The following is a 52,870-nucleotide window of genomic DNA, read 5'->3' as shown; positions in this document are numbered from 1 at the left end:
GGTGGGCAGCCCGTCGTCGCTGCGTTGGAACGACACCCGGACCGCGGTGGCGGCGAGCCCGCCGGCCGACCCGGCCAGGATGGCGGCGGCGAGGAGCACGCCGGTGCCGCGTCCGCCGACCAGCCCGTCGAGGCGGGCGATCGCCGCCGGCGCGACGCCGAGCGCGGCAGGCGCGCCCCACCCGCGACGAACAGGAACGCATCAGCTCCCTCGGGAGTGATCGATCCGACGCCCCCGACGACCGACGCCGTCAGGGCGACGGATGCCGCGACGATCGCCACCGTCGCCCACGCCCGGTCGCGGGGGTCCACCTACGCCGCCTGACTCACCGGGATCGCCGCCCGCGTGCGCCGACGCCACGGCAGGACCAGGACGACGAGCGCCAGCACGGGGGCCCCGAAGGCGAGCATCGGCGTCAGGGTCAGGCCGAGGACGAGCGTGTAGGCGAGCATGATGCCGAGCCCGACGCCGACCCGGATGCCGGTGGCAGAGCCGCGTCCGGTGCTCAGCGGCATCCGCACGACCACCCACCAGGCGAGCGCGAGACCGATCGCCGCTGCGGCACCCACCCACGCGATCGTGACGGCGCCGCTCCCGTCGGTGACCAGGTAGTCGGCGGCGACGGCGGCGAACCCCGCTGCGGCGGCGGCCACCGGGATCCAGGTGTCACGACCGGCGCGCCGCCGCGAGCGGGCCAGCACGACACCGAGGGCGACCAGTGCGGGGATCATGCTGAGGGCGAGGATGACGATGCCCTCCCGCATCGCCGCCGTGTCGTCGCCGCGCGCCGTGGGAGACCAGTCGGCTCCGGCGAACGCCGACGCCAGGCCCACCGCACCGCCGGCGAGCGCGATACCGGCGAGGACGCGGCTGAGCACAGCCCCACCCGTCGAGGAGCGAGGCGTGGGCGCGGGCGCGGCGACGGGGGATGCCTCACGTCGCACGCCTCGCACGAGGGGCAGGGCGGCGACGACGAGCACGACGATCGCCACGACCGCCGTCGTCCCGGGCGAGAAGAAGACGAGCGCCCCCGTCACCGGGGCGGCGATGATCGCCACCGCGATCGCGAGGGCCAGAGCTGCCCGCCCGAGCCCCACACGTCGGAGGGCCGGGGTGACGAGCAGGGTGAACGCGACCCCCGTCAGCAGGACGCCCGCACCCGCGAGCGGGAGCGTCACCGCCGCCAGGCCCGGCTGCGGCAGACCGGCGTCAGCCGCGTCGAAGCCCTGACTCCATCCGATCCCCGCGACCCCGCAGCAGACGCCGGCGACGGCCAGGCACGCCGTCGCGATCAGCGCGGCACCGTCCCCGAGGAGCGCGACCGCCCGCAGCACGGCGACGAGAGCGACACCCGTCAGCGCGGGCGCCACACCGGTCATGACGAAGAGCATCGGCTCGTGGAAGGCTACCCCGCCGCCCGTGAGGAACAGGAGGCCCACCTGCCCCGCGGCGGTCGCGAGGATCGCGAGGGAGGCCACGACGATCGCCGCGGTGGCGCCGAGCCGCGCTCCGAGGCCGTGGACGATCGCGGCGCGTCTCTCGGCGCCCGTGGGACCGGAACGTCCGGTGCGCTCGGCGTCGTCGAGCATCATCGCGAGCAGCACGTCCCCGTGATCTCGGCGCCACGAGCGCGGATACCAGGCCAGCAGGCGACGGAACCTGCGGTCGTCGAGCCCGCTCACGCGATCGACGTCCGACCGAAGCCCGGCTGCACTGCGGGCCGGCCGACGGCGCGCAGCCGCTCCCGCGCCACCCGGGCCTGGTGCTCGAGCGCCGCGGCCTCCGCCTCGAGCGCTGCACTCCCGGCATCCTGGATCGCGAAGTACCGTCGAGCGCGACCGCCGACCACCTCCTCGCCATCAGCGCGGATCAGCCCCTCCCGTTCGAGACGCTCGAGGGCGGCGTAGAGGGTCGTGACCTTCATCGCCGCTCGTCCCGACGAGGCGGCATCCACCTCTCGCAGGATGTCGTAGCCGTGCCGTCGCCCACCGGCGAGCGCCGTGAGGATCCAGAAGCCCGTGGGGCCGAGAGTCGTCGCCATGGATCATTCATACTCCATCGACGGGAATATTCCCACGGCGAACTTCTCGCGGGGGTCGCGTTCGCGGCGCGCCACGAGGCCGTGGAGCACCTGACCGACATCCTGCTCAACCGCACCGGCATCGGCCGCCGCGGCGACCCGGGCGAGGACGTCCTGACGGCGGCCGCGCACATTGCCGGTGCCGAGCTCGACTGGACGCCCGACCGGCGCGCCGCCGAGCTGGACGCCCCGCGCACAGCCGTCCGCCTGCCGGACTGAAGACGTCAGAGACAGCGAAAGACCCCCGCGAGCGGGGGTCTTTCCGGTGGTGGACCTGAGGGGATTCGAACCCCTGACCTCTTCATTGCGAACGAAGCGCGCTACCAACTGCGCCACAGGCCCGGAAGCCTCAACATTACCACGACCGAACGGGCCGCTCGAACGCGAGGCGGGGTCTCACTGCCCTGATGCGCGGCGTGCGAGCAGCTCCCGCACGTGCGCCTCGATGCGGTCGTCGTCGGCCGGTCCGGCGAAGGCGACCTCGGCCGCACGGGCGCGACGGGCGGTGTCGATCGACGGCGGCGCGGCCTGCGCGGCACGCTCGCGCATCGCCTCTTCGACGGCCGCCTGACGCAGCGCCTCGCGCGCGTCGGACGCGTCGAGCACGGCCGCGGCGCGGGAGCCCGCCGAGGCGGTGAGCGGTCGCGGAAGGGTGCGCGGCGTCCACTCCGCACGGTCGGAGTCGAGTGCGACGTCCTGCACGGCGCCCGGGGCACGCACGACCTCGGCGGGGAGGATGCGGGATGCCGCGCGTCGCGCGACGGTGTTCATGCGTGCGAGCACGAGCAGGCTCGACGCGGCGACGACGGCTCCGACCGCGAGCAGGGTCCACCCGGCGCCGATCGCGCCGAGGTGACCCCCGACACCGGCCGCGACGACGGCCAGGACACCGACGATGGTCGCGGTCAGCCGCACGCGACGCCGTGCGCGCGCACGCCGTGCCGCCGGCAGCGCTCGGGCGGCAGCGGCCTCCGCGATGGCACGCTCGCGGGCGATGGCGGCATCCGCCCGAGCCTTCTCGCGTGCCGCCTCGGCGTCGGCGACCGCACGACGACGGTCGGCCTTCGCGAGCTCGCGGTCGAGCGCGGCCTGCGCCTTCGCGGCAGCCAGTTCGGCGCGTGCGGCCTCGAGGCCGACGCTCTCCTGCTCGGCCTGCACACGACGCGCGAGGCGCTGCTGTGCGAGCGCGGTGCGCGCGTTGAGCTCGAGGCGCACCTCGCCGGGGGTCTCGCTCGTCTCGGCGAGGACACGGAGAGCCTGGTTCAGACGCACGGCGTTCCGTTCGGCAGCCTGGTACTGGTACCGGCTGTGCCACGAGGGCAGGAGGTACAACAGCCACAAGAGGACGGCAACGAGGACGATCACCCCGCCACCCATCACCTGCTCACCCATGCCGCTCACCGTATGTCGCCGGAGCGGTGGGGCCCGGCATCCGCTGGGCGTGTCTGAACTTCTGGTTGAGGGTTAACGGTCCGACGGAGGGATGGATGCCGCATCCTGCGGCGCGCGCCCCGCCAACCACCGGTTGAGGACGCCCTCCCGGACCTCTTCGCGCACGAGCGCGAACGCGTAGTGGTCGCGCCACTCGCCGTCGATGTGGATGTAGCGCCGCCGCAGCCCCTCGTAGCGGAAGCCGAGCTTCTGCACGACCCGCAGGCTCTTGGCGTTCTCGGGGCGGATGCAGATCTCCATCCGGTGCAGACGCAGGTCCTCGAAGCAGACGTCCGTCGCGAGCGCGACCGAGGTCGGCGTGATGCCCTTACCGGCGAAGCGCTCACTCACCCAGTACCCGATCGTCGCCGACGACAGCGACCCGCGGGCGATCCCCCACACATTCAGCTGCCCGGCGACCTCGCCGTCGTACTCCATGACGTAGGGCACACCGGTGCCGTCGCGGTACTGCTGCAGCAGCCGGCGCACCCCGCTGCGCATGTCGAGCGAGATCGGACCGTCGGGGCTCGTCGCCTCCCACTGCCGCAGCCACGACCGGTTCTGGACGAGCTCGGTCTGCAACGTCTTCGCGTCACGCGGTCGCACGAGCCGGATCGAGATCGGGCCGTGCGCGCGCACGACCGGCCCGTCCATGCCCATCAGTGACGCGTCGGGTTCACAGACCCGATGCGAAATCCTTGATCCACGGCCGAAGCTCGGCGCCCAGGTCCTCACGGTCGACCGCGAGCTGCACGATCGCCTTGATGTAGTCGGCACGGTCACCCGTGTCGTAGCGGCGACCGCGGAAGACGACGCCGAGGACGCCGTCGGTCGAGGCGAGCTCCTCGAGCGCGTCGGTCAGCTGGATCTCGCCGCCCTTGCCGGGCTCGGTGCGCTCGAGCACATCGAAGACGCCGGGCGTCAGGACGTAGCGGCCGATGATGGCGTAGTTGGAGGGGGCATCCTCCTTCTTCGGCTTCTCGACAAGGCCCGTGACCTTGACCACATCCTCCTCGTCGGTCGCCTCGACGGCGGCGGCACCGTACATGTGGATCTGGTCGGGCGAGACCTCCATGAGCGCGACGACGCTCAGGCCGGTCTTCTTGTTCTGCTCGAGCATCTTCTCCAGCAGCACGTCGCGCGCGTCGATCAGGTCGTCGCCGAGCAGCACCGCGAACGTGCTGTCGCCCACGTGCGCACGGGCACGCAGCACCGCGTGACCGAGACCCTTCGGCTCGCCCTGCCGGACGAAGTGGATGTCGGCCATGTCCGACGAGTCCTGCACCCGCTTGAGCTTCTCGTGGTCGCCCTTCTTCGAGAGGTTGGACTCGAGCTCGGGGACGGAGTCGAAGTGGTTGGAGATGTTGTTCTTGTTGCGCCCCAGGATGATGAGCACATCGTCGATGCCTGCTGAGACGGCCTCCTCGACGACGTACTGGATCGCGGGCTTGTCGACGACCGGCAGCATCTCCTTCGGCATGGCTTTCGTGGCGGGCAGGAATCGCGTACCCAGACCCGCGGCAGGGATGACGGCTTTGATGCGCTCGGCAGACATGACCTTCACCATACAGATCCGTCGGGTCCGTGATGTGACACGACGGGGACGGCGGGCGTGTCCCTTTACAATCGGACCATGACCGGCCCCGTGGACAGCGAGAAACGCGCGCTGCGCGCCGAGCTCCGCGAACGCCGTCAGCAGCGCTCGGCCGGCGCCCTCGAGGAGGCCGCCGCCGGCATCCGGACCCAGCTCGACGCGCTCGTCGCCGACCACGGCGTCCGATCCATGTCCTGCTTCCTCTCGACGACCACCGAGCCCGGCACGCGCGAGTTCATCGCCGCTGCGGTGGCGCGCGGCATCCGGGTCCTGCTGCCGGTGACGCGTGCCGACGGTCTGCTCGACTGGGCGGTCGCCGAGCACGAGGGCGACATCGCCGAGGGCATGTTCGGCCTGCCCGAACCCGTGGGCGAACTGCTCAGCCCCGTCGCCGTGAACGACGTCGACCTGCTCGTGATCCCCGCGGCCGCCGTCGACCGCAGCGGGATGCGGCTGGGCTGGGGGCGTGGCTACTTCGACAAGACCATCGGCTCGATGGAGAAGTGCCCGCCCGTCTACGCCGTCATCTTCGACTCCGAGCTGATCGACGAGGTCCCGCGCGAACTGCACGACCAGCCCGTCTCGGGGGTCGTCACCCCGACCCGCACCGTCCGCCTTCCCCTTCGCTGAGTCACCCGAGGTCCCATGCCCACCTACGCCTATGCCTGCACCGCGTGCGGTCACCGTTTCGACGCCGTCCAGTCGTTCTCCGACGCCGCGCTCACCGAGTGCCCCGAGTGCGGCGGTCTCGTCCGCAAGCAGTACGGCTCGATCGGCGTGACCTTCAACGGCTCGGGCTTCTACCGCACCGACTCGCGCAGCACCAGCTCCCCGGCATCCTCTGGCGAAAGCTCGGGTTCTTCGACATCATCGAAGAAATCCGAAGCGTCCGCTTCGCCCGCCCCCGCGGGTTCGTAGCCCCGGCTCCGTGCCGGCGGAGGAAGGAGGAGCCGTGATCCAGGGCTTCAAAGACTTCATCATGCGCGGCAACGTCATCGACCTGGCGGTCGCCGTGGTCATCGGCGGTGCGTTCACCGCGTTGGTCACCGCGATCGTGACCAGCATCATCAACCCGCTGATCGCGCTCTTCTACCTGCCCGACCCGAAGACGGGGTCGATCGGTCCCTCGTTCGTCGGAATCCACGGTGAAAAGGTCACCTTCCCGCTCGGTGGTCTTCTCACCGCGATCATCAGCTTCTTCGCCGTCGCGCTCGTCGTCTACCTCGTGTTCGTCGTCCCGATGAACAAGTGGAAGGAGCGTCAGGCCGCCAAGGCCGGCGTCGTCGAGGAAGAGGCAAAGCTCCCCACCGAGGCCGAGCTGCTCGTCCAGATCCGCGACCTGCTCGAGAAGCAGGGCAGCGCGCCCGCACCGGCGACGCGCCGGTCGACCGAACCGCCGTCGCCGTCGATCTGACGCGTCAGTAGTGCGGCGGGACGTCGTTCCGCAGTCGTTCGTCGTTCGGGCCGGATGCCGGGGGTTCCCCCGCGTCCGGCCCGTTCGGCGTCTCGGGGGCCGGGTCCGTGCCCGGCGCAGGGGTCAGCCGCGCACGACGGGACCCCGGCACCCGCTCGACGCGCTGGCGCTCAGTCGACATCGATCGGCTGGGTGGATCCGGGGGCGGACCGCGTCTCGGGCTGCACGCCGATGACCCCGGCGATGCGGAGAGCCACGGCGGCGGGATCGTTGTAGACGTCGAACGCGTGGACGCGCACGTAGTGCCAGCCGAGGCGGCGCAGCAGCTGCGGTCGCCGACGGAGCGTCTCGCGCAGGCTGTCGTGCGTGCTCTCGGGATCGATGTCGGCCACGACGGCCTTGCCCTTGTACTGCGCGACCAGCGGCAGCTGACCCCCGCGGTAGTGCACGTCGACGGAGACTCCGAGGCTCCGCAGGTGCTGGGCGAGGGTCAGGGTGAGCGGATCGGCGAGGTCCTCCAGTCGCGCGTCGCGTCCCCGCGCGGCGATCCGACCGAGGATGGCCATGAGGGTGGCGGCGCCGAAGGTCAGGCGTCCCTCGTCGAAGGCCGAGGGCCGGATCGACGAGACGATCACCATCGACCGGCGGGCGCGGGTCATGCCGACCGTCAGCAGCCGCTCGCCGTCGGCGGTGGACAGGTCGCCGAAGTCGCTGAGGACGCGGCCGTGCTTGGTCAGGCCGAACCCGAGCGAGAAGATGACGCGGTCGCGGCTCTCGGCGACCGATTCCTCGAGGCCGAGGACGGCGAACGGCTCGGCGGTCTCGCGGCCGACGAACTCAGCGACGTCCGACCGCCCTGCGAAGGCGCTCGCAACCGCCGCGCGGACGCGCTCGGCGTGGCGCGCCGACGCGGTGACGACCATGAGCGATTCGGCGGGGCGGTTGATCGCGTGCTCGACGACGAGCGTGACGACGCGGGCGACCTCGGCATCCGGGCTCTCCACGGCCCCCGTGTCGGGGTTCGGCGCGCCCGTGCCGCCCTCGACGTAGTCGACGCTGAGGCTGCCGCGACCGAGGTACGACCCCGCCCAGGGAAGCGAGCCGATCGCACCGCCGTAGAACGCGTCGTTGACGAGCTCGGCGAGGTCCTCTCCCCCGGCGCGGTAGCTGCGGGTCAGGGTCTCGACGGGGATCAGTTCGCTCAGTCGCTCGAAGACGCTCGTGTCGTCGAACGGCACCTCGGGCGCCTCCGGGTCGTCGCCGCGTCCCGACCAGAGCCGGAACGGTGTCGGCTTCTGCGTCACCGGGTCGCCGAAGACGACGATCTGCCGGGCGCGGCGCAGCGCGGGCGTCGCCTCGGCGAGGCACAGCGCGGCCGCGTCGGCGATGATGACGACGTCGAACTCGGGGTGATCCGGCACGTGCGGCACCTCGTAGGGCGACGCGAGCCAGACCGGCGCGAGCACGCGCATGAGGGTCGGCGCCGAGGCGACGAGCTCCGACGCCGACGCGGTGCCGCCGCGCAGCGCCGACTTCAGCGAGGCCGCCTCGCGCGGCTCGTCGACGATCGCGATGCGCCACCGCTTGGCGAGTTCCGAGGCCAGCAGGGGCCCGGACGACGAGGCGTGCGCTTCATCGACGAGACGGAAGTCGCGCTCGAGGCGGTCGAGCACGGTGGTGTTCGCGCCGAGCAGGGCGCGATCCGAGCGCAGCATGGCCTCGAGCGCGGAACGCCACCATGCGTACTCGAACTCCGCGGCCACCTCGGACTCGGGGACGTGGCGGGTCGAGAGCTCCATGAGGAGGGGCTCGAGACCGAGCTGCGCGAGTTCGCTGCGCAGCGCTGCACGCTCGACGAGGTTGTCGAAGACGTCGGATGCCGCGACGAGGCCCGCGAGCGTCCGCAGCAGCTGCGGGATCGGCAGGCTCGCCAGCGGCTCGGTGCGACCGAGCGCGCGGTCGAGGTCGGCGAGGTCGGCGTTCGCCCGCTGCCATGCGGCCGCGACGTCGTCGAGGCCGATCGGGATCTCGGGCGTGACGCCGGCATCGACGAGCTGCTGCCACTGCGTGCGCTGGTTCTGCACCCGCAGGAGCGCGTCGTGCATGTCGGTGACGTGCATGCCGGGCCGCACGTACTCCTTCGACAGGCGGCGCAGCCGCCTGCGGTTGGCCGTCGTCATCTGCGCCGAGTCGCGACGCGACGAGTGCGCGGCGATCAGGTCGGTGAGGGGGCGCTCGAACACGGTGGGGCTGAAGCGGTCGAGCGACGCGCGGATGCCCTGCAGCAGCTGCACGTACGAGCCCATCTCGGCGATGGTCGTGAACGGCCGCATCCGCGTCTGGCCGATCAGCTCGTAGCCGCGCTCGAGGAGCGCGGGCACCTCGGCGCGGTGCAATCGGCCGGCGAGCGCGTGCGCGGCGCGGGCCTCGTCGGTCGTCGAGAACGCGACGCCGTACCAGGGCGAGTCGTCGGGTCCGATGCGGAACTCGCCGAGGCGAGCGGATGCCGCGAGTGCCTCCGCGGCCTCGACGCGGCGTGTCGCGAGGCGCTGCACCGTCGCGAGGTCGAAGCGTGTGGTGGCGCTCGGCTGCGGCTCGTGGTCGGCGATGCGGGTGAGTTCGCGCAGCGCCTCGAGCGGGGAGACACCGACCAAGGCGTGGCGCTGGGTCAGCGCGGCGCGATAGTCGCGCAACACCGTGCGCAGGCGGACGAGGGCGTCGTCCACCTCGGCGACCTTGGGCTGCTCGGCCTTCTCGTTGCGGGCGATCGCGCGGATGAGGTCGCGGTGCAGCCGGGTCGGGGACACTGCGAGGCCGGGCAGGCCGATGCCGGCCAGCCGGTGGCGGACGCCGTCGAGGGTCGACCGGCGGGCGCTCACGACGAGCACGCGCTTGCCCGAGCGGACGAGTTCGCCGACCGCGTTGATGACCGTCTGCGTGCCGCCCGTTCCGGGGAGGGTGTGGACGGCCAGCGACTGCCCCTCGGTGATGCGGGCGAGCACCGCCTCCTGCTCCGCATCTGCATCGAGGATCAGGCGGTCCGAGGCGGGCGTGCGGTCGTCGGGGCCGACGGCGTCGGGCTGGGGGCGCACGAACGAGAGGCGCTCGCGATCGGCGGGGTGACCCGCGAGCGCGTTGAGCACGGGGTGGTCGAGGTCGACGGCATCCCGCTCCATGTCGGAGGCGACGTCGGCGAAGGTCGAGACCACGAGACGCGGCTGCACCGTGAAGGTGGGGACGTGCGCCGTCAGGGCGCGCAACCGGTCGATGACGGGCTGCGGCTGGAACACGCCGCCGTCGTAGGCGAGGGCGGCGAGCGCGTCACCGTCGAGGTCGACGCCGAAGTGGATGCGGGCCGCGGTGACCAGTTCACGGTTGACGTGGAAGGGCCCGTGCAACCGCAGGTCGAAGTCGGTGTGGTGGCGGCGGATCGTCAGCGGACGCAGCAGGACGGGCGCGGTGCAGCTGACCCCGCCGATGCGCCACGACGCCATGCCGATGGCCAGGTGCACGGTGTCGAGGCCCCGCGCCGTGCGCAGTTCGACGTCCTTCGACGTGATGCGCTCGGCGGCCAGACGCGCGGTGCGGAGGGCCACCTCGTCGCGGAACATGTTCGACAGCAGGGTGGGACGACCCGTGATGAACTGCGGCAGGCTGCCCGGGTGGGCCTTGGTGATGTCGATGCCGGCGTCGCCGTCGTCGCGATAGTGGAGGAGCGTCGAGGCGCCGCCCAGGTGTGCGGCCTCCTCGCGCAGTCGCTTGCGCTCGGGGACGGCCGCGTGCATGACGAGGACCTCGGGGTCGGACAGCGTCACGTCCGCCGGGGTCACCGCGGGCATCTGCTCGGCACTCTCGCCGCGCACAGCACCGCTCTCTGCTCGCCACACACGGAAAACACTAGGCGCGTCGAGCCCGGAAAGCGGGATCGACGGCCGAGTTTCGCGGATCGACTCTCACTCGGGCGCCGATTCCTCCACATCCGGGTCGGGATGCCGCTTCTCCCCCGCCCGCTCCTCCCCCGTTCTCGGCGTCTCGGCCCCGCAGCCATGATGAGGACATGACGATCGCAACCTACTCGGTGCACCCGACACCGATCGGCGAGGCCCTCCTGGTGACGACCGGCGAGGGCCTCGCCGCGCTGTCCGTCCTGGACGGCCCGGCCTACGCCGAGGTCTCCCGGCTCAGCCTGCTGCTGCACAGCGTGCCGGTGCCCGACGACGGTCCGGCGCGGGAGGCAGCCGGCGAGCTCGACGAGTACTTCGCCGGCGCACGGCGGGCCTTCTCGGTGCCGCTCGACTGGCGACTCACGGCGGGCTTCACGCGGCAGGCACTCGAGGCCATCGCCGGGATCCCGTACGGCGAGACGGCGTCGTACGCCGAGATCGCCATCGCCGCGGGATCCCCGCGGGCGCATCGCGCGGTGGGGACCGCGTGCGCCCGCACCCCCTGGTCGATCGTGCTGCCCGCTCACCGTGTGATCCGCAGCGACGGCTCCCTCGGCGAGTACGGCGGCCGGCCCGAGCACAAGCGGTTCCTCCTCGACCTCGAGGAGCGGGTCGCGGGCGCGACGGGCCGCGCATGACGGAGACGGGCAGGGACGTGTAGGCCGTCCCTGCCTGCCTCGTCGCGGCATCCGCTCTTAGTGGTCGACCGCCTTCTCGGCGCCGTACCCGGTCAGCGAGCGGACCTCCATCTCGGCGGCCTTCGTGGCGTCCTCGGCCTTGCGGGAGGTCACCGACCCCAGCCAGCCGAGGAGGAAGCCCACCGGGATCGAGACGATGCCCGGGTTGTTGAGCGGCCAGATCGCCGTGCCGACGTTCTTGAATACACTCGTCTCGGTGCCCCAGAACACGGGCGACAGGACGATGAGCACGATCGCGGTCGCGAGTCCCCCGTACATGCTCCACACGGCGCCGCGCGTCGTGAACTTGCGCCAGAACAGCGAGTACAGGATCGTCGGCAGGTTGGCCGAGGCGGCTACCGCGAAGGCCAGCGCGACGAGGAACGCCACGTTCTGCCCCTGCACGCCGATGCCACCCAGGATCGCGAGCACACCGATCACGATGACCGTGCGACGGGCGACCTTGACCTCGCCGTCCGGCGGCACGTTCCCCTTCTTCACGACGTTCGCGTAGATGTCGTGCGCGAAGGATGCGGCCGCGGTGATCGTGAGTCCTGCGACGACGGCGAGGATCGTGGCGAATGCGACAGCCGAGATGAAGCCGAGCAGGACCGGCCCGCCGAGCGCCGCCGCGAGCAGCGGTGCCGCCGAGTTGACGCCACCGGGTGCCGCCTTGATCGTCTCGGATCCGACGATGGCGCCGGCGCCGTAGCCGAGGACCAGCGTCAGCAGGTAGAAGAGTCCGATCAGCCAGATCGCCCAGACCACCGAGCGACGCGCCTCCTTGGCCGTCGGGACGGTGTAGAAGCGCATCAGGACGTGAGGCAGACCCGCAGTGCCGAGCACGAGCGCGATCGCGAGGGAGATGAAGTCCCACGGATTGGCCCCGTACTGCAGGCCGGGACCGAGGATCGCGTCCTGCGGATCGGTCGTCGACTTCTGCACGGCCGCCTCGAGAAGCGTGTCGAGGCTGAACCCGTTGATCGCGAGGACCCAGATCGTCATGACGATGGCGCCGCCGATGAGCAGGAACGCCTTGACGATCTGCACCCACGTCGTGCCCTTCATGCCACCGATGAGGACGTAGACGATCATCAGCACACCGACGACGGCGACGACGATCGACTGCCCGATCTGCTCGGTGATCCCCAGCAGCAGCGAGACGAGACCACCCGCACCGGCCATCTGGGCGAGCAGGTAGAAGAAGCACACCGCGAGCGTCGTGATCGCCGCGGCGAGCCGCACCGGGCGCTGCTTCAGACGGAACGACAAGACGTCGGCCATCGTGAACTTGCCCGTGTTGCGCATGAGCTCGGCGACCAGCAGCAGCGCGACGAGCCACGCGACGAGGAAGCCGATCGAGTAGAGGAACCCGTCGTAGCCGTTGATCGCGATCGCGCCGACGATGCCGAGGAAGGATGCCGCCGACAGGTAGTCGCCGGCGATGGCGAACCCGTTCTGCGGACCCGTGAAGGAGCGGCCGGCAGCGTAGTAGTCGGCGGCCGTCTTGTTGTTGCGACTGGCGCGGATGACGATGAACAGCGTCACCGCGACAAATGCGCCGAAGATCGAGATGTTCAGGACGGGGTTGTTCGTCGCAGCGCCGGCGGGGGCCGCGGCGAGGAGCACGGGGGTCATCGGGCCTCCTGCCGTTCGAGGCCTGCCCGGATCTCCGAGGAGATCGGGTCCAGCTTGCGGTTCGCGAAGGCGACGTAGCCCATCGTGATGGCGAATGTGGTGACGAACTGTCCGAGGCCCAGGAGCAGGCCGATCGTGATGTGACCGAACACCTCCTGCGCCATGAAGTCCGGCGCGAAGGACGAGAGCATGACGTAGACGAAGTACCAGATGAGGAAGAGCACGGCCAGCGGGAAGACGACGCTGCGGTGCTTCTTCTTCAGCTCGACGAACCGCGGCGATCGTTCGACCGCGACGTAGTCGATGGCACTCCCTTCCACGCCTCTGTGGGGTGACTGGGACGACATGTGGCCTCCTTGCCTCATGGGGTGAGCGACGGTGCTCGCACGGGCCGTTCCTGGGAATCGGCCGCGTGGTAGGTTCGACCGTACGAAGGCGGCAGAGGTGCCGTCACCCCCGGAAGTAGGTACGCGTGGGATCGTCGGCCGAGAGCGACGCGGACACGCGGCTCGTCTCCCGAGCCGTGTCCGATCTGGCCCGTCAGACGCGCTTCCCCGTCGTCTTCGGCGGTCTCGAACGCGGCGGCGCCGTGCACGTCACCGCAATCTCCGGTACCCGCACCCGCAGCATCGAGGGACTCGTCGTCGAAGCCGGTCGCGGTCTCGGCGGCGCCGCGATGATCGAGAAGCGACCGCGCCTCGCCTTGGACTACCGCACCGCACGCACGATCACCCACGACTACGACCGCGCCATCCTCGGCGAAGGCATCTCGACCCTGCTGGCCGTGCCCGTCGTCGTCACCGGCCGCCCGCGCGGCATCGTCTACTGCGGGTCCTGGACACCCGGCCCCGTCGGTGACCTCGTCAGCCGGCCCGCCTTCCGCGCCGCCGACATGCTCGCGACCGAGCTGCGCGTCCGCGAGGAAGTCGACCGTCGTGTCGCCGCACTGACGCCCGCCGAACCCGCCCTGCCCGCCTCCGCGCAGGAGGATCTGCGCGAGAGCTACGCCGAGCTGCGGAGCATCGCCGCATCCGTCACCGACCCCGACCTGCGGGAGCGGATCGCGGCGGTCGAGAAACGCCTCGCGGGGATGTCGCGACCGGCGGCGGCCGAGGCATCGCTCGACGTCGCCCTCTCGCCGCGCGAGCTCGATGTGCTCGCCTGCTGTGCCCTCGGCGCCACCAATGCCGAGATCGCCGCGTCGCTGTCGCTGCGCGAGGGGACGGTCAAGTCGTACCTGCAGGCGGCGATGGCGAAACTGGATGCCTCGACGCGCCACGCCGCCGTCGCCAAGGCGCGCCGGGCCGGACTTCTGCCGTAGCGAGCACGCGCGCCACTAGGGTGAGCGCATGGCCCGCAAAATCGTGCATCAGCTCGTCGACGACCTGGACGGCACCGTCCTCGAGGTCGGCGACGGAGAGACCGTGCTCTTCTCCCTCGACGGCACCGCCTACGAGATCGACCTCACCCACGACAACGCGAACGCCCTGCGCGACGTCCTGGCGCCGTACATCGACGCCGCGCGTCGTGTCTCGTCGCGCGGGACGACCTCACGCGCGGCCGCCTCGTCGAACGGCGGCGGTCGCAAGCAGAAGCGAGCCGGGCAGCGCGACTACGCACCGATCCGCGAGTGGGCCGCGAAGAACGGCTACCAGGTCTCGGAGCGCGGTCGCGTGCCGGCTCAGGTGCTCGACGCGTACGACGCCGCGCACTGACGGTCGCTGCGCCGCGGCATCCCCGCCCGATCAGCCGAGGACGAGGCTGACGGCGATGACGAGCATGATGACGGCGATGCCTGCGTCGAGGATGCGCCACGCGCGTGCCGTGCGCAGGAGCGGCGCGAGGTAGCGCGCGCCGTAGCCGAACACCACGAACCAGAGGGTGCTGCCGGCGACGCCGCCGGCGAGGAAGAACCACCGCGCGTCACCGTGCGTCGCCGCCACCGACCCCAGCACGACGGTCGTCTCGACGATCGCGTGGGGGTTCAACCAGGTGACGGCGAGGATGGTCAGGAGCGTCGCGGTCCTCGTCGCCGCGCGCGGCCGTACGAGGACGGTGCCGGGGGCCGCGGCATCCGTCGTCCCCTCCGGCTCGGCGGCCTCGAGGCTGCCGCCGCCGCGCCAGGCGCGCCGCGCGCTCACAACGGCGAACCCGACGATGAACGCCGCACCCGCCCACCGCGCGATCGTCTCGAGCCACGGGTGGGCGGTGACGAGGGTCGCGACGCCGGCGACGCCGAGGGTCTGCAGGATCGCGTCGCTGACGACGCAGACGAGCACGACGATCCCCACGTGTTCGCGCCGCAGACCCTGGCGCAGCACGATCGCGTTCTGCGCGCCGATCGAGACGATGAGACCGAGGCAGAGTCCGAGGCCCGAGAGGAAGGCGGCGAGTTCGGGAGTCACAGGTCCCACGGTAGGCAGCTCGTCTTCTGCAGTACAGCGAAGGATTCTGCATCATCTGTAGCATCGCTTCACTACGCTGGTGGCGTGGACATCCCGTTCGAGCACCTGCGCACGCTGGCCGCCGCCGTCGACGCCGGCACGCTGGATCGCGCGGCCGCACGGCTCGGGATCACCCCGAGCGCGGTGAGCCAGCGCATCCGCGTCATCGAGCAGCGGGTCGGACGGGTGGTGCTGCGACGGACCAAACCGGTGACCGCGACGGAGGCCGGCGAGCCGCTCGTGCGCCTCGCGCGTCAGCTCGATCTGCTCGAACATGACGCCCGCGCCGCCCTGGGCGACGAGGCGGGCTCCGCGGTGGTGCCGCTCGCCGTCAACGCCGACTCGCTCATCACCTGGTTCCTCCCGGCACTCACCGCCGTCACCGCCGCGCACCCGGTCACGTTCGAGCTGCACCGCGAGGACCAGGAACGCACGGCGCAGCTGCTCGCGGCGGGCACGGTCATGGCGGCCGTCACCTCGCAGCGCGACGCGGTGGCCGGATGCGTCTCCTCACCTCTGGGGCGGATGCGGTACACCGCCGTCGCAACGCGGGGCTTCGCAGATCGGTGGTTCCCGCAGGGGCTCGGGCGGGCCGCGCTCGAAGCCGCACCGCGCGTCGACTTCGACCGTCACGACACGCTGCAGAGCGCGTTCGCACGCCGACACGGCGCCCGGCGGGACGCCCCCCGCCACATCATCAGCGCGTCGGCCGAGTTCGCGCAGGCGATCACGATCGGCCTGGGGTGGGGGATGCTGCTGCCCGGCCAATTCGAGGCGGGTGTCGCCGACGGCTCGCTCGTCATTCTGGCCGACGACACGGTCGAGGTCCCCCTGTTCTGGCAGCGCTGGAACCTCTCGTCCCCGCTCCTCGAGACGGTCACGACGGCCGTCCGCGAGGCCGCGGACCGCTCGCCCGCCGTCGGGTAGCGCGCGCCCCGGGCCGCGTCAATCCCCTCCGCCGCGCGGGTGCGCGGGGCGATGGTGATCACCTGGCATACGTGTCGACGGGGTGAGCGGAACGAGGTGCAGAACATGTTCGTGGATTCGGAGACGCTGCGCGCACTGCCGACGCGTCGACCGGCGGATGCCGCACCCCGAGCGTCGCGCATCCAGTGGGACCTGATCGCGGAGGACCGCTACGAGGTCCGGATCGCCGGCGAGGTCGCCGGCTACATCGACGTCGTCGGCGCCGTATACGTGGTCCTCACGGGGCCGCGGTACGACCGGGCTGAGGAGGTCGCGCAGACCCTCGTCTGGTCGACCGCCACGACCGCACTCGACCAGCACCGCGCGCGCGGCTGATCAGTCGGCCGCACAGTCGGCCGCGGACCGTGCCTTCGTCGCGGCGGTACGGGCTCGGCGGCGCTGCTCGGCGAGGTCCTCGACCTCGGCGCGTGCCCGCTCGGCCTCGTCCTCGAGACGGGCGCGCTCACGGTCGAGTTCCGCCAGGCGGTCCTCGAGCGACGACGCCCGCTCCTGCGCCGCCTGCCACCGACCCTCGATGCGATCCAGGTCGCGCTCGAGACTCTCGGCGTGACGTCGCGCCTCGGCCGCCGCCCGCGCGGCCTCGCGGGCCGCGCGCCGCTCGGCGAGGTCGTCGGTCGGCTCGGGCCGGGCTGAGGCGACGTCGAAGGGTCCTGAGACCGCGTCGGAGAGGTCGGGCGCGTCCATTCCGGTCGCCTCGATGGGGCGTAGCAACCGGGCGCTCGCGACGGCAGCCGCGGCATCCGGATCCCGCAGCGCGGCGTCGAGGGTCTGCTCGACTGCGGTGCGGATGGTGCCGCCTACCTCGACACCGCGCTCGCCCGCACGCCGCACGGCGCGATCGACGAGGTCACGGAGGATGCTGCGACGGCGCCGGGTGAGATCGGCGAGAGCGCGAGCATCGCCGGCATCCACTGCTTCGCGGAACTCGTCGGCGAGGTCGGCCGCCGGGGTGAGCGCGTCTGCGCCATCGGACGCGAGCAGGTTGACGATCCAGGCGGCGAGGACCGGCTTGCGGAGCTTCTTGATCGCGGCCGCGAGATCCTTGTCGGCCGCCTCGGCCGCGGCAGCCGTGCGCAGCGCCATGAAATCACCGGCCGGAGCGATGCTGAGCCGCGTGGCGACCTCGATGAGGCGCGTGTCGTGATCCGCAGCGGTCATCTGCCCATCCTCCCCCAGGGGCGGTGCGGTCAACCCGCCCAGAAGACCGCAAGGCCGTACACGACGAGGCAGACGGCGAGCGGCGCGATCGCGGCCGGCCGACGTCGCCGCATCCCGAGGATCGCGACGCACGCCGACAGCGCACCGACCACAGCGAAGCCGATCGTCCGCGGCCATCCCGTCTGCGTCACGACGACGCCGTCGCCCGAAGCCGCCTGCCACTCGCAGCGGCGCCCGACCGGCCATGCCGTCGCCTCGGCGGAGATCAGCGCCACTTCCGACACGGCGACGCCGGCAGGGATCTCAGCCGCGAGGCAGCGGGCGTCGGCGCTCTCGCGGGTGTCGAGCCAGAGTCCCCCCAGGAGGATCGCTCCAGTCAGCACCGCGACGACCAGCATCACCGCCGTCGCGAGACGCACGACTCGGACGCCCGCTCAGAGCCCGTCCGCGACAGCGGCGGCGGCGCGCATCCAGGCGTCCTTCGTGCGTGACTGCAGGGCGTCGTACCGGATGCGGCCGGCCTTGAGCGCGTCGTCGAACGGGATGATCTCGACCGCGCGGACGTGACCCTCGAAGCCGGCGGCGATGCGCTGCGCGGCGCCGATGCCGGCACGCTCGGACTGCCCGACGACGACCACGGCGCCGTCGGCGAGGCGGCGCGAGTGCTCGTCGCGCTTGCGCAGCGCGTCGAGGAGGAGGGCGGCGGATTCGGCCGACTCGGGGGCGGCGAGGGTCGGGACGACGAGCTGATGCGCCGAATCGATCATGCGCAGCCAGCGGTCGGCCGACTCATCGTTGCCCGAGTCGAAGATGACCATGCGGTAGTACCGCGCCGCGACCTGTGCGAGCAGGTCGAAGTCGGCGGTCGTGATGCGCTGGTCGGCCGCGAGCAGTTCGGGGTTCGAGCGCAGCACGTCGTAGCGGTCGACGGACTGGTGATGAACGAATCGTGCGATGTCGGAGACGGATGCGGTCGCCTCGAGCAGCCGCGATGCTTCGGGGAGCAGGTCGCGGATCGTCGTGTCGTAGTCGCCCTGCTCGGTGCGCCACCCCAGGGTGCCGCGGGTGTCGTTGTTGTCCCACGCGAGGACGTTGCCGCCGCCGTGGCGCGCGAACACCGCCGACAGCACCGCGGTCGTCATGGTCTTGCCGACGCCGCCCTTGCCGTTGGCGACGGCGATGGCGCGGCATCCGGCCCACTGACGCGAGACCGCCTTCTCGCGCTCGGCGCGCGCGAGTTCCGCCTTCGACGGCTTGATCGGGATGCCGATCCGCACGAAGAACGAGCGCCAGCCCGAAACGGTGGCGGGGTGGACCTCGGGAGGCTCGATGAACGACGGACGGGGCCCATTGGAGGCGGATGCCTCGAACGCGGTCTCGGGCGCGGGTGCGCCGTCGGTGGGGGCCGGCGCCTCGGGCGTGGCGGTCGCTGTGCTGTCCGGGTCGGCTGCGGGCTCCGGGTCGTCCGTGGGCTCCGGCTCGGCTGCGGGCTGCGGCTCGTCCGCGCGCGCGACGTCGACGGGGTCGGTTCCCGTCGCCGGAACGGCTGCGGGGATCTCGGTCACGCGGGCGGGTGCCCATTCGGCCGGCGCCGCCGCGTCGTCCTCGTCGAGGTCGTCGTCGTCCCCGCTGTCGAAGACGGGGGGCCGCTCGGCGGACTCCGGGAGAGGGTTCGACGACGGCGGGAAGAACGCCGGCACCTCGGCGACGAGCGCGGGCTCCGCGCCATCCACCTCGGGCTCAGCCTCCGGGGCGGAAGCGTCGTCCTCGTCAGCCTCGGCCTCGTGCACCGGCTCGGGGTCCGTGGTCCACCACGCCTGCTGGCGCAGCTCCGCACGGGTGACGGTGCGGTCATCCACCTCGACGTCGATCTCACCCGAAGGTCCCACGATCAGGCGATGCTCACCGCGGTCGCCGCTCGTGCGCAGTTCGATCGCCGTGCCGGCGGCCGCGGCATCCGCTCTCACCCGGTCGACGATGAGGCGGCGCACGCCATCGGCGTCAGGAGCGTCGAGGGTCTGTTCGGCGCCGTCGACCGTCGTGAACCGTGCCGACCCACCGGTGACGTGCGCGGAGGCGTGTGTCGGTTCACTGCCAGTGCTCATGGATTCCTCTCGGTGCGCGACGGACGCGCTCCCACGCTATCGCGCGCGACGCCGAAATCCCCGGTGGACGGTCAGAGTCGCCGCGTCAGCCGCCCGGCCACCCGAGGCCGCGGCGGCTTTCCGGACCAGCACCGCGTTCCGCGTACGGATCAGCCGCTGCATGTACGGGCGCAGCAGGAGCGGTTCGACGATCACCCCGAGCAGCGGCGAGCGCAGGGTCACGGTGTCGGTCATGACCGTGACGTCCCCGTCCCGCTCGAACCGGTGCTCGTGACGGAAGACCCGGAACGGTCCGCGCACCTGCTCGTCGACGAACCGACGCGGCCGCTCGAGCGCGGTGATCTGCGAGGTCATCGTCCACATCACGCCGAAGTGGCGGGCGCGCCAGGTGACGCTCTCCCCCAGCCCGATCGTCCCGCTCGTCACCCCGGCGACAGCGCGCTCGCGCGACCGCCGCATGGAGTCGAGGTGCGCGTCGATCGACAGCGAGAGGTCGAACAGCACCTCCGGCGCGCAGCGCACGCGCGTGACCTCGGTGAAGGTGGTCGTCATCCCGTCAGGCTATCCACCGCTCACACGACGTATCGCGTGCTCGGCCGCCCGGCGGTCGCGTAGTCCATCGTGCGGCGGGCGGCGCCCTCGTCGGCGAGGTGCTCGAGGTAGCGCCTGCAGCTCACCCGCGAGAGGCCGAGCTCCGCGGCGAGGTCGGCGGCCGTCCCGCCGCCGAGGCGGCGCAGCGCGTCGTGCACGAGCTCGAGCGTCTCGCGTGTGAGCCCCTTCGGCAGCGAGCGCCGGGCAGAGGGCCGCATGACGGCGTCGATCCGGGTCTGGTCGAGCGTGCCGCCGGATGCCGCGGCTCCCCGCTCGGCGATGACGTCGTCGATCCGCTGGTGCAGGTCGTGGGCGGTGAACGGCTTCACGATGTAGTGCCGCACGCCCATGAGCCGCGCGTCGCGGACGGTCTCGACGTCGCGGGCCGCGGTGACGGCGACGACTTCGGGCTGGCGGACGGCGGCATCCGCTCGGACCGCGCGGAGCGCCTCGATACCCGAGAAGCCGGGCAGGTGCACGTCGAGCAGCACGAGGTCGGGTTCGAGGGAGCGGATGGCGTCGACGGCATCGGGGCCGGATGCCGCCGTGCCGACGAGTTCGCACTGCGGATGGGCGTCGACGAAGCGGCCGTGCAGCTGGGCGACGGCGGGGGCGTCGTCGACGACCAGGACGCGGAGGCTCACGAGACCCTCGCGGGGACGGGGAGGACGACGGCGAAGCGCGCCCCGCCGAGGGCGGACCGGCTGAGGACGACGTCGCCCGAGTGGCGGCGGGCGATGCGGCGGACGAGGGCGAGGCCGACGCCGCGGGTGCGGGCGCTCGGATCCTTCGTGCTGACGCCCTCGTCGAAGACCCGGTCGGCGAGCGCGGGATCGACGCCGGGACCGCTGTCCTCGACGATGACGCTGACGCCCTCGGCGCCGGCGTGCACGGCGAGCGCGAGCGTGTCGCCGGCGCGGCACGCGTCGAACGCGTTGTCGACGAGGTTGCCGACCACCGTGACGAGGTCCCCGGTCACAGCAGCGGGGACCATGCCCTCGGCGTCGATGGAGAAGGTGATGCCGAGTTCGCGCGAGCGCGCGAGCTTCGCCGAGAGGAGAGCCGCGAGCTCGGGCCCCAGCTGCTCGCTGGCGGCGCCGATGTCGAGCGAGCCGCCCGGCTGCATCCGCGCGATGAAGTCGCGTGCGTCGTCCCAGGCGCCGAGTTCGAGGAGCCCCGACACGACGTGCATCGAATTGGCGAACTCGTGCGCCTGCGCGCGCAGTCCGTCGGTGAGCGACTGCTGGCCATCCATCTCGCGGACCGCCTGGTGCAGTTCGGTGTGGTCGCGCAGCAGCAGGGTGCCGCCGACCGGCTTGCCGTCGTCGTCGTACAGACCCGTCGCCCGGGCGATGAGCGGACGCTCCCCGGCGAGGACGAGGCGCCCCTCGCGCTCCCCGTTGACGAGGACCTCGTGGATCGGTCCCTCGAGCACGTCCGAGGCTCGCTCGCCGATGAGCGGTCCCGCCCCGAGCAGGCGCACGGCGGCGTCGTTCGCGCTCGCGACGACCCCGTCGCGGTCCACGCGGACCACCCCCTCCGACAGACGGTGCAGCATCGTCTCGCGCTCGGCCACGAGCTCGGCGATCTGCTCCGGCTCGAGGCCCAGGATGCGACGACGGATGAGGGTCGCGACCCCGGCTGCACCGAACACGCCGACGACGGCCGAGCCGCCGAGCGCGAGGAGCAGCCACGGCAGCCGCGACTGCACGTCGGCGGCGAGCTCCGACTCGAGCACGCCGACCGAGACGGATCCGATGACCTCGCCCGAGACGGCGCCGCCGGCGTACAGCGGCACCTTCACGCGATACGACTCGCCGAGGGTCCCGGTCTCGGTACCCGACCAGACCTGGCCCGACAGCGGTGCCGACGGGTCGGTCGACACAGCCTCGCCGATGCGGTCCTCGTTCGGATGCGAGTAGCGGATGCCGGCGGCATCCGTCACGACGACGTAGGTGAGATCGGATGCCTCGCGGATGACCTCGGCGAGCGGTTGGATCGTGGCGCTCGGGTCGGGGTCGTCGAACGCCTCGGCGATGGAGGGCAACCGGCTGATCGAGAGGGCGACCCCCACCATCCGCTCCCGGTAGGACTCTCGGATGGAGCGCTCCTGCAGGGAGATCGCGACGACCCCGGCGATCACGATGACGACGCAGACGATGAAGGCTTGCAGCAGCAGCAGCTGCCATCTCAGCGACATCGCTCGGGGCACGCGCTCATTCTCCCCCGGAGCGCCCCGTCGCGCCCACCGCGAGCGGGACCAATACTTTCCGAACTCGCTCTTAGTTGCGCAAGCGCGACAGCCCTCGGCGCGCTGCCTAGCGTCTGTGCGAACGGACGTCGGGGCGAGGATGCCTCGACGGAACTCGAAGAGGAGTCCCCCCATGCGCAAGTCCCTCGCGATCATCGCCCTCGCGGGCGTCGCCGCCCTCACGCTGTCCGGCTGCAACCCCCGCGGCGCTGCCGTCGGCGGCGGCGGCGCGGAGTCCGAGGAGGCGGCTGCCCAGGTCGACGACGTCAGCATCATCGTCCCCGCCGACCCCGGCGGCGGCTGGGACCAGACCGGCCGCGCCGTCTCGGCGGTGCTCACCGACGAGGACCTCGTCGGCACGGCCGCGGTCACCAACATCGGCGGCGCCGGCGGCACCGTCGGCCTCGCGAGCCTCGCGAACGAGAAGGACCCGTACACCCTCATGGTGACCGGCCTCGTGATGGTCGGCGCGGTCGAGACGAACGCCGCCGAGAACCGCATCGAGGACACCACCCCGATCGCGCGCCTCACCGAGGAGCCGCTCGTCGTCGTCGTTCCGGCCGACAGCGAGTACCAGACCCTGCAGGACCTCGTCGACGCGGTCGTCGCGGACGGCCAGTCGGTCACGATCACCGGCGGCTCCGCCGGTGGCGCCGACCACATCCTTGCGGGCCTCCTGCTCGAGGAGGCCGGCCTCGACGGCGCCGGCATCACCGAGAAGCTCAACTACATCCCGAACGCCGGTGGCGGCGAGGCGGTCTCGCTGCTGCTCGGCAACAACGCGGCGGCGGGCATCTCGGGTGTCGGCGAGTTCGCCGAGTACGTCGAGTCCGGCGACCTGCGCGCCCTCGCCGTCTCGAGCGACGAGCCGGCCCAGCTGCTGCCCGACACCCCGACGATGATCGACGAGGGCTTCGACATCACGTACACGAACTGGCGCGGCCTGCTGGCCCCCGGCGGCATCAGCGACGCGGATGCCGAGGGCCTTGTGAACCTCGTCACCGAGATGCACGAGTCGGCCGCCTGGCAGGAGGCGCTCGAGACCAACGGCTGGACCGACGCCTTCCTCACCGGCGACGAGTTCTCGACCTTCGTCGACGAGAACGTCACCGACGTGACGAGCACCCTGAAGAACATCGGTCTCGTGTCATGAGCGAGAGCACTCTGGACCGGGGTGCGCAGGAGACTGCGCGCCCCGGCTGGGGGGCGGACCGCATCGGCAACCTGATCTTCGCCGGCGTGATCGTCGCCCTGGGCGTGTTCGCCTTGGTCGGCGCGTTCTCGATCCGCGTTCCTGCCGGCGGGGTGATCGGCCCGCAGGTGTTCCCGTTCCTCGTCTCGGCGATCCTCCTCGCCTCGGGTGCCTTCCTGGTCGTCGCCGCCGTGCGCGGCAAGGTCGCCGCCCCCGAGGACGGCGAGGACATCGACCCGAACGCGGCGACCGACTGGTGGACGATCCTCAAGCTGGTGGGACTGGTCGTCGGCGTCATCGTCCTGCTCGAGATCCTCGGCTGGTGGATGGTCGCCGCGCTCCTGTTCGGCGGAGCGGCCTGGACCCTCGGCGCCAAGCGCCCGTGGGTCGCCTTCCTCGCCGGGCTCGTGCTCGGCATCGGCACCCACCTGCTGTTCGGCGAGGGCCTCGGCCTGTCGCTTCCCCGCGGCATGGCCTTCGACTGGTGGTACGGCCCCGGTCCCCTGTTCGGCTGATCGGAAGAGATCATGGACGCACTGAACTCCCTCATGGCGGGCTTCGCGACGGCGCTGCAGCCCGAGTACCTCCTCTTCGCCTTCATCGGCGTGATCGTCGGCACCGCTGTCGGCGTCCTCCCCGGCATCGGTCCCGCGATGACCGTGGCGCTGCTGCTGCCGCTGACCTACTCGCTCTCCCCCACCGCCGCGATCATCACGTTCGCCGGCATCTACTACGGCGGCATGTACGGCGGCTCGACCACCAGCATCCTGCTCAACACCCCGGGCGAATCGGCGTCGGTCATCACCGCCATCGAAGGCAACAAGATGGCCAAGCTCGGCCGGGGTGCCGCGGCGCTCGCGACCGCAGCGATCGGCTCGTTCGTCGCCGGGACGATCGCGACGGCGCTGCTGACGCTGTTCGCCCCGATCATCGCGCGCTTCGCGGTGAACCTCGCGCCGGCGGACTTCGTCGCGCTCATCGTCGTCGCCTTCATCACCGTCGGCGCGCTGCTCGGCTCGTCGCCGGCGCGCGGTCTCGCCTCGCTCGGCATCGGCCTGCTCATCGGGCTCATCGGCACCGAGGTGACCACGGGGCAGGCGCGCTACACCCTCGGTGTCCTCGCGCTGTCGGACGGCATCAGCGTCGTGCTCGTCGCGGTCGGCCTGTTCGCGATCGGCGAAGCGTTCTACGTCGCCGCCCGTCTGCGGCACGGACCGATCCCGGTGATCCCCGTCACCCGCGGCTGGCGCAACTGGATGACCCGCGAGGACTGGAAGCGCTCGTGGAAACCGTGGCTGCGCGGCACGTTCATCGGCTTCCCCGTCGGGACGATCCCCGCCGGCGGCGCGGACGTCGCGACCTTCCTCTCGTACGCGAGCGAGAAGAGCCTGTCGAAGAACAAGAGCCAGTTCGGTCGCGGTGCGATCGAGGGCGTCGCCGGTCCGGAGGCCGCGAACAACGCCGCTGCGGCCGGTGTGCTCGTGCCGCTGCTGACGCTCGGACTGCCGACGACGGCGACCGCGGCGATCATCATCACGGCGTTCCAGTCGTACGGCATCCAGCCCGGTCCGCAGCTGTTCCAGAACCAGGGCGACCTGGTGTGGGCGCTCATCGCGAGCCTCTACATCGGCAACGTGCTGCTCATCATCCTGAACCTGCCGCTGGCGGGCATCTGGGTGAAGCTGCTGCAGATCCCGCGGCCCTACCTGTACGCGGGCATCATCACGTTCGCCGTTCTCGGGGCGTACGCCGTCAGCTTCTCGACGCTCGACATCGCGATCCTGCTGGTCGTCGGCGCGCTCGGGTACTTCATGCGCCGGTTCGGATTCCCGATCGCGCCGCTCATCGTCGGACTCATCCTGGGCCCGATGGGCGAGCAGCAGCTGCGCAAGGCGCTGCAGCTGAGCCAGGGCGACCTCGCCGACCTCGTGCTGCACCCGTTCGCCGCCGTCGCGTACTCGGTGCTGGCGGTCATGCTCGTCGCGGGTCTGTGGCTCAAGCGCCGGCAGAGCCGGTACGAACGCGCGCTCGAGGCGTCGCTCGCCGCCGAAGAGGGACACCCGCAGGCGGCCGTCGACCGGATGTGGGATGCCGGTGACCGCCCGACCGACGTCCGCACCGACACGATCCGGGCCGAGCTCGCCGCGGCCGCCGCGAAGCGCGAGGCGCGCGAGCGTCAGGGCCGCCGGGGAACCGGCGACTCGGGCGGCGGCGCCGGCTGAGCCGCGGCATCCGTCGACGCCACTACGGTGAGACCGTGCGAACCATGCTCGGCCTCACGTGGCGCCTTCTCGTGCGCCACTGGCCGGCGCTGCTCGCGTGGTACCTGGCCGGGACGCTCGGCCGGTACGTCGGCCTCGAGGTCGCCGGGTACGTCGGCGGGTACACCGCACTCGGCGGCATCCTGCTCCTGCCGTTGGCGATCCTCGCGAAGCTCATCAGCCTCGTCGCGATGTTCCTCGTGCTCCGCGACGGGATGGTGCGGCTCGGTGCGATCGCACCGCCGCCGACGGAGCCGCGCGCTCGACGGGTGGCGTTCCGCGACGCGATGCTTTCCTCGACTCTGCCCTTCATGGCGATCTACGGCGCGATCGGCCTCTTGAAAGCGGACTTCGCCGTCTACGTCGACACGGCAGCCCAGGTGAGACTCGGCCGCGGTCTGACCGGAGTGATCTCCGGCGTGGAAGTCGACACCTCGGGCACCGTCGCCTCCCTCACCTGGGAACCGTGGACCGTCGCCGTCGTGATCGCCGCCTTCGTCGGCCGGTGGGCGTGGGGGCGATGGAACCCACGTCTGCCCCGCTGGACCGGGCTCGCCGCGACCTATCTGGAAGGCTTGTGGGTCTTCCTCACCGTGCTGCTGCTCGGGGACCTCGTCACCGAGGTCACGTCGTGGGTGCAGTCACGCCGCGCGATCGAGTGGGTCGATGGCCTCCGCGAGGCAGCCGGGTCGTTCTTCGCCCCGCTCGGGTGGGCCTGGGACACCGTCGCTCTCGTCGTCGGCGAAGTAGTGGGGTTGATCGCGCTTCCCCTCGCATGGTTGACCGTCGCCGGCGTCGTCTACGGCCAGGCGGTGGCGCCCCAGGGCGTGCAGTGGCGCGGGGATCTCGTGCAGCGTGCACGCGCTCGGTACGGCACGCTCCCGCAACGCCTGCGTCGACGTCTCGGCGACATCGGCTCCGGGGTCGGATCCCGATTCCAACCCATCTGGCGCACGCTCGTACTCATGTGGCGCGGCGGGCCGGTCCTCGTCGGTGCCTACGTTCTTGCGTACGTCGTCGTCCAATTGCTCGACCCGCTCCTGACTTTCGGTCTGACGCGGGTGATCGGACCGCACGGCGTCGACGACTTCTGGCGCGCCGCCGGCGGGCTCCTCCTCGGTATCCCGGCGCTCGTCATCGAACCGATCCGGGTGTCGCTCATCGCGGGCGCATACGACGCGACGGTTGGTGCCCTCATCGGAGCGCCGGTCGTCGACTCAGGGCACGACGACGAGTCGAAGGTAGCGCGGCAGCTCGTCGATGAGCGTGAACTCGACGCCGAGCTCGCCGGAGACATCGTCGGGAACGATGAAGGGCACGTCGATCGTGAAAGGCCCGTCCGGGAATGAGTCCCACTCGGGATCCGACGGGCAGAAGGTGTACAGGCTCGAATCCCAGCGGAGAAGCTGGTGGTCGGCTTCCCAGAGCCGCCCCTGACCGCTGAGCTCCCTGAGGACGGGAATCGAGCACGCGGTTGCAGCTCCGTGCCGATCGACGGGCACACTGACGGAGATGACCTTCGAGTCGGGAGCGAGATCGATGGCGGGGGACGAGACCTCCGCCGCCGTCGCCGGACCGAAGGTGATGCCGTCGAAATCGATCGTGCTCCCGGCTGCGGCGGTGACGGCGAACGTCGGTCGCCCCTGGACGCGCTTCCAGAACTCCCATCCGCCTGCGACTCCGACCGTCAGCGGTATCAGGATGACGACCGCGAGCAACGCACGTCGATTCCTTCGCCACCACGCACTCACAGTCCGCCTCCGACGGTCGGCCGAAGTTCGCGCGATCCCTGCCGAGGTACGTCGTCGAGGTCGACCGTCATCTCGGTCACGGAGTCGAGACGGACATCGCCGCCCTTCGGCGCGAATCGCAGAGTCGCGTGCTTCGCGTCGGCATCCTGAGGCAACTCGAACGCGAGGCTGCCGCTCGTCGTGATCCCCGCGCCGAGCGACTCGCCGAGAAGCGACTCGGGTCGCTCACTGGCCCGGTACGTGCGGCCGTCGATGATGAGGTTCGCGGTGGCGAGCAGGGCGAGCTCTTCGCTCGTTCTCGCCGAAACGTCGAGATCCACGACCAGCCATTCTCCCTCCGCGGTCCATCCGCGCGAGTCAGAGACGGCGCTCGCCACCGCGATGTCCACGACGGTCAGCACCAGCTGCGAGCCGACGGCCCGTTCTCCGACTCGCGCCTCCGTCACGAAAGAGGCTTCGGTGAGGTCCGTACCGGGGGTCACCTTCGCGACACCCCACGCGATGACCAGCAGTGTGATGCCGATCGTCCACACCGCCCAGCGCCTCACTGTCCCTCCTCCTCGGGCTGGGCGTCGGCGCCGGATCCGACGTCGGTCACCGGCACCGACACCCGCGCACCCACCACCGGGTCGATCCACACCTCGCCTGAGAAGACAATCTGGCCCTCTTGGAGGGTGAAGTCTCGGAGTTCGAGCTCGAGCTCATCGCCCGCAGCCAGTTCATCTGCGCCGATGATCCAGGTCACGACGAGCTCGGCCGGCAGGCCCGGCTGCAGCCATGGCTCCTTCGTCCCGTCATCGAACCGGGCCGCCGCTACGGGTACCGGGTCCGCGAGCGAGGGCGCGCGGAGCATCCCGGTCAGGGACGCGTCGTTCTCCGCCGGCACCGCGCGATCCCACGTGTTCTCGGCGGTCACGACGACGGCGAGGACCCGCTCACCCTCCTCGGCGTTCGCAGACGCGCCCGCCTCGGGGAACGAGTCGATGAGCACCGCCCGCTCCACCGTGAACGCGAGCATGTCGTTGCGGTGCTCGTCGCCGGGCTGGAGGGTCGCGATGGGGGGCGCGGCGACGGCTTCGAGCCCGCCGAACGCGGCCGCCGCGCCGAGGAACACGGCGGTGACGATGCCGGGGAGCCACGCGGTGGGGACCCGGTCGGTGACATCGCGCAGCCACCGGGCATTCCGCGGGGAACGGATGCCCCGGGGCTCGTCTCCGGAGGCTGTCACGGCGTCATCCTAGCGACGCGCGCACCGGCATCCGTCCCTCTCATGCCGACAGCGCGAACTCCTCGGCCGGGGGCACGGTCGAACGCCGGCATTCCCCCGCCCGCGGCCCGGGTTCGTCCACACCCCGGGATCGTGTCAGAGTACGGGGGTGGAGATTTCCGTGCTCGTGGTTGACGACGACGACGACATCGCCATGCTCCTCGTCTCCAGCCTCGACCGCGCCGGGATCGTGGCCGGCCGCGCCGGCAACGGCCGGGAGGCGGTCGAACGGGTCGTCGCCGACCATCCGCGCGTCGTGCTGATGGACTGGATGATGCCCGGCACCGACGGCATTCAGGCAGCGCGTGAGATCCGGGCCGCCGGCATCCCGCAGCCCCACATCATCATGCTCACCGCGCGCGTCCACAGTTCGGACCGCGAGGAGGCGCTCCGCGCCGGGGTCGACGAGGTCGTCGCCAAACCCTTCCGTCCGCGCGAGATCGTCGCGCACGTGAAGGAACTGCTCGCCGCGGTGGCCTGACGGCGCTACGCCGTCAGCGGACATCCCCCCGCAGGGGGGACGCGCAGGTCGGCGGGTGGTGGCACTCTGAGACTCATGCTCGGAACCCTCCTGGTGCGCTACCTGCGCACCTACCGCTGGCTGGTGGTCGGGGTGCTGGTCTTCCAGTTCGCCTCCGCCATGGCCGCGCTCTACCTCCCCCGTCTCAACGCCGACATCATCGACAACGGCGTCACCCGCGGCGACATCGGCTACATCTGGTCGCACGGTGTCCTCATGCTGACGATCGCCCTCGGGCAGATCGTCGCCTCGATCATCGCCACGTTCTTCGCCGCCCGCGCCGCGATGGCCGTCGGGCGCGACATCCGCCGCGACGTCTTCCAGCGCGTCAGCGGGTTCTCCGAACGCGAGGTCACGCAGTTCGGCGCCGGTTCGCTCATCACCCGCAACACCAACGACGTCCAGCAGGTGCAGATGCTGGCGATGATGGGCGCGACGATGCTCGTCACCGCGCCGCTGCTGGCCATCGGCGGCATCATCATGGCGCTGCAGCAGGACGTCGGACTCAGCTGGCTGATCGGCGTGTCGGTGCCGACGCTGCTGGTCGTCGGCATCCTCATCATCAGTCGGATGGTGCCGCTGTTCCGCAGCTACCAGAAGAAGCTCGACGCGGTGAACCGCATCATGCGCGAGCAGCTCACCGGCGTCCGCGTCGTCCGCGCGTTCGTGCGCGAGCGTATCGAGGAGGAGCGCTTCCGGGGCGCGAACACCGACATCATGGTCGTCGGCCGCAAGGTCGGGTCGCTCTTCGTGCTGATGTTCCCGCTCGCGATGCTCATCCTGAACGTCACCGTCGTCGGGGTCATCTGGTTCGGCGGCATCGAGGTGAACGAGGGGTCGGTGCAGATCGGCACACTGTTCGCCTTCATGCAGTACATCGGTCAGATCCTGATGGGTGTGCTGATGGCGACGTTCATCACGATCATGATCCCGCGCGCCGCCGTGTCGGCCGACCGCATCGGCGAGGTCCTCGCGGTCGAGGGCGGACTGGTGAAGCCCACCCAGCCCGTGTCGGCCTTCCCGACGCCCAGCACCGTCGAGTTCGACGACGTCACCTTCACCTACCCCGGAGCCGACGAGCCCGTGCTCTCGGGGGTGAGCTTCTCGGCCGCGCGCGGCGAGACGGTCGCGATCGTCGGATCCACCGGCGCCGGCAAGACGACGCTCGTGTCGCTCATCCCGCGGCTGTTCGACGTGACGAGCGGATCCGTCCGGGTCGCGGGCGTCGACGTGCGCGAGGCGGACCTCGACCGGCTGTGGCAGGGCATCGGCCTCGTCCCGCAGAAGGCGTTCCTGTTCACCGGCACCGTCGCCTCGAACCTGCGGTTCGGCCGCGAGGACGCCACCGACGACGAACTGTGGCACGCCCTCGAGATCGCGCAGGGTCGCGACTTCGTCGAGGAGATGGACGACCGTCTGGACGCCCGCATCGCGCAGGGCGGCACGAACGTGTCGGGCGGGCAGCGGCAGCGCCTGTCGATCGCCCGCGCGATCGTGCACCAGCCCGACATCCTCGTCTTCGACGATTCGTTCTCGGCGCTCGACCTGTCGACCGACGCGAAACTCCGCCAGGCCCTCTGGCGAGAACTGCCGCAGGTGACCAAGATCGTCGTCGCGCAGCGCGTCTCGACGATCACGGATGCCGACCGCATCGTCGTGCTCGACGGCGGCCGGATGGTGGGGGTCGGCACGCACGACGAGCTGCTGGCCACGAACGACACCTACCGCGAGATCGTCGAATCGCAGCTGGGGGTGGACGCATGAGCGCGCCCGAGAAGGAGATGACCGAGGAGGAGCGCCTCGAAGCGGAACTCGCCGAACAGGCCCGCCTGAACAGCGGCGACTGGGACTCCGTCGCCCCCGGCAAGGCGTCGCAGTTCGGCCCGAGCTTCTTCCGCATGATCGGGCTGCTCTCGCCCTACAAGTGGTGGTTCGGTCTCGTCACACTCGCCGGCGCCGTCGGCGTCGTGCTCGCCGTGATCGCGCCGAAGGTGCTGGGCGAGGCGACCAACATCGTCTTCGAGGGGTTCCTCTCGAACTTCCTTGGGCAGAATCCGGCGCTGGCGGGGCTCTCGCAGGACGAGGCCGTCGCGGCGCTGCGCTCGCAGGGTCAGGACGATTTCGCGAACATCGTGGGCGCGATGCAGAACTACGCCCCCGGTGCCGGGGTCGACTTCGACGCACTGAAGGTCGTCATCACCTGGGTGCTCGTGATCTACGTCGTCTCCGCGGTCCTCACCTGGTTGCAGGGCTACGTCATCAACGTGATCATGGTCCGCACGATGTGGCGCCTGCGCGAGCAGGTCGAGGCCAAGCTCAACCGCCTGCCGCTGTCGCACTTCGACCGCGTGCAGCGCGGTGAGCTGATCTCGCGCGTCACCAACGACATCGACAACATCACCCAGACGATGCAGCAGTCGCTCTCGGGTGCGCTGACCGCGATCCTCACGGTCGTGGGTGTGCTCGTCATGATGTTCTCGATCTCGTGGCAGCTCGCCATCGTCGCGCTCGTCGCCCTGCCGCTCATGGCGATCATCTTCGGCATCATCGGGCCGAAGTCGCAGAAGGCGTTCGGGGTGCAGTGGCGCAAGGTCGGTCGCCTCAACGCCCGCGTCGAGGAGTCGTTCTCGGGGCACTCGCTCGTGCGGGTCTTCGGTCGCGAGGCCGACGCGCAGGCGAAGTTCCAGGAGGAGAACGAAGAGCTCTTCCAGGCGGCGTTCAAGGCGCAGTTCCTGTCGGGCATGATCATGCCCGGCATGACGTTCATCGGCAGCTTGACCTACGTCGGCATCGCCGTGCTCGGCGGTCTGCAGGTCGCGAGCGGACAGCTGCGCCTCGGCGACGTGCAGGCGTTCATCCAGTACTCGCAGCAGTTCACCCAGCCGCTGTCCGAGCTCGGCGGCATGGCGGCGGTCGTGCAGTCGGGCACCGCCTCGGCCGAGCGGGTGTTCGAACTGCTCGACGCCGAGGAGCAGGAACCGGATGCCGCCGACGCCCCCGCCCGGGGCGACGGGCGCGGTGTCATCGAGTTCGAGAACGTGAAGTTCTCGTACACGCCCGAGCACCCGCTGATCACCGACCTGTCGTTCCGGGTCGAGCCCGGGCAGACGGTGGCGATCGTGGGCCCGACGGGTGCGGGCAAGACGACGCTCGTCAACCTGCTGATGCGGTTCTACGAGCTCGACGGCGGACGCATCCTGCTCGACGGTCAGGACATCGCCCAGCTCTCCCGTGACGACGTGCGCTCCCGCACCGGCATGGTGCTGCAGGATCCGTGGCTGTTCGCCGGGTCGATCCGCGAGAACATCCGGTACGGGCGCGAGTCGGCGACGGACGACGAGATCGTGGATGCCGCCGTCGCGACGCGCGTCGACCGTTTCGTGCGCTCGCTCCCCGACGGCTACGACACGATGCTCGACGAGGACGCCTCCAACGTCTCCGCCGGCGAGAAGCAGCTGATCACGATCGCCCGGGCATTCGTGGCGCAGCCGGCCGTGCTGATCCTCGACGAGGCGACCTCGTCGGTCGACACACGGACCGAACTGCTCCTGCAGCACGCCATGGCGGCGCTGCGCGAAGGACGCACGTCGTTCGTCATCGCGCACCGGCTCTCGACGATCCGCGACGCCGACCTCATCCTGGTGATGGAGCACGGCGACATCGTCGAGAAGGGCACGCACGACCAGCTCATCGCGGCGCAGGGCGCCTACTACCGGCTGTACCGCTCGCAGTTCGAGCAGGCGCACGACGACCTCGTCGACGCGCCGGTCGCAGAGGACGCCGCTCCGGCGGGAGGGAAGGCCGCGACGGAATAACGCGCTGTGTGCGTCGTTCCCCCTCAGCATGAGCCTGTACGAATCCGCTGTCTTCGGTGATCTGGATCTGTCCAACCGCGTCGTCATGGCGCCGCTGACCCGCACGCGTGCGGGCGACGACGGCGTGCCTACCGACGACATGGTCGAGTACTACCGCCAGCGCGCGGGCATGGGACTCATCGTGACGGAGGGCACATGGCCGGTGCGCGAGGGGATGTCGTACCTCGGGCAGCCCGGCATCGAGACGCCCGAGCAGGTCGAAGGCTGGCGCCGCGTCGCCGAGGCCGTGCACGCCGAGGGCGGCACGATCGTGATGCAGCTCATGCACGGCGGCCGTGTGTCGCATCCCGAGATCTCGGGCGTCGACCGTGTCGTCGGCCCGAGCGCGATCGCCTCGCCCGGCGAGGGACGCACCCGGGACGGCAAGGTCGCGCTGCCGGTCCCCCATGAGTTGAGCACGGCGGAGGTCGCCGAGGTCGTCGAGCAGTTCGTCCAGGCGGCGCGCAACGCGATCGCCGCGGGGCTCAACGGCGTCGAGGTCCACGGCGCGAACAGCTACCTCGTGCACCAGTTCCTCTCCCCTGAGTCGAACGTCCGCGACGACGTCTACGGCGGGTCCCCGGAGAACCGCGCACGTTTCGCCGTCGAGGTGACCCGCGCGGTCGCCGACGCGGTCGGTACGGGGCGCACCGGCATCCGTCTCTCCCCGCAACACCAGATCCCCGGGGTCCTCGAAACCGACGACGCCGACGCGCTCGCGACGTACACCGCGCTCGCGCAGGGCCTGGCTCCGCTCGGGCTCGCGTTCGTCGACCTGCTGCACGCCGACCCGAAGAGCACTATCGTCCAGCGGATCCGGCACGAGGCGGCCGCACCGTCGATCGTGAACTCCGGCTTCGGCACGGTCACGACGCGTGAGGAGGCCGAGGAGCTCGTGCTCGAGGGCTGGGCCGACGCCGTGGCGGTGGGCCGACCTGCGATCGCGAACCCCGACCTCGCCCTCCGGTGGGAGCAGCGGGCCGAGCTCAACGAGCCGCGGCCGGAGTTCTTCTACACGGGTGGGGCCGTCGGCTACACCGACTACCCCTCGCTCGCCGAGGTGCGCGCGGAGCGCTGACACGCCTGCGGCCGGGTCAGTCGCCCGCGACGAAGTCGTATTCCTGGAAGTCGCGCACCTCGTGCTGCCAGCGGCTCTCGACGAACGCGACGTGGTCGGGGTGCTCGTTGTACGCGGCGTAGGCGGCCTGGTCGTCGAAGAGCATCGTGAACTGCCAGCGCAGGTCGCTCTTGTCGCTGACCTGACGGTTGATGCGGAACTGCTGCACGCCGGGGATCGCCGACAGCGACCGTTGGGCGTCCGTCAGGAACGTCTTCTCCTCCGAGGAGCCCTCGGCGTGGTGCAGCGCGAACACGACGGTGTGCTGAATGGTCATGGTGACCAAGGCTAACCCCGCCCGGTCAATCGGCGGCGATCTGTCGGCGCACCTCGTCGATCGTCGCGAGGACCGAGACGACCTCGTCGTGAGGGTGCAGCGGCGACTCGACGAGCCCTTCACCGACGAACGAGGCGAAGGCCGTGGCCTGGTAGCCGAGGCCGTCGTGGACGGTGGGGAGCGCGTCGTCGTGCCACACCTCCTCGTCGGCACCGTGCAGCTGCAGCCGCAGACCGGTGGGGCCGTAGAACGGCGCGAGGACGTCGAGCCGCCCCCGTGAGCCGAACACCGTCGCTTCGACGGGGGTGACCGCACCGAAGGTGGTCGTGAGCGCGGCCTGCGCCCCGGCATCCGTTTTCAGGGCGATCGTCGCGCTGTCGTCGACACCGGTGGGAGCGAGGGTGCCGACGGCGCGGATCGTGCTCGGCGGCCCGATGATGGACGACGCGAACGCGACGATGTAGACGCCGAGGTCGAGCATGGCACCGCCGCCGAGGGCGGGATCGAACATGCGGCTGGTGGGGTCGAACGGGACGAGCGAGCCGAAGTCGGCGCGGACGAGGTCGATCTCGCCGAGGGTGCCGGCGGCGAGCACCTGCCGGATGACGTCGGCCTGCGGCAGGTAGCGCGTCCACATCGCCTCGGCGACGAGGACGCCGGCGGCGCGCCCCGCGGCCAGGATCTCGGTCGCGTCGGCGGCCGTGAGGGCGATCGGCTTCTCGATGAGGACGTGCTTGCCGGCCGCGATGGCCGCCAGCGCTTGCTCGCGGTGGAGCGGGTGCGGCGTGGCGACGTAGACGACGTCGACCTCCGGGTCGTCGACCAGGTCCGCGACCGACCGGTGCACGCGGCCGATGCCGTGGGCGTCGGCGAACGCGCGGGTCTTGTCGGCATCCCGCGCGGTGACGGCGACCGCGCGCTGCCCGGTGTGCGCGTGGAGGGCGTGCACGAACCGGTCGGCGATGCCGGTGCCGACGACACCCCACCGCAGGGCGGGGACGGCGGCGGGGTCGATCAGGCGGGGTGCGGGGAGGAGAGGCATCCCGCCATCCTGTCGGAATCCGGCGTCAGGCGTCGAGCAGTCCGTCGCGGACGACGACGACCTTGCCCACGGTGCGGCCCGCCTCGACGTAGGCGAGCGCGGCCTGGGCCTGCGAGAGCGGGAAGGTGCGCTCGAGGTGCGGGGTGAGACGACCGGATGCCGCGAGCTCGACCAGCTGCGCCGTCGTCTCGGTGCGGGTGACGGCGGTGATCGGGCGGAACCGCCCGCGGGTGACGGCGGAGCGGAGGATGCGTCCGAAGGGTCCGAAGAAGGGATGCCCGTCGCCGCCGACCAGGGCAGCGGTGCCGCCGGGGGCGAGCAGGTCCCGGAGGACCGTGAGGGGCGGCTCGCCGGCGATGTCGACGACGGCGTCGAACCTGCCGCGGGGCAGGTCGCTGAGTTCGAGCGCGCGGTAGTCGAACGTCCGAGCGGCTCCGAGCCGCTCGAGCACGGGTCGCGCGCGCTCCCCGCACGTCGCCCACACCTCGGCGCCGCGGTCGGCGGCGAGCTGCACGAGGAAGGTGCCGACGCCGCCGCCCGCTCCCGCGATGAGGACGCGCGCGCCGGAGCCGACGCGGCAGGCGTCGAGGGTCTGCACGGCGGTGTTGCCGGCGATGGGCAGGGTCGCAGCGATCGCGGGCGCGACCGTCTCGGGCAGGCGGGTGAGTCGCTTCGCGGAGACGACGACGCGGTCGGCGAGGGTCTCGCGCCCCGACCCCACGACGGCGTCGCCGACGCCGAACTCGGTGACGCCGTCGCCGACGGCGAGGACGGTGCCGGCGACGTCCATGCCGCGGCCTCGGATGCGCGGTCCGCGGAGGCCGAGCGCGACGCGGACGAGTCCCGGCTCACCGCGCATGAGGTGGATGTCGCCGGAGTTCAGGGCGACGGCATCCGTCTGCAGCAGGACCTCGCCGGCGCGCGGTGCGGGGACCGGGACCGTCTCGGGGCGGACGGCGTCGGCGGAACCGTAGCGGCGCTGGCGCCAGACGGTCATGGTGTCGGTCATAGGTCAGTCCTCCGGGTACTGGAAGGCCGCGTCGAAGGGGACATCGAGGACGCGGACGATCTGGAAGGCCATCTCGAGCGAGGGCGAGTATTTGCCCTGTTCGATGGCGATGAGGGTCTGGCGGGTGACGCCGACGGCGCCGGCGAGGTCGGCCTGGGTGAGCCCGCGGTCGGTGCGCAGCTCGCGGATGGCGTTCGTGACGCGTGTCGGCTTGACCATCAGACGAGCCCGCGGCGGTAGGCGACGACGCGGGCGATGCCGCCGACGACGGACGAGAGAGCGAAGCCCGCGTAGAGCGTGTTCGCGATCCAGAACGGGGCGGCGTCGATCGCGCAGAGGGCGATGCCGACGACGCCGCCGATGACGAGGAACGCGACACCGACGCGGTCGCCCATCTGCGTGATCGCACGGTCGCGTTCGTCGGCGGCGTTCTCGCCGCGGAGGGACCCGCCCTCAGCGACGACACCCCAGATGATCGTGACGACGATCGAGACGACGATGCCGCCGATGATCGTCCAGAGCATGGGTCCGAGCCAGTCGACCTCCGGGAGGGGGGTGGATGCCGCCCGCCCCGCGACGACTGCGGCGTAGACCGCGATGGCGATGAGCGAGACGACGAGTCCGACCCACGCGGCGCGTTCTTCACGAGCCATGCTGCACCTCCGATGTCAGGAATGTTTGACATCAGAAGGATGACACGACGATCAGCAACGTGTCAAGAATTCTTTACTCGAGGAGCCCCATCGCGTCGAGTGCCTGCTGCAGGGCCAGCGCGATGTGCTCCGCGTAGGCGACGGTGAGGTGGGTCTGGTCGTACTTCGTCGGGATCGTTCCGGCGAAGGGCGGACAGACGTCGTCGGCGCAGGTGAACGGCAGCGACGACAGCGCGTGGTCGCCGGCGGTCGTCGCCAACGACTCCGACGCTTCCTCCATCGCGCGCCAGGCGCCGTCGACGGCGCTGTCGCACGCGCGGGGCGAGGACGTGGGCGTGTAGCACGCGGCGAGGCTCACTCCCCGGTGATGAGGTCGTCGGCGGACAGGTCCTGACCGGCGACCGTGTGACCGAGGGTGAAGGCGTTGGACATGACGACGAGGTCGGGCCGGTCGGCCCAACCTGTGAGGTGCACATCTGAGGGGCGTAACGTCCGAAGATGAGCACACACACGAAATCGGGACGCGGCACCGCCGACGTCCTCGGCCTCAGGTCGGTCCTCGTCGGGTCCCTTCCCGCCGGACTGATGACGCAGGCCGCACCCGAGCGGTACACCGTCGAGGCGGTGTTCGACCGGCGCCCCGAGAAGGCCGAACTCGACGAGATCGTGGGCGACGACACCGCGCGGCTGTTGGCGGGCGCCGGTTACGGATCGGTCACGTTGACGGTGGCCGACCGTCGCCTCGAGATCCACGGCACGACGCTCGAACAGCTCCACGACGGCCTCGCGGTCTTCCTCGCCGATCGACTCGCGGACATCAGCACCGATCTGCGCGCGCGACAAGCCGAGGTCGAGACCCAGACGATGGACCTCGCCGCGCGGGAGAATGACCGCGCCGCTGCTGTGGCCACGCTGGCCGCCACGGTCTCGTTCGAACGGTCAGCCCGCCTCGACGACGACCTCGTCGCCGACACGCACGACTCCGCCGCCGTCCGCGGGTAGCAGCAGGACCCCCAGGGTCGCTTCACTCTGGCCGAACTCGGTCGTCAAGATCCGCAGCAGACGGGCATCCCGCCGTCCGTCGTCGGGGTTCGCGGTGATCGCGGCGCACCGTCCGATGGGACGCTGCACCTCGAACCGCACCCCGCCGATGCGGACGTGACCGGACCAGTCGAGCTCGGCCCAGGGCGCGATCCCCGAGAGGACGATGTTCGAGCGGAAGCGGCGACTGTCGACGGGCGCTGGCGTCGCCGCATCCACGTCTGCGACGGTCTCCGCGCCGTGCAGTGACACGTAGCCGCGGGCGCGATCCTGGAACCGCGCGGTGCGACCGTCTCCCACGAGGTGCAGGGGCAGCACGCCCGGGCGCTGCAGCAGCCGCGCGTCCGCGGACCGTTCGACGAACGCGGTGACGGCCGCCGAGAGTTCGTGCCGTCCCGCCTCATCGAGGCCCGCCTCCGCCAGGACCCGCCCGTCCTCACTCAGTCGCAGCAGACCGGTCTGCGCATGGAAGACCGCGCGCACGCGCGCGATCGAGGGGAAGTCCATGAGCGACAGCCCTTTGCTCTTCGGCCACGACTCGAGGCCACCGGCATCCTCGGGCTCGGTCGCATCCGCGAAGCGGAAGGCGAGCACACGGTCACCGGCGATGCGACCGTCGTCCTGCACGCGGAGTTCGGTGCGGGGCTCGGGCGTGAACCCTTTGACGGGATAGCGGTAGAGCTCGGAGACGACGGCCACGCCTCTACCCTGCCCCACCGACGCGGATGCCGCCCGCTCAGGCCTTCTTCTTCGCGGCGCTGCGCCGGATCAATCCGAAGAGGATGGTGCCGACGAAGAGCACGATTCCGATGAGGCCCAACCAGAAAAGGCCCTCGAACACGAATCCGACGATCGACAGCACCACCCAGATGACGAGCAAGATGATGAGTACTGTCCACATAAGCCTCACCGTACGCGCGATGGAGCCCGGAAGATACGGGTCACGTCTGGCGGTAGTGGCGGACCCGCTCGTCGCGTTCGAGGAGGAACTCGTCGTCCTCGGGATAGAAGACTGCGCCTTCGATGTCCTCCCCCGCGAAAGCCGCGATGACGGCGAAGTTCTCCCACCGCGACAGGGTGGTGATCTCGGTCCGGCCGTCGCCCAGGTCCCGGGTCAACAGCCACGCACCGAGGTTCCCGGGTGTCGCGCGATACGCGTCCATGCCGGTGCGTTCGACGTACTGGACGTAACGGCCTTCGTCCTCAGTGCGGACGACGCCCGTCCACATACGGACGACGGGCTGCCCACTGGAATGCGTCACCCGCCCACCCTTGCAGAGGTGGGCGGGTGACGCGAGGGGGTCAGCTGCCGAGCGCGGAGAGTTCCGCGAACTCCTCGTCGGTCACCTCGATGACGGCACCCTGCAGGTTGTCCTCGAGGTGCGCGACGCTCGACGTGCCCGGGATCGGCAACATGACCGGCGAACGCTTCAGCAGCCAGGCGAGCGCGATCTGCGCCGGCGTCGCGTTCTTGCGCTCGGCGATGTCGGTGAGCGGCGAGTCGGCGCCGGTGAGACCGCCGGTCGCGAGCGGGAACCACGGGATGAAGCCGATGCCCTGCTCCTCCGACCAGTCGAGGAGCGCCTCGGCGTCGCGGTGCTGCAGGTTGTAGAGGTTCTGGACCGTGACGATCTCGGCGATCTCCTGCGCGGCCTTCACCTCGTCGACGGAGACCTCGGAGAGGCCGATGTAGCGGATCTTGCCCTCGTCCTGCAGCGCCTTCAGCTCGCCGACCTGGTCCTCGAGCGGGACCTTCGGGTCGATGCGGTGCAGCTGGAACAGGTCGATGCGCTCGAGGCCGAGGCGGCGCAGGCTCATCTCGGCACCCTGGCGCAGGAACTCGGGGCGCCCGAGCGGCGGCCAGACGTTGGGGCCGGTGCGCGTGAGACCGGACTTGGTCGCGATGACGACGTCGTCGGCGTAGGGGTGCAGCGCCTCCTTGAGGAGCTCCTCGGCGACGTACGGGCCGTAGGACTCGGCGGTGTCGAAGAAGTTGACGCCGAGCTCGACGCTGCGGCGGAGGACGCGGATGGCCTCGTCGTGATCCTTGGGCGGACCCCAGACGCCGGGTCCGGTGAGCTGCATCGTGCCGTACCCGAGGCGGTTCACCTCGAGCTCCCCGCCGATGCGGAACGTGCCGGATGACTGTGCAGGCTTCGTGGTGTTCGTCATGCCGGGTTGCAGCGCATCGGGGCGCCGGAACATTCCCGCGTCAGCTCTTCGCGCCGCTGAACGCGAGCGCGCCGCCGAGCCCGATCATCATCACGCCGCCCGCGCCCGAGAGCGCCGACAGGCGCCGCGGCGACCGCCCGAACCACGACCGGGCCGTGCCGGCGGCGAGCGCCCACATGCTGTCGCAGATGACAGCGAGCACCTGGAAGACCAGGCCGAGCATCAGCAGCTGCAGCCAGATCGGCCCGGCGTCGCGCGCGACGAACTGGGGCAGCACGGCAACGAAGAACGCGATGGTCTTGGGGTTCGTCATCCCCACGAAGAAGCCCTGGCGCAGCAGAGTGAGGACGGATGCCGGTGCCCGCCCGCCCTGCTCGATGCGGCCGCGCCGGTGCCGGATGGCCTGGACCCCGAGGTACACGAGGTACGCGGCGCCGACGATCTTGATCGCGGTGAAGGCGACGACCGACGAGGCGACGATCGCGCCGACACCGAAGGCGACGAGGAGGAGGGCGGGGATGTTGCCGAGGGAGTTCCCGAGCACGCTCAGCACCCCGGCGCGGCGCCCGAGGGCGATCGAGCGACCGACGACGAAGAGCACTCCCGGGCCGGGGATGACGATGAGCACGATCGACGCCAGGACGAAGGCGACGAGGTGCTCGATCGGGATCATGGGGGAACGTTATCGCGGCCGGCATCCGGCTCCGACCCTGCCGTCTAGGCGCCGATTGGGCGAAGCCCCTCGGGCGATTCGATGAGCATCTCCAGGTCGCCGAGCGCGGGCCAGCCGCCGAGCGCTCCGAGGTCGCCGCCGGACTCGTACCAGGCGTCGCGTTGCTCGGGCGTCCAGTCGCCGCCTTCATCGACGAAGAGGCTCGCGAGCACACCGTCCGTCACCACGAGCCGCACGTCGAAGGTGACATCGCCCAGTGCGCGGAACCGACCGACGACGGGGAACGTCGCGTCCGCCGGAACCGCCCGCGGCAGGTCGACGTCGACCTGGAGTTGCGCGACCGGCCAGAATCCACCGTCGCTGTCGTCGAAGACCAGACGCTGCGCATGCGCGAGCTGGGCGCGGAGCTCCGGCGCACCGAAGAGATCGGTGGCGGCGAGCAGATGCGCGGCGAGGGCGCGGACGTCCTCCGGCAGGTCGACGGCGGCTTCGTGCACCTCGGGGGTGTCCTCGTCCTCCGGAGCGTCGAGGGTTCGACTCGCCCACCACGAGCCGAAGGCGAGGACCGTCCCGCCGGCTGCCAGCCAACGGCGCGGATGCCGGGCGCCGGTGCGCGCGATCGCGTCCTGCACGCGGGCGTCCACCGCTTCGCCCGCATCGGCCAAGCCGAGGGCCGCACCGGCGGCGCCCGCGACGAGCGCCGCCCGCCCGACCGGCGACACTGCGCCGCTCGGATCGCTGCTGCGGAATCCGACGCCGACGGTCCAGGCGGCGAGCCCCGCGTTCGCCAGCCGGTAGACGAGGCGCTGCCCCACCGTGAGACGGCGGGGGTCGATGAGGGTGAGGACACCGACGACGCACGACGACACGACGCCGTGGGTGATCGAGGTCGGATCGTTCAGGGCACGAAGAGCTGAGCGGATCGGCATGATCCGAGGGTAACGATCGCCGACGCCGCGGCCCGGCATCCGCTCTGATCTGCGAGCATCGAGGTATGCACTCCATCACGACGGCGCAGCTGGCCGAGGCCTCCCCCGCGAACATCATCGACGTGCGCGAACCCGACGAGTTCGCGGCCGGCCACGTGCCCGGCGCGCGCAACATCCCGCTCGCGACGGTGCCCGATCACGTCGACGAGCTGCGCGAGCTCGACGACCTGCACCTCATCTGCCAGGCTGGCGGGCGCAGTGCCCGCGCCGCGGCGTTCCTCGAGCACCATGGACTCGAGACGACGAACGTCGAAGGCGGCACGGGCTCGTGGATCGCCGAGGGGCGCCCGGTCGAGAAGTGACTCGGGGATAACACCCCGGTCCGTCCACGCCGACCCTCTAGGGTCGGACGCATGGCATCGACGGCGTCCGCATACCTGACCGGCTTCGGGCGGTACCTGCCCGGCGATCCGGTCGACAACGACGGCATCGTGAGCCGCCTCGGCGGAGACGACGCGGTGACCGCCCGCATCCGTCGTCGCGTGCTCGATGCGAACGGCATCCGGCAGCGGTACTACGCGCTCGACGAGCAGGGCGAGCCGACCGAGCTCAACGAGGAGCTCGCGGTCAAGGCGCTGACCGCCGCGCTCGACGACCGCGGCATCGCGGCGGGTGACCTGCGGATGCTCGCGACCGCGACGACGATGGGCGACGTTCTCGTCCCCGGCTTCGCCTCGATGGTGCACGGCCGGCTCGGCGGCGGTCCGATGCAGCTGCTCTCGGCGTCGGGCGTGTGCGCGTCGAGTCTTGCCGCGCTGGATGCCGCGGTGTCGAAGATCAAGCTCGGCGACCACCCGCGCGCCGCCGTCGTCGGATCGGAGCTGTCGAGCCGCAGCCTGCGGCAGCGCCGGTACGACGGCATCCGCGCCGGGATGGACTCGCACTTCCTGCGGTGGATGCTCTCGGACGGCGCGGGTGCGGTCGTCGTCGAGTTCCAGCCGCATCCGACTCGCCTCTCACTGCGGGTCGACTGGGTGCGGCACGTGTCGCTCGCGCACGAGTACGACGTCTGCATGCGCGCGGGCATGGAGGGGCCGGAGCCGGTCGTCGGGTCGACGTGGCAGGACGTGCCGGTCGACGACGCGGCCGCGGCCGGGATGTTCCTGCTGCGGCAGGACGTCAGCATGCTCGACGACCTCGCGGGCGCAGGGCTCGCCCAGTTCGAGGAGCTCGTCGACATCGGCCTGGTCGACATCAGCCACCTCGACCACGTCATCTGCCACTACAGCACCAACGCGTTCCGCGACCTGGCCTTCGACGGCCTGCGCACGCGCGTGCCGACGCTCGACACCGACCGCTGGTTCTCGAACCTCGAGACGTGCGGCAACACGGGGGCGGCCAGCATCTTCATCGCGCTGGAGGAGGCGTTCCGCAGCGGGCGCTTCTCCCCCGGCGAGACGATCCTGCTCGCCGTGCCCGAGTCGGGCCGGTTCTCGTTCGCGTTCGCCCACCTGACCGTCGTCGCCCCACCGCAGCAAGGAGCATCGTCATGACCACCGACACCGCCACCGCCACCGTCGACTCGCTCGCCGACCGCCTCGCCGCGGTGTGGGAGGAGCTCGAGGAGCACCTCTCGCGCGTCCCGATCCTGCAGCGGTTGGATGCCGGAACCGTCACCCTGCGCGACTACGAGCGGCTGCTGTTCAACCTGCGGCAGCAGGTGGTCGACGGGTCGCCGTGGATCTCGCGGGCGGCATCCAATTTCGACATCGCGCACTTCGATCTGCGGGCGGCGGCGATAAAGCACGCCGAGGAGGAGCACCGCGACTACCTGATGCTCGAGCGCGACTACGTCGCCATCGGCGGGTCGCTGGCCGAGCTGCGCGCGGGGCGCAAGAACCTCGGGTCCGAGGCGCTGTCCGGGTACATGTTCACGTACGCCGACCGGCCGAACCCGACGGGGCTGCTCGGCGCGATGTTCATCATCGAAGGGCTCGGCGCGCAGCGCGCGGCGGGGTGGGCGGCGCGGTTCCAGGAGGTGCTGGGGCTCGCTGACAACCAGGTGAACTTCATGCGGTACCACGAGGTCGCCGACGGCAACCACACGGGCGACCTCGAGGCGATCCTGACGTCGGGGATCATCACCGACGAGGACGCCGACGAGATCGTCCGGTGCGCGCAGGTCGTGGCGCGGCTGTACGCGCTGCAGCTCGAAGAGCTGGATCGCTGACGTGGCGAAGCGGCCGCCGCTGCCGGTCGTGCCGGAGTTCGCGAAGAGCGACCCGAGCATGTGGGAGGCGATCTACGCCGACCCGTCGGTGCCGCTCGACCGGGCCGTGATCCGGCAGATCATCAACGACCAGCGGCGGCTGTCGCGGCGGTGGCTGTACCCGATCGCGCGGGTGTTCTCCCGGGTCGTGGTGGGGGTCGTGTCGGTGGTGAAGCGGGTGCTGCCGTTCCGGTGGATGCCGCTGCGCGTCATGGACGCGCTGTGCGTGTGGTTCCTGCGGCACTTCGTGTCGCCGAGCGCGGTGGATCTGCTGATCCGGCACTTCGTCGTCGAGACGAACCTCGTGAACTTCATCATCCGGAACACGCCGGTCGACATGGCGCCGGTGACGCTGCGACCGACGGCGCTGTCGGGGCTCGGCGACTCGGCGGTGGTCGAGCACGACGTCAACGTCTACGACGTGCTGATCGCGCTCGACACCGTGCGGGTGACCGAGCGGGCGGAGCTCGACTTCCAGCAGCTCGACATCCCGCGGTTGGATGCCGAGCGGCACGTCCGCCGGCTGATCCGTCTCGACATCCAGACGGCGCTCTGCTTCATGAACATCCCGTTCTCGATGGCGCTGACGGTCGAGGAGTACCGCCGGGCGGTGCACTCGATGAAGTTCGACGACTCGTTCCTCGAGATTCTGACGACGATCACGGGCGACGACACGTTCCGCGCGTGGAAGGTGGGGGCGCTGAGCCTCTGGATGGACTCGAACGTCGACGTGCCGCAGATGGTCTACCGGCACGCGCTGGTGTGCGAGTACGCGCACGCGCACCTCGTGAAGCTCGCCGGCGGCGAGTACCCGCGCGACACCCCGGCGACGTTCGACTGAGCGTCAGGCGCCGCGCTGCATGACGCGTTCGGGCGTCGGGTGGAGCTCGAAGCCGAACTGCTCGTACAGCCCGTGCGCGTCCGCGGTCACGAGGAGTGTGCGCTTCAGTCCCATCGGCTCGAGTGCGTCGACGACGGCGCCGACGAGTGTCTTGCCGACGGCCTTTCCGCGCACCCCCGGGTCCACGTATACGTCGCACAGCCACGCGAACGTGGCCGAGTCGGTGACGACGCGCGCGTAGCCGAGGGGTGTGCCGTCGTCGTCGAGGGCGCAGAAGTTGAGGGAGTTCTGCGCGGCGCGTTCGACGAGGTCGCGGCTGCGGCCGAGAGCCCAGTACGCACCCTCCGACAGCCAGCGGTGGACGACGTCCAGGTCGATCTCGGCGAGGTCGGTCGTGACCCTCATGCGGTTGCCCCGCCCATCGGCCAGGGGACGGATGCCGCCGGCCACCGCGACGTGCGCAGTTCGGCGAGCGCGTCGCGCTGACTCTGCACGGCCTGCAGCGAATCGGTGCGGAACGCGGTCGCGATGACGACCTCGCGCCAGTACTCGTCCCGGCTGCGGTAGGTGGCGAACGCCTTCTCGGCGAGGGGTTCGAGCAGGCGCTCGGCGTCGGCTTTCGTGACGATCTTGAACTGCTCGTCGAGGGCGCTGCGGAGCTGCTTGAGAGAGGCCACGGGCAGCGCGAACCAGGGTGCACCCTCCTCGCCGTCGCGGTGCTTCGCGCGGAGCTCCTGCGGCAGGTCGGCGAAGGTCGGGGTGAAGGCGGCGGTGCCGAACGGGGCGGCGATCAGCGTCACCGGGAGGGCGCGACGGCGCATCTCGGCCGGGTCGGCCTTGCGCTTCGCCTCGAGGGCCCGGGTGTACCGGCGACGGGAGCGGACGGGTACTCGACGTCACCCGGGTGATTCTGGAGCGCGTCCACGGCTTCGGCCACCGAATCATCCTGGCATCGGTGGGGTGTGGTTCGCGTTAGCGTGGGAGGGCCGCAACGGAACGGGGAACGATGACGCAGCCGCAGACGACGCCGAAGAACGGGCTCGCGATCACGACGCTGATCGTCGGCATCTTCGCGTTCCTCACGGGGCTCGTCCCCTGGGTCGGGCTGCTGCTCGGTCTGTCGGCGTTCGCGCTGGGAGTGTTCGCGCTCACGCGGGGTCAGTCGAAGCCGCTCGCGCTGACGGGCGGGTCGCTCGGCGCGGTCGCGGCGATCACGGGGCTGATCTCGACGATCGCCCTGATGGCGTGGCTGATCGGCGCGCCCGGCAGCGCCTGACTCTTCACCGCGGACGTTCGGGGCCACTACGGTGACGACATGAGCGACACGGCAGCGGGGTGGTACGACGACGGTTCGGGCACGATGCGGTGGTGGGACGGCACGGCCTGGACCGAGCAGACCCAGCCCGCCCCTCCCCCGCAGGGTGGTCTCGGCGGATTCATCGCGCAGGCGCAGGCCGACGCTGTCGCCGGCGGGCAGCCGCGGCAGGCGCCGGCCGGTATGAGCTACGTCGTGCTGCAGGTCGTGCTGAAGGAGAAGATGTGGGGCGCGGGGTCGAACAACCTCGTCGAGCTCGAGGCGGCGATCAACCGGCAGGCGGCCCTCGGCTATCGCCTGCACACGATCACGACGGCATCGTCGGGCAGCACGGGCTTCGGCGGCGGTGACCGCATCCAGGCGACGATGGTGTTCGAGAAGCTGGTCTGAGCGGTCGGCTACCGGCCCAGCCGACGCAGCCGCAGGCGCGCCATGTCCTGCGCGCGGAGTCCCGACCCGAGCGCGCGCTCGGTGACGCGCAGGACGACCCGGGTCGCGGTCTTCACCGGCAGCCACGAGCGGCGCAGGCCCAGCATCTGTCGGATGCGCGGCGGAAAAGTCGCGACCGCGGCGGCGAACAGCACGCGGTAGGCGACGCCCATCATCCCGGTGAAGGGCGGCTTCTTGAGGAACCGGACGACGTCGTCGACGCGCTCGTCGCGGCGGAGCTCGGAGCGGTCGAGGAAGCCGTCGATCTCGGCGCGGAGTGCGGCGTCGGTGAGAGGCGGGTCGGTGACGCGCATGAGTCGGCCGGCGGTGGCCCAGTCGGCGACGTAGGCGTCGGGTCCGCCGGGGATGGGTCCACCGTAGGCCTGGTGGCTGCGCAGGAACGCGTCGGTGAAGGCGAGGTGCACCCAGCGCACGAGGTCGGTCTGCTCGGCGGTGTAGGTGCGGGCGGAGCCGTCGCCGGCGATGTACTCGCCCTGCACGCGGCGGTGGAAGCGGCCGACGCGGGCCGTCTCGGCATCCGCTTGTGGCGTCGAGCCGTAGGTGAGGGTGATCACCCAGCGGACGGTGCCGGTGAGGCGGCCGATCGGGTCGTCGCGGTAGCGGGACCAGTCGTGCACGCCCGCGAGCGCGCCCGGGTGCAGGGCCTGCAGGAGTAGGGCGCGGATGCCGGCGACGAGGGTTCCCATGCCGGCGTGGACCGTCCAGGCGGGGCCGTTCTCGGCGAAGTGTCCGGCGTCGTCGCCCTCGGCCAGGGCGCGGACGTACGGCGCCATTCCGGTCGGGTCGCCGGCGAGGGCGGTGAGCACGCGTCCGCGGATGCGGGTCAGGTAGGGCGGTGCGGACGTCACCCTTCCAGCGTGCCATCGCGGTGGCGCGACCGGGCCGGATCAGGCTGCCTGGTAGCCGCACAATGGGGAGGACTCCCCATCGCGACCGGCTGGGCCGCGTCCCTACGCTGACATCGCTCGAAGACGATGGATGCCGTGCGGCGTGACCTCTGGGGGATGGACCGCCCCGCGCCTCACCATCGACGGATGCCGCACGGCGTGAACGTGTGGGGATGGCTCACGCCGTGCGGAGCCGGTCGACGTCGACGCATTGCTCCGTGCGCGCGGTCGGGGCGGCCCTGATCAGAACGGCGCCGGATCATGGGTGTGCGGTTTCCGCATGGCAGGGGTGAACGCGACGGCCGGGGTGGGGGCGTCTTCGCGGTAGGTCCTGCCGAGGGGTGAGGTCCATTCGAGGACGCCACCCCCGAGTTGTCGGACTCTCCAGGCGGTGAATTGCTTCATCGAATGGTGCCGCTGACACAGGTGGGCGAGGTTCGCCCGTTCGGTGCGGCCGCCGAGGACGTGGTCGTGCGTGTGGTCGATCTCGGAGCGGATGGCGGGGACGCGGCATCCGGGGAATCGGCAGTGTTGGTCGCGGGCGCGCAGGTGGCGGCGGAGCGGAGGTGGCACCCGGTAGGTGTCGACGGCGAGCACCGTATGGGTGACCGGGTCGGTGACGAGGCGTTCCCACGAGGGGGTGTCGCCGGCGAGGCGCCGCGCGGTGGCCGCGTCGATGGGGGTGCGTCCGACGAGGTCGCACGGCACCTCGGTGCCGGACAGCGCGAGTGCGGGGATGACGACCTGCACGTGGGCGCGGATGGCTCCGAGCGGGCCGGCGGTCGTGTCGCGGGTGTCGTCGAGGGCCGGTGTGCCGGCGAGGAGCAGGTCGGCGAAGACGTCGGCTCGGACCTGGTCGATGGTTCGGCCATCGGTGTCGACGACGTCGCTGGAGCGTTCGGTGCGTGTGTCGATGATCGCGCGGGCCTGGCGGGTGAGCCGGTCGTGGATGCCTTCGGCCATCACGGTGGGCACCGTGGCGACGACGTCGCTCATGCCGTTGCGGCCGGGGACGAGGCGCACAGCGCGGTGGGCGGCGGCATCCTGGTGTCGTTCGGTGAAGGTGCGCGGGTGCATCTGCAGGGCGAGCATCTCGATCTCGGCACGTACCCGGTTGGGGGTGTCGCGCCGGCAGCGCTGGATCGCGACCGCTTCGAACGGCAGACGGATGTCGGCGGGAAGTTCGGCGCCGGCGTCGACGATGATGTCGACGTGCGCGCGGGTGATGGAGCGTGCGCGCCACGCCGCGAGCGAGGCGGCGTAGTTCTCGACGATCGTGCGGGCGCGGGTGATGCGGCGCTGCACGGCGCGGTCGGTGAGGTGCATGAGCCCACCGAGCTCCGCGGCGATCGCCCGCAGCGCCATGTCGTGCGCCTGCACGCGGGCGGGCGAATCGGCGGCTTGCTGCTCGGCAAGCTGCCCCGCGCGGGCGAGCACCTGCAGCTGCACGATCTGCGCCCGGGTGAGCAGCTTCTCGGCCATGACCGCCTCGTGCGCGATGTCGGCGAGGGGCGCGAGGCGTTCCCGCGTGCCGATCGTGCCGTGCCAGGTGGTCATACTCCCATTGTGGTGAGGGCCTCCGACATCGGTTTCGGATGCCGAGGCGACAGCGGGCGAGCGAGATCAGACCGCGCCGAGCGTCACTCCGCGAGCGCCTCGGCGAACGGCCGCGGCTCGCGACCCTTCGGCTGGGTGGGGCGCTCCCCCGGGTCCGGCAGCGGCGGTGTCGGCACGGTGACATCTGCGCCGGAGGTCAGCTCGACGGGCTCGTCGAAGTGCCGGATGGTCAGCGGCGTTCCGGCACTGACGCGGTAGGTCGTGGCATCCGGCCCGATCTCGAGACTCAGGGTTCGGCCGTGCCAGCGGATGCCGAACGCGAGGCCCGTCAGCTGTTCCGGCAGCCGAGGGGCGAACCGCAGTCCGTCGGCCGTGTCGCGCATGCCGCCGAAGCCGGCGACGAGCGCCGTCCAGATGCCGCCGAGCGACGCGATGTGCAGGCCGTCCTCGGCGTTGCCATGCAGGTCGTCGAGGTCGATGGTCGCGGCTTCGGCGAGGTAGTCGGCCGCGAGCCCGAGGTGCCCGACCTCGGCGGCGACGACCGCCTGGATCGCCGCCGACAGCGACGAGTCGCGCACGGTCAGCGCCTCGTAGTAGCGGAACGCCCGTGCCTTCTCGTCCGCCGTGAACGCGTCGGTGCAGAAGAACAGTGCGAGCACGAGGTCAGCCTGCTTGAGCACCTGCTTGCGGTAGAGCTGCACGTACGGGTAGCGCTCCTGCAGCAGCTCGTCGCCGGGGGTGTCGGTCTCGAAGTCCCAACGCTCGAGGTCCGTGAAGCCGTCGGCCTGCGGGTGCACGCCTCGCTTCTCGTCGAACGGGACGTGCACGGCCTGGGCGATGCGCACCCAACCGCCGACCTCGCCGTCGTCGACCCCGAAAGCACGGGCGAGATCCGGATGCCGACGCGCGGCATCCGCGGCGGCTTCGAGGCTCGCCCGGGCCATCAGGTTGGTGAAGACGTTGTCGTCGTAGAGGGCGGTGTACTCATCGGGGCCGGTGACGCCGTCGATGTGGAAGCGACCGTCGGCGTCGGTGCGGCCGAGGGACTGCCAGAGGCGGGCGGTCTCGATCAGGATCTCGAGCCCGGCGTCGCGTTCGAAGTCGACGTCGCCGGTCGCGCGGACGTAGTGGACGACGGCGGCGGCGATGTCGGCGTTGATGTGGAAGGCGGCGGTGCTGGCGGGCCAGTATCCCGACGACTCGCGTCCGTCGATGGTGCGCCAGGCGAACGCCGCGCCCTGCAGGTGCAGCTGGCGCGCACGGTCGCGGGCGTGGTCGAGGGTGGCGTGGCGCCAGCGGAGCGCTTCCCTCGCGGCATCCGGTGCGGTCGCGGTGAGGACGGGCAGGACGTAGGCCTCGACGTCCCAGAACGTGTGGCCCGCGTAGCCTGCGCCGGTCAGCCCCTTGCCGGGGACGGAGCGCTGCTCGGCACGCGCGGCCGCCTGGAACACCGAGAACAGCGCGAACCGCACCGCCTGCTGCAGGCGGGGCTGGCCGTCGACCCGGACGTCGGCGCAGGTCCAGAAATCGTCGAGGCGTTCGCGCTGCGCGGTGGCGAGGCCGCTCCAGCCGTCGCGCATCGCGTCGGCGACGGCGGCTTCGGCGCGGTCGCGCAGTGCGGGCGCCGACAGTCCGGGCGCCCATGCGTGCCCGACGATCTTGACGACCTCGAGCCGTTCGCCGGGCGCGAGGCGGGCGCGGATGGTGGTGCGCGCGAGGTCGTCGGATGCCGCGGTGCGCACCTCGGCGGTCGCGCCCGACACGAGGTGATCCATGCTGACGGCAACGCCGATCCCACTGTTGCGGGTCTCGTGGACGAGGGTCGCGGCGCTGCCGAAGACGAAGCTGCCCGCGCTGCGCAGCGGGGTCTCGAGGATGTCCTGCACGCGCGGGTCGGGGTGCGGCTCGGGCAGGGGTTCGTTCGCGACGAGTTCGGACTGGACGGTGATCGCGACCGGGCCGTCGACGGCTTCAACCTCGTACCGGACGGCCGCGATGGACCGGTGGGCGAGCGAGACGAGGCGGGTCGAGCGGATGCGGACGGTGCTGCCGGCGGGCGAGGTCCAGGTGAGTGTGCGTTCGAGGGTGCCGGCGCGGAAGTCGAGGTGCTGCTCGTGGTCGCGGAGGGTGCCTTCGCGGATGTCGAGGGGTTCGTCGTCGACGGTGAGGCGGATGACCTGGCCGTTCGGTACGTTGATGACGCTCTGCCCGGACTCGGGGTAGCCGTAGCCGTCCTCGGCGTAGGGCATCGGGTGCTCTTCGAAGACGCCGTTGAGGTAGCTGCCCGGAACGCCGTGGGGCTCCCCCTCGTCGAGCAGCCCTCGCCAGCCGATGTGCCCGTTCGAGAGGGCGAAGACGGATTCGCGGTGCGGCAGGCGGTCGACGTCGACGCCGCTGAGGCCGATGCTCCACGGCGCGACGTCGAAGGGCAGGGGGCGGGTCATGGTGTCACGGTAAAGCACGGTGTCTTTTCGCCTCGAAGGGTTGCAGCGGGCGACCGTGGCCGTATCCTCGCCGGCCGCATCCTCGCCGGGAGTCGCTGCGGGTAGCGTCGTCGCATGCCCAGCGATGACATCGACCCTGCAGAGACGCCGCTCGCCGAATGGGTGGACCGTCTCGCCCAGGCGAAGGGCGCGCCGGGCGGAGGCGCCGCCTGTGGCGTGATGACGGGCATCGCCGCGGGGCTGCTCGGGATGGTGGCCGCCTACACCGCCGACGACCTCGAGGCTCGACGGGCTGAGCAGCGACTCAGCGACAAGCGGCGCTTGGCGATGGAGGCCGCCGAGGAGGACGGCGTCCGGTCCGCGGCTTTCGGTGCGGCTCTCGCGATGGACCAAGGCCCCGATCGCGAGCGGGCGGTCCGGCAGGCGACGGTCGATGCCGTCGCGTCGGCGCTGGATGTCGGCCGGATCGCGGCATCCCTTCTCGAGGAGGTCCGCTTGCTGGCCGACATCGGCAATCCGCACGTCGAGGCGGATCTCCGCGTCGCGGTGGAGGCTCTGCGGGCGGCGCTCGAAGGCACGAACCACACGGCGCGAGCTGATCTCGACCTCTTGGCCAGGCATCGGACAGCGGACGACCAGCTCGACCGCCAGGTCGCCGGTCTCGAACGGGACCTCGTCGACCTCGCCGAGAAGCGGACGGAGTGCGCCCGCATCGCGGCGGGGTGGGCGTCCGAGTAGACCAGCAAACCGGTTCGAGCGTGCGGACCCAGCACGCGTCACCCGTACACCCGCCGCAACACCACCCGCTGCCCCAGCGTCCATGTCACCGTCGTCAGCAGGTACACCCCCGCCGCGAGCGGCACGAACACCGCGACGACGGCGGTGGCGAACTGCAGCGCCCCCAGCGCCGCCACCGGCACCCCGTCCACCGGATCGACCCTGAGCCGCCCCCTTCATTCGGTCCGGACGTTCTGTGAGTCGTCGGTTTCCATTTGATGGGTGCACTGTCGAGCGTACTCGGCTGGGGGTAGGTAG

Annotated in this window: 62 protein-coding genes and 1 tRNA gene (1 of these 63 cut by a window edge); 26 read left to right on the top strand and 37 right to left on the bottom strand. The window is 71.1% G+C overall.

Features of this window, described 5'->3' with window-relative positions; genetic code table 11:
- Window positions 1-324: the 3' portion of a hypothetical protein gene (locus ACPEH0_RS00315; RefSeq protein WP_366213352.1), read on the top strand. Its footprint begins 90 nt before the window's first position; only the last 324 of its 414 coding nucleotides appear in the window; its start codon lies off the left edge, out of view; it ends in the stop codon at window positions 322-324.
- Here the strand turns inward: ACPEH0_RS00315 and ACPEH0_RS00310 are convergent.
- Window positions 312-1,682, bottom strand: a complete 1,371-nt coding sequence (locus tag ACPEH0_RS00310; RefSeq protein ID WP_366213353.1) for a hypothetical protein — start codon at window positions 1,680-1,682, stop codon at window positions 312-314. The two genes, ACPEH0_RS00315 and ACPEH0_RS00310, sit on opposite strands and share 13 nt — an antisense overlap.
- On the bottom strand, window positions 1,679-2,041 hold the full coding sequence (locus ACPEH0_RS00305; RefSeq protein WP_366213354.1) for a PadR family transcriptional regulator: 363 nt from the start codon (window positions 2,039-2,041) through the stop codon (window positions 1,679-1,681). The genes ACPEH0_RS00310 and ACPEH0_RS00305 overlap by 4 nt, the downstream gene beginning before the upstream one ends.
- Between ACPEH0_RS00305 and ACPEH0_RS00300 the strand changes: the two genes are divergently transcribed.
- Window positions 1,976-2,299, top strand: coding sequence for a glycerol-3-phosphate dehydrogenase C-terminal domain-containing protein (locus ACPEH0_RS00300; RefSeq protein ID WP_366213355.1), 324 nt, complete (start codon window positions 1,976-1,978; stop codon window positions 2,297-2,299). The two genes, ACPEH0_RS00305 and ACPEH0_RS00300, sit on opposite strands and share 66 nt — an antisense overlap.
- Before the next feature lie 47 nt (window positions 2,300-2,346).
- Here ACPEH0_RS00300 and ACPEH0_RS00295 read toward each other — a convergent pair.
- From ACPEH0_RS00295 to galU, 4 genes are all read right to left on the bottom strand, one after another.
- Window positions 2,347-2,422 (bottom strand) — tRNA-Ala (locus ACPEH0_RS00295).
- Between the two features lie 54 nt (window positions 2,423-2,476).
- On the bottom strand, window positions 2,477-3,472 hold the full coding sequence (locus ACPEH0_RS00290; protein WP_366213356.1) for a large exoprotein: 996 nt from the start codon (window positions 3,470-3,472) through the stop codon (window positions 2,477-2,479).
- A gap of 72 nt (window positions 3,473-3,544) precedes the next feature.
- A complete protein-coding gene (locus tag ACPEH0_RS00285; protein WP_366213357.1) occupies window positions 3,545-4,165 on the bottom strand; it encodes a GNAT family N-acetyltransferase in 621 nt (206 codons plus the stop codon).
- A gap of 22 nt (window positions 4,166-4,187) precedes the next feature.
- On the bottom strand, window positions 4,188-5,066 hold the full coding sequence (gene galU, locus ACPEH0_RS00280) for a UTP--glucose-1-phosphate uridylyltransferase GalU (RefSeq protein WP_366213358.1): 879 nt from the start codon (window positions 5,064-5,066) through the stop codon (window positions 4,188-4,190).
- Between the two features lie 78 nt (window positions 5,067-5,144).
- On the opposite strand from galU, the gene ACPEH0_RS00275 reads away from it, so the two are divergent.
- From ACPEH0_RS00275 to mscL, 3 genes are read left to right on the top strand one after another with little or no spacing between them, the layout of a single operon-like run.
- Entirely contained in the window at window positions 5,145-5,735 is a 591-nt protein-coding gene (locus ACPEH0_RS00275) for a 5-formyltetrahydrofolate cyclo-ligase (protein ID WP_217532267.1), read from the top strand.
- Between the two features lie 15 nt (window positions 5,736-5,750).
- Window positions 5,751-6,023: an FmdB family zinc ribbon protein gene (locus ACPEH0_RS00270; RefSeq protein WP_217532266.1), complete on the top strand. Its 273-nt coding sequence runs from the start codon at window positions 5,751-5,753 to the stop codon at window positions 6,021-6,023.
- A 34-nt stretch (window positions 6,024-6,057) separates the two neighbouring features.
- Window positions 6,058-6,519: a large conductance mechanosensitive channel protein MscL gene (gene mscL, locus ACPEH0_RS00265; protein WP_311862642.1), complete on the top strand. Its 462-nt coding sequence runs from the start codon at window positions 6,058-6,060 to the stop codon at window positions 6,517-6,519.
- A 4-nt stretch (window positions 6,520-6,523) separates the two neighbouring features.
- Here mscL and ACPEH0_RS00260 read toward each other — a convergent pair whose 3' ends face one another.
- Together ACPEH0_RS00260 and ACPEH0_RS00255 are read right to left on the bottom strand one after the other, a co-directional pair.
- The gene (locus tag ACPEH0_RS00260; protein ID WP_217532260.1) at window positions 6,524-6,700 is read right to left on the bottom strand and encodes a hypothetical protein; all 177 of its coding nucleotides are present in this window, start codon (window positions 6,698-6,700) and stop codon (window positions 6,524-6,526) included.
- Window positions 6,690-10,382, bottom strand: coding sequence for a DEAD/DEAH box helicase (locus ACPEH0_RS00255; RefSeq protein WP_423719400.1), 3,693 nt, complete (start codon window positions 10,380-10,382; stop codon window positions 6,690-6,692). Before ACPEH0_RS00255 ends, ACPEH0_RS00260 begins: the two co-directional genes overlap by 11 nt.
- A 194-nt stretch (window positions 10,383-10,576) precedes the next feature.
- Between ACPEH0_RS00255 and ACPEH0_RS00250 the strand changes: the two genes are divergently transcribed.
- Window positions 10,577-11,101 (top strand): methylated-DNA--[protein]-cysteine S-methyltransferase, encoded by a 525-nt coding sequence (locus ACPEH0_RS00250; protein WP_366213360.1) that lies wholly within the window; start codon window positions 10,577-10,579, stop codon window positions 11,099-11,101.
- 57 nt (window positions 11,102-11,158) lie between these two features.
- On the opposite strand, the gene ACPEH0_RS00245 is transcribed toward ACPEH0_RS00250, so the two are convergent.
- Window positions 11,159-12,778 carry a solute symporter family protein gene (locus tag ACPEH0_RS00245; protein ID WP_311862648.1) on the bottom strand — a complete coding sequence of 540 codons (1,620 nt, stop codon included), beginning with the start codon at window positions 12,776-12,778 and terminating at the stop codon, window positions 11,159-11,161.
- Window positions 12,775-13,125 (bottom strand): DUF485 domain-containing protein, encoded by a 351-nt coding sequence (locus ACPEH0_RS00240; RefSeq protein WP_366213361.1) that lies wholly within the window; start codon window positions 13,123-13,125, stop codon window positions 12,775-12,777. Before ACPEH0_RS00240 ends, ACPEH0_RS00245 begins: the two co-directional genes overlap by 4 nt.
- 125 nt (window positions 13,126-13,250) lie before the next feature.
- On the opposite strand from ACPEH0_RS00240, the gene ACPEH0_RS00235 reads away from it, so the two are divergent.
- Both ACPEH0_RS00235 and ACPEH0_RS00230 read left to right on the top strand, forming a co-directional pair.
- Window positions 13,251-14,099 carry a response regulator transcription factor gene (locus ACPEH0_RS00235; RefSeq protein ID WP_366213362.1) on the top strand — a complete coding sequence of 283 codons (849 nt, stop codon included), beginning with the start codon at window positions 13,251-13,253 and terminating at the stop codon, window positions 14,097-14,099.
- A gap of 28 nt (window positions 14,100-14,127) precedes the next feature.
- The gene (locus ACPEH0_RS00230) at window positions 14,128-14,493 is read left to right on the top strand and encodes a histone-like nucleoid-structuring protein Lsr2 (RefSeq protein WP_366213363.1); all 366 of its coding nucleotides are present in this window, start codon (window positions 14,128-14,130) and stop codon (window positions 14,491-14,493) included.
- A gap of 30 nt (window positions 14,494-14,523) precedes the next feature.
- On the opposite strand, the gene ACPEH0_RS00225 is transcribed toward ACPEH0_RS00230, so the two are convergent.
- Window positions 14,524-15,183: a LysE/ArgO family amino acid transporter gene (locus ACPEH0_RS00225; RefSeq protein WP_423719399.1), complete on the bottom strand. Its 660-nt coding sequence runs from the start codon at window positions 15,181-15,183 to the stop codon at window positions 14,524-14,526.
- A gap of 84 nt (window positions 15,184-15,267) precedes the next feature.
- Here ACPEH0_RS00225 and ACPEH0_RS00220 point away from each other — a divergent pair, with 84 nt between their 5' ends.
- Together ACPEH0_RS00220 and ACPEH0_RS00215 are read left to right on the top strand one after the other, a co-directional pair.
- The gene (locus ACPEH0_RS00220) at window positions 15,268-16,149 is read left to right on the top strand and encodes a LysR family transcriptional regulator ArgP (RefSeq protein WP_217532239.1); all 882 of its coding nucleotides are present in this window, start codon (window positions 15,268-15,270) and stop codon (window positions 16,147-16,149) included.
- Between the two features lie 105 nt (window positions 16,150-16,254).
- A complete protein-coding gene (locus tag ACPEH0_RS00215) occupies window positions 16,255-16,524 on the top strand; it encodes a hypothetical protein (protein WP_217532311.1) in 270 nt (89 codons plus the stop codon).
- Here the strand turns inward: ACPEH0_RS00215 and ACPEH0_RS00210 are convergent, their stop codons facing one another.
- Genes ACPEH0_RS00210 through ACPEH0_RS00185 form a run of 6 tightly spaced genes read right to left on the bottom strand, consistent with a single transcriptional unit; the run spans window position 16,525 to window position 22,275 of the window.
- On the bottom strand, window positions 16,525-17,367 hold the full coding sequence (locus ACPEH0_RS00210; protein ID WP_366213365.1) for a hypothetical protein: 843 nt from the start codon (window positions 17,365-17,367) through the stop codon (window positions 16,525-16,527).
- Between the two features lie 29 nt (window positions 17,368-17,396).
- Window positions 17,397-17,786 (bottom strand): hypothetical protein, encoded by a 390-nt coding sequence (locus ACPEH0_RS00205; protein ID WP_366213366.1) that lies wholly within the window; start codon window positions 17,784-17,786, stop codon window positions 17,397-17,399.
- 15 nt (window positions 17,787-17,801) lie between these two features.
- Window positions 17,802-19,472 (bottom strand): AAA family ATPase, encoded by a 1,671-nt coding sequence (locus ACPEH0_RS00200; RefSeq protein ID WP_366213367.1) that lies wholly within the window; start codon window positions 19,470-19,472, stop codon window positions 17,802-17,804.
- A gap of 36 nt (window positions 19,473-19,508) precedes the next feature.
- Complete coding sequence (locus ACPEH0_RS00195; protein ID WP_253034093.1) at window positions 19,509-20,024, bottom strand: SRPBCC family protein; 516 nt, start codon at window positions 20,022-20,024, stop codon at window positions 19,509-19,511.
- A gap of 20 nt (window positions 20,025-20,044) precedes the next feature.
- The gene (locus ACPEH0_RS00190; protein WP_217532227.1) at window positions 20,045-20,707 is read right to left on the bottom strand and encodes a response regulator; all 663 of its coding nucleotides are present in this window, start codon (window positions 20,705-20,707) and stop codon (window positions 20,045-20,047) included.
- Window positions 20,704-22,275, bottom strand: a complete 1,572-nt coding sequence (locus ACPEH0_RS00185; protein ID WP_363378444.1) for an ATP-binding protein — start codon at window positions 22,273-22,275, stop codon at window positions 20,704-20,706. Before ACPEH0_RS00185 ends, ACPEH0_RS00190 begins: the two co-directional genes overlap by 4 nt.
- Window positions 22,276-22,447: 172 nt before the next feature.
- On the opposite strand from ACPEH0_RS00185, the gene ACPEH0_RS00180 reads away from it, so the two are divergent.
- The 4 genes from ACPEH0_RS00180 to ACPEH0_RS00165 are packed head-to-tail and all read left to right on the top strand — an operon-like array spanning window position 22,448 to window position 27,116.
- A complete protein-coding gene (locus tag ACPEH0_RS00180) occupies window positions 22,448-23,467 on the top strand; it encodes a Bug family tripartite tricarboxylate transporter substrate binding protein (RefSeq protein ID WP_366213368.1) in 1,020 nt (339 codons plus the stop codon).
- On the top strand, window positions 23,464-24,021 hold the full coding sequence (locus ACPEH0_RS00175; RefSeq protein ID WP_366213370.1) for a tripartite tricarboxylate transporter TctB family protein: 558 nt from the start codon (window positions 23,464-23,466) through the stop codon (window positions 24,019-24,021). Before ACPEH0_RS00180 ends, ACPEH0_RS00175 begins: the two co-directional genes overlap by 4 nt.
- A gap of 12 nt (window positions 24,022-24,033) precedes the next feature.
- The gene (locus ACPEH0_RS00170) at window positions 24,034-25,728 is read left to right on the top strand and encodes a tripartite tricarboxylate transporter permease (RefSeq protein WP_366213371.1); all 1,695 of its coding nucleotides are present in this window, start codon (window positions 24,034-24,036) and stop codon (window positions 25,726-25,728) included.
- Between the two features lie 44 nt (window positions 25,729-25,772).
- Window positions 25,773-27,116 carry a hypothetical protein gene (locus ACPEH0_RS00165; protein ID WP_366213418.1) on the top strand — a complete coding sequence of 448 codons (1,344 nt, stop codon included), beginning with the start codon at window positions 25,773-25,775 and terminating at the stop codon, window positions 27,114-27,116.
- Window positions 27,117-27,514: 398 nt separating this feature from the next.
- Here the strand turns inward: ACPEH0_RS00165 and ACPEH0_RS00160 are convergent, their stop codons facing one another.
- Window positions 27,515-28,066, bottom strand: a complete 552-nt coding sequence (locus ACPEH0_RS00160) for a hypothetical protein (RefSeq protein ID WP_366213372.1) — start codon at window positions 28,064-28,066, stop codon at window positions 27,515-27,517.
- Complete coding sequence (locus ACPEH0_RS00155; RefSeq protein WP_366213373.1) at window positions 28,063-28,746, bottom strand: hypothetical protein; 684 nt, start codon at window positions 28,744-28,746, stop codon at window positions 28,063-28,065. Before ACPEH0_RS00155 ends, ACPEH0_RS00160 begins: the two co-directional genes overlap by 4 nt.
- A 148-nt stretch (window positions 28,747-28,894) precedes the next feature.
- Between ACPEH0_RS00155 and ACPEH0_RS00150 the strand changes: the two genes are divergently transcribed.
- The 4 genes from ACPEH0_RS00150 to ACPEH0_RS00135 all read left to right on the top strand — a co-directional run bounded on the left by ACPEH0_RS00150 (window position 28,895) and on the right by ACPEH0_RS00135 (window position 34,237).
- A complete protein-coding gene (locus ACPEH0_RS00150; RefSeq protein WP_253034101.1) occupies window positions 28,895-29,266 on the top strand; it encodes a response regulator transcription factor in 372 nt (123 codons plus the stop codon).
- Window positions 29,267-29,341: 75 nt separating this feature from the next.
- The gene (locus ACPEH0_RS00145) at window positions 29,342-31,069 is read left to right on the top strand and encodes an ABC transporter ATP-binding protein (RefSeq protein ID WP_366213374.1); all 1,728 of its coding nucleotides are present in this window, start codon (window positions 29,342-29,344) and stop codon (window positions 31,067-31,069) included.
- On the top strand, window positions 31,066-33,120 hold the full coding sequence (locus ACPEH0_RS00140) for an ABC transporter ATP-binding protein (protein ID WP_366213375.1): 2,055 nt from the start codon (window positions 31,066-31,068) through the stop codon (window positions 33,118-33,120). Before ACPEH0_RS00145 ends, ACPEH0_RS00140 begins: the two co-directional genes overlap by 4 nt.
- A 28-nt stretch (window positions 33,121-33,148) precedes the next feature.
- Window positions 33,149-34,237, top strand: coding sequence for an alkene reductase (locus tag ACPEH0_RS00135; protein WP_366213376.1), 1,089 nt, complete (start codon window positions 33,149-33,151; stop codon window positions 34,235-34,237).
- 16 nt (window positions 34,238-34,253) lie between these two features.
- Here ACPEH0_RS00135 and ACPEH0_RS00130 read toward each other — a convergent pair whose 3' ends face one another.
- The 6 genes from ACPEH0_RS00130 to ACPEH0_RS00105 all read right to left on the bottom strand — a co-directional run bounded on the left by ACPEH0_RS00130 (window position 34,254) and on the right by ACPEH0_RS00105 (window position 37,615).
- Entirely contained in the window at window positions 34,254-34,553 is a 300-nt protein-coding gene (locus ACPEH0_RS00130; protein WP_311862683.1) for a Dabb family protein, read from the bottom strand.
- Between the two features lie 25 nt (window positions 34,554-34,578).
- Window positions 34,579-35,595, bottom strand: a complete 1,017-nt coding sequence (locus ACPEH0_RS00125) for a Gfo/Idh/MocA family protein (protein ID WP_366213377.1) — start codon at window positions 35,593-35,595, stop codon at window positions 34,579-34,581.
- Between the two features lie 25 nt (window positions 35,596-35,620).
- A complete protein-coding gene (locus ACPEH0_RS00120) occupies window positions 35,621-36,604 on the bottom strand; it encodes an NAD(P)-dependent alcohol dehydrogenase (protein ID WP_366213378.1) in 984 nt (327 codons plus the stop codon).
- A 3-nt stretch (window positions 36,605-36,607) separates the two neighbouring features.
- Complete coding sequence (locus ACPEH0_RS00115; protein ID WP_184216259.1) at window positions 36,608-36,823, bottom strand: helix-turn-helix transcriptional regulator; 216 nt, start codon at window positions 36,821-36,823, stop codon at window positions 36,608-36,610.
- A complete protein-coding gene (locus ACPEH0_RS00110; RefSeq protein ID WP_366213379.1) occupies window positions 36,823-37,257 on the bottom strand; it encodes a hypothetical protein in 435 nt (144 codons plus the stop codon). Before ACPEH0_RS00110 ends, ACPEH0_RS00115 begins: the two co-directional genes overlap by 1 nt.
- A gap of 73 nt (window positions 37,258-37,330) precedes the next feature.
- On the bottom strand, window positions 37,331-37,615 hold the full coding sequence (locus ACPEH0_RS00105) for a hypothetical protein (protein WP_366213380.1): 285 nt from the start codon (window positions 37,613-37,615) through the stop codon (window positions 37,331-37,333).
- Window positions 37,616-37,755: 140 nt separating this feature from the next.
- Here ACPEH0_RS00105 and ACPEH0_RS00100 point away from each other — a divergent pair, with 140 nt between their 5' ends.
- Complete coding sequence (locus ACPEH0_RS00100; protein ID WP_311862689.1) at window positions 37,756-38,259, top strand: hypothetical protein; 504 nt, start codon at window positions 37,756-37,758, stop codon at window positions 38,257-38,259.
- Here the strand turns inward: ACPEH0_RS00100 and ACPEH0_RS00095 are convergent.
- The 6 genes from ACPEH0_RS00095 to ACPEH0_RS00070 are packed head-to-tail and all read right to left on the bottom strand — an operon-like array spanning window position 38,197 to window position 42,072.
- Window positions 38,197-38,997, bottom strand: coding sequence for an MOSC domain-containing protein (locus ACPEH0_RS00095; RefSeq protein WP_366213381.1), 801 nt, complete (start codon window positions 38,995-38,997; stop codon window positions 38,197-38,199). The genes ACPEH0_RS00100 and ACPEH0_RS00095 overlap by 63 nt on opposite strands.
- 37 nt (window positions 38,998-39,034) lie before the next feature.
- Window positions 39,035-39,199, bottom strand: a complete 165-nt coding sequence (locus ACPEH0_RS00090; protein ID WP_217532526.1) for a hypothetical protein — start codon at window positions 39,197-39,199, stop codon at window positions 39,035-39,037.
- A gap of 40 nt (window positions 39,200-39,239) precedes the next feature.
- Window positions 39,240-39,560: a hypothetical protein gene (locus ACPEH0_RS00085; protein WP_366213382.1), complete on the bottom strand. Its 321-nt coding sequence runs from the start codon at window positions 39,558-39,560 to the stop codon at window positions 39,240-39,242.
- 40 nt (window positions 39,561-39,600) lie between these two features.
- A complete protein-coding gene (locus ACPEH0_RS00080) occupies window positions 39,601-40,470 on the bottom strand; it encodes an aldo/keto reductase (RefSeq protein ID WP_366213383.1) in 870 nt (289 codons plus the stop codon).
- Between the two features lie 40 nt (window positions 40,471-40,510).
- Complete coding sequence (locus ACPEH0_RS00075; protein ID WP_366213384.1) at window positions 40,511-41,143, bottom strand: LysE family translocator; 633 nt, start codon at window positions 41,141-41,143, stop codon at window positions 40,511-40,513.
- A gap of 44 nt (window positions 41,144-41,187) precedes the next feature.
- Complete coding sequence (locus ACPEH0_RS00070) at window positions 41,188-42,072, bottom strand: hypothetical protein (RefSeq protein ID WP_366213385.1); 885 nt, start codon at window positions 42,070-42,072, stop codon at window positions 41,188-41,190.
- A gap of 65 nt (window positions 42,073-42,137) precedes the next feature.
- Here ACPEH0_RS00070 and ACPEH0_RS00065 point away from each other — a divergent pair, with 65 nt between their 5' ends.
- Genes ACPEH0_RS00065 through ACPEH0_RS00050 form a run of 4 tightly spaced genes read left to right on the top strand, consistent with a single transcriptional unit; the run spans window position 42,138 to window position 45,182 of the window.
- Entirely contained in the window at window positions 42,138-42,434 is a 297-nt protein-coding gene (locus ACPEH0_RS00065; protein WP_217532533.1) for a rhodanese-like domain-containing protein, read from the top strand.
- Between the two features lie 51 nt (window positions 42,435-42,485).
- Window positions 42,486-43,625: a 3-oxoacyl-[acyl-carrier-protein] synthase III C-terminal domain-containing protein gene (locus ACPEH0_RS00060; protein WP_366213386.1), complete on the top strand. Its 1,140-nt coding sequence runs from the start codon at window positions 42,486-42,488 to the stop codon at window positions 43,623-43,625.
- On the top strand, window positions 43,622-44,302 hold the full coding sequence (locus ACPEH0_RS00055) for an iron-containing redox enzyme family protein (protein WP_366213387.1): 681 nt from the start codon (window positions 43,622-43,624) through the stop codon (window positions 44,300-44,302). Before ACPEH0_RS00060 ends, ACPEH0_RS00055 begins: the two co-directional genes overlap by 4 nt.
- Before the next feature lies 1 nt (window position 44,303).
- Window positions 44,304-45,182: a DUF6999 family protein gene (locus ACPEH0_RS00050; RefSeq protein WP_363378491.1), complete on the top strand. Its 879-nt coding sequence runs from the start codon at window positions 44,304-44,306 to the stop codon at window positions 45,180-45,182.
- Between the two features lie 3 nt (window positions 45,183-45,185).
- On the opposite strand, the gene ACPEH0_RS00045 is transcribed toward ACPEH0_RS00050, so the two are convergent.
- Window positions 45,186-45,587: a GNAT family N-acetyltransferase gene (locus tag ACPEH0_RS00045; protein ID WP_366213388.1), complete on the bottom strand. Its 402-nt coding sequence runs from the start codon at window positions 45,585-45,587 to the stop codon at window positions 45,186-45,188.
- On the bottom strand, window positions 45,584-46,003 hold the full coding sequence (locus ACPEH0_RS00040) for a hypothetical protein (protein WP_366213389.1): 420 nt from the start codon (window positions 46,001-46,003) through the stop codon (window positions 45,584-45,586). The genes ACPEH0_RS00045 and ACPEH0_RS00040 overlap by 4 nt, the downstream gene beginning before the upstream one ends.
- 185 nt (window positions 46,004-46,188) lie before the next feature.
- Between ACPEH0_RS00040 and ACPEH0_RS00035 the strand changes: the two genes are divergently transcribed.
- A complete protein-coding gene (locus ACPEH0_RS00035) occupies window positions 46,189-46,458 on the top strand; it encodes a hypothetical protein (RefSeq protein WP_366213390.1) in 270 nt (89 codons plus the stop codon).
- A gap of 39 nt (window positions 46,459-46,497) precedes the next feature.
- Window positions 46,498-46,887, top strand: a complete 390-nt coding sequence (locus ACPEH0_RS00030; protein WP_366213391.1) for a DUF2510 domain-containing protein — start codon at window positions 46,498-46,500, stop codon at window positions 46,885-46,887.
- An 8-nt stretch (window positions 46,888-46,895) separates the two neighbouring features.
- Here ACPEH0_RS00030 and ACPEH0_RS00025 read toward each other — a convergent pair whose 3' ends face one another.
- The 3 genes from ACPEH0_RS00025 to ACPEH0_RS00015 form a co-directional block, all read right to left on the bottom strand.
- Window positions 46,896-47,795: an oxygenase MpaB family protein gene (locus tag ACPEH0_RS00025; protein WP_366213392.1), complete on the bottom strand. Its 900-nt coding sequence runs from the start codon at window positions 47,793-47,795 to the stop codon at window positions 46,896-46,898.
- Window positions 47,796-48,077: 282 nt separating this feature from the next.
- The gene (locus ACPEH0_RS00020; RefSeq protein ID WP_366213394.1) at window positions 48,078-49,391 is read right to left on the bottom strand and encodes an HNH endonuclease; all 1,314 of its coding nucleotides are present in this window, start codon (window positions 49,389-49,391) and stop codon (window positions 48,078-48,080) included.
- Window positions 49,392-49,474: 83 nt separating this feature from the next.
- The gene (locus ACPEH0_RS00015) at window positions 49,475-51,835 is read right to left on the bottom strand and encodes a glycoside hydrolase family 65 protein (protein WP_366213395.1); all 2,361 of its coding nucleotides are present in this window, start codon (window positions 51,833-51,835) and stop codon (window positions 49,475-49,477) included.
- Between the two features lie 114 nt (window positions 51,836-51,949).
- Between ACPEH0_RS00015 and ACPEH0_RS00010 the strand changes: the two genes are divergently transcribed.
- Entirely contained in the window at window positions 51,950-52,573 is a 624-nt protein-coding gene (locus ACPEH0_RS00010; RefSeq protein WP_366213396.1) for a cyclodeaminase/cyclohydrolase family protein, read from the top strand.
- Between the two features lie 38 nt (window positions 52,574-52,611).
- On the opposite strand, the gene ACPEH0_RS00005 is transcribed toward ACPEH0_RS00010, so the two are convergent.
- Entirely contained in the window at window positions 52,612-52,749 is a 138-nt protein-coding gene (locus ACPEH0_RS00005; protein ID WP_423719398.1) for a hypothetical protein, read from the bottom strand.
- Window positions 52,750-52,870: the final 121 nt, after the last annotated feature.

Source organism: Microbacterium sp. NPDC079356 (genome assembly GCF_049545465.1).
Classification (GTDB): Bacteria; Actinomycetota; Actinomycetes; order Actinomycetales; family Microbacteriaceae; genus Microbacterium; species Microbacterium gawkjiense.
The sequence above is the reverse complement of the archived record's forward strand: the minus strand, read 5'-3'. Positions and strand labels throughout refer to the sequence as shown.

Excerpts from the sequence above, each read along its gene's own strand:
- ACPEH0_RS00305 (WP_366213354.1), bottom strand. The coding sequence starts at position 2,041 with ATGGCGACGACTCTCGGCCCCACGGGCTTCTGGATCCTCACGGCGCTC.
- ACPEH0_RS00290 (WP_366213356.1), bottom strand. The coding sequence starts at position 3,472 with ATGGGTGAGCAGGTGATGGGTGGCGGGGTGATCGTCCTCGTTGCCGTC.
- ACPEH0_RS00285 (WP_366213357.1), bottom strand. The coding sequence starts at position 4,165 with ATGGACGGGCCGGTCGTGCGCGCGCACGGCCCGATCTCGATCCGGCTC.
- galU (WP_366213358.1), bottom strand. The coding sequence starts at position 5,066 with ATGTCTGCCGAGCGCATCAAAGCCGTCATCCCTGCCGCGGGTCTGGGT.
- ACPEH0_RS00275 (WP_217532267.1), top strand. The coding sequence starts at position 5,145 with ATGACCGGCCCCGTGGACAGCGAGAAACGCGCGCTGCGCGCCGAGCTC.
- ACPEH0_RS00270 (WP_217532266.1), top strand. The coding sequence starts at position 5,751 with ATGCCCACCTACGCCTATGCCTGCACCGCGTGCGGTCACCGTTTCGAC.
- ACPEH0_RS00260 (WP_217532260.1), bottom strand. The coding sequence starts at position 6,700 with ATGTCGACTGAGCGCCAGCGCGTCGAGCGGGTGCCGGGGTCCCGTCGT.
- ACPEH0_RS00250 (WP_366213360.1), top strand. The coding sequence starts at position 10,577 with ATGACGATCGCAACCTACTCGGTGCACCCGACACCGATCGGCGAGGCC.
- ACPEH0_RS00245 (WP_311862648.1), bottom strand. The coding sequence starts at position 12,778 with ATGACCCCCGTGCTCCTCGCCGCGGCCCCCGCCGGCGCTGCGACGAAC.
- ACPEH0_RS00240 (WP_366213361.1), bottom strand. The coding sequence starts at position 13,125 with ATGTCGTCCCAGTCACCCCACAGAGGCGTGGAAGGGAGTGCCATCGAC.
- ACPEH0_RS00230 (WP_366213363.1), top strand. The coding sequence starts at position 14,128 with ATGGCCCGCAAAATCGTGCATCAGCTCGTCGACGACCTGGACGGCACC.
- ACPEH0_RS00215 (WP_217532311.1), top strand. The coding sequence starts at position 16,255 with ATGTTCGTGGATTCGGAGACGCTGCGCGCACTGCCGACGCGTCGACCG.
- ACPEH0_RS00210 (WP_366213365.1), bottom strand. The coding sequence starts at position 17,367 with ATGACCGCTGCGGATCACGACACGCGCCTCATCGAGGTCGCCACGCGG.
- ACPEH0_RS00200 (WP_366213367.1), bottom strand. The coding sequence starts at position 19,472 with ATGAGCACTGGCAGTGAACCGACACACGCCTCCGCGCACGTCACCGGT.
- ACPEH0_RS00195 (WP_253034093.1), bottom strand. The coding sequence starts at position 20,024 with ATGACGACCACCTTCACCGAGGTCACGCGCGTGCGCTGCGCGCCGGAG.
- ACPEH0_RS00180 (WP_366213368.1), top strand. The coding sequence starts at position 22,448 with ATGCGCAAGTCCCTCGCGATCATCGCCCTCGCGGGCGTCGCCGCCCTC.
- ACPEH0_RS00175 (WP_366213370.1), top strand. The coding sequence starts at position 23,464 with ATGAGCGAGAGCACTCTGGACCGGGGTGCGCAGGAGACTGCGCGCCCC.
- ACPEH0_RS00170 (WP_366213371.1), top strand. The coding sequence starts at position 24,034 with ATGGACGCACTGAACTCCCTCATGGCGGGCTTCGCGACGGCGCTGCAG.
- ACPEH0_RS00165 (WP_366213418.1), top strand. The coding sequence starts at position 25,773 with ATGCTCGGCCTCACGTGGCGCCTTCTCGTGCGCCACTGGCCGGCGCTG.
- ACPEH0_RS00145 (WP_366213374.1), top strand. The coding sequence starts at position 29,342 with ATGCTCGGAACCCTCCTGGTGCGCTACCTGCGCACCTACCGCTGGCTG.
- ACPEH0_RS00140 (WP_366213375.1), top strand. The coding sequence starts at position 31,066 with ATGAGCGCGCCCGAGAAGGAGATGACCGAGGAGGAGCGCCTCGAAGCG.
- ACPEH0_RS00135 (WP_366213376.1), top strand. The coding sequence starts at position 33,149 with ATGAGCCTGTACGAATCCGCTGTCTTCGGTGATCTGGATCTGTCCAAC.
- ACPEH0_RS00130 (WP_311862683.1), bottom strand. The coding sequence starts at position 34,553 with ATGACCATTCAGCACACCGTCGTGTTCGCGCTGCACCACGCCGAGGGC.
- ACPEH0_RS00125 (WP_366213377.1), bottom strand. The coding sequence starts at position 35,595 with ATGCCTCTCCTCCCCGCACCCCGCCTGATCGACCCCGCCGCCGTCCCC.
- ACPEH0_RS00120 (WP_366213378.1), bottom strand. The coding sequence starts at position 36,604 with ATGACCGACACCATGACCGTCTGGCGCCAGCGCCGCTACGGTTCCGCC.
- ACPEH0_RS00115 (WP_184216259.1), bottom strand. The coding sequence starts at position 36,823 with ATGGTCAAGCCGACACGCGTCACGAACGCCATCCGCGAGCTGCGCACC.
- ACPEH0_RS00110 (WP_366213379.1), bottom strand. The coding sequence starts at position 37,257 with ATGGCTCGTGAAGAACGCGCCGCGTGGGTCGGACTCGTCGTCTCGCTC.
- ACPEH0_RS00100 (WP_311862689.1), top strand. The coding sequence starts at position 37,756 with ATGAGCACACACACGAAATCGGGACGCGGCACCGCCGACGTCCTCGGC.
- ACPEH0_RS00090 (WP_217532526.1), bottom strand. The coding sequence starts at position 39,199 with ATGTGGACAGTACTCATCATCTTGCTCGTCATCTGGGTGGTGCTGTCG.
- ACPEH0_RS00080 (WP_366213383.1), bottom strand. The coding sequence starts at position 40,470 with ATGACGAACACCACGAAGCCTGCACAGTCATCCGGCACGTTCCGCATC.
- ACPEH0_RS00075 (WP_366213384.1), bottom strand. The coding sequence starts at position 41,143 with ATGATCCCGATCGAGCACCTCGTCGCCTTCGTCCTGGCGTCGATCGTG.
- ACPEH0_RS00070 (WP_366213385.1), bottom strand. The coding sequence starts at position 42,072 with ATGCCGATCCGCTCAGCTCTTCGTGCCCTGAACGATCCGACCTCGATC.
- ACPEH0_RS00065 (WP_217532533.1), top strand. The coding sequence starts at position 42,138 with ATGCACTCCATCACGACGGCGCAGCTGGCCGAGGCCTCCCCCGCGAAC.
- ACPEH0_RS00060 (WP_366213386.1), top strand. The coding sequence starts at position 42,486 with ATGGCATCGACGGCGTCCGCATACCTGACCGGCTTCGGGCGGTACCTG.
- ACPEH0_RS00055 (WP_366213387.1), top strand. The coding sequence starts at position 43,622 with ATGACCACCGACACCGCCACCGCCACCGTCGACTCGCTCGCCGACCGC.
- ACPEH0_RS00045 (WP_366213388.1), bottom strand. The coding sequence starts at position 45,587 with ATGAGGGTCACGACCGACCTCGCCGAGATCGACCTGGACGTCGTCCAC.
- ACPEH0_RS00040 (WP_366213389.1), bottom strand. The coding sequence starts at position 46,003 with ATGCGCCGTCGCGCCCTCCCGGTGACGCTGATCGCCGCCCCGTTCGGC.
- ACPEH0_RS00035 (WP_366213390.1), top strand. The coding sequence starts at position 46,189 with ATGACGCAGCCGCAGACGACGCCGAAGAACGGGCTCGCGATCACGACG.
- ACPEH0_RS00030 (WP_366213391.1), top strand. The coding sequence starts at position 46,498 with ATGAGCGACACGGCAGCGGGGTGGTACGACGACGGTTCGGGCACGATG.
- ACPEH0_RS00020 (WP_366213394.1), bottom strand. The coding sequence starts at position 49,391 with ATGACCACCTGGCACGGCACGATCGGCACGCGGGAACGCCTCGCGCCC.
- ACPEH0_RS00015 (WP_366213395.1), bottom strand. The coding sequence starts at position 51,835 with ATGACCCGCCCCCTGCCCTTCGACGTCGCGCCGTGGAGCATCGGCCTC.
- ACPEH0_RS00010 (WP_366213396.1), top strand. The coding sequence starts at position 51,950 with ATGCCCAGCGATGACATCGACCCTGCAGAGACGCCGCTCGCCGAATGG.